The 44807-nt window shown below is 36.2% G+C and carries 39 protein-coding genes, 2 pseudogenes and 1 other annotated feature; of the genes and pseudogenes, 34 read left to right on the top strand and 7 right to left on the bottom strand.

Going from position 1 to position 44807, the window contains the following annotated elements; translation table 11 throughout:
• Positions 1-76: 76 nt before the first annotated feature.
• From Q0Y84_RS06565 to Q0Y84_RS06410, 32 genes and pseudogenes are all read left to right on the top strand, one after another.
• Positions 77-463, top strand: a pseudogene (locus Q0Y84_RS06565) (5,10-methylene tetrahydromethanopterin reductase); the annotation flags it as partial.
• A 105-nt stretch (positions 464-568) separates the two neighbouring features.
• A complete protein-coding gene (locus Q0Y84_RS06560) occupies positions 569-1060 on the top strand; it encodes a GNAT family N-acetyltransferase (protein WP_297951805.1) in 492 nt (163 codons plus the stop codon).
• Positions 1061-1062: 2 nt separating this feature from the next.
• Positions 1063-1719: an HI_0552 family protein gene (locus tag Q0Y84_RS06555; protein WP_297951803.1), complete on the top strand. Its 657-nt coding sequence runs from the start codon at positions 1063-1065 to the stop codon at positions 1717-1719.
• Positions 1720-1805: 86 nt separating this feature from the next.
• Entirely contained in the window at positions 1806-2582 is a 777-nt protein-coding gene (locus tag Q0Y84_RS06550) for a sulfite exporter TauE/SafE family protein (protein WP_297951801.1), read from the top strand.
• Positions 2583-2994: 412 nt separating this feature from the next.
• The gene (locus Q0Y84_RS06545) at positions 2995-3234 is read left to right on the top strand and encodes a hypothetical protein (protein WP_297951799.1); all 240 of its coding nucleotides are present in this window, start codon (positions 2995-2997) and stop codon (positions 3232-3234) included.
• A 219-nt stretch (positions 3235-3453) separates the two neighbouring features.
• Positions 3454-5049 (top strand): ABC transporter ATP-binding protein, encoded by a 1596-nt coding sequence (locus Q0Y84_RS06540; RefSeq protein WP_297951797.1) that lies wholly within the window; start codon positions 3454-3456, stop codon positions 5047-5049.
• A complete protein-coding gene (locus Q0Y84_RS06535) occupies positions 5046-6629 on the top strand; it encodes an ABC transporter ATP-binding protein (protein WP_297951795.1) in 1584 nt (527 codons plus the stop codon). The genes Q0Y84_RS06540 and Q0Y84_RS06535 overlap by 4 nt, the downstream gene beginning before the upstream one ends.
• Positions 6630-6851: 222 nt before the next feature.
• Positions 6852-8084: a lactate oxidase gene (locus tag Q0Y84_RS06530; protein WP_297951793.1), complete on the top strand. Its 1233-nt coding sequence runs from the start codon at positions 6852-6854 to the stop codon at positions 8082-8084.
• 45 nt (positions 8085-8129) lie between these two features.
• Positions 8130-8846 (top strand): Bax inhibitor-1 family protein, encoded by a 717-nt coding sequence (locus tag Q0Y84_RS06525; RefSeq protein ID WP_297951791.1) that lies wholly within the window; start codon positions 8130-8132, stop codon positions 8844-8846.
• Positions 8847-9034: 188 nt separating this feature from the next.
• A complete protein-coding gene (locus tag Q0Y84_RS06520) occupies positions 9035-10426 on the top strand; it encodes an amino acid permease (protein WP_297951789.1) in 1392 nt (463 codons plus the stop codon).
• Positions 10427-10540: 114 nt separating this feature from the next.
• Positions 10541-11497, top strand: coding sequence for a thymidylate synthase (locus tag Q0Y84_RS06515; protein WP_297951787.1), 957 nt, complete (start codon positions 10541-10543; stop codon positions 11495-11497).
• A 9-nt stretch (positions 11498-11506) separates the two neighbouring features.
• Positions 11507-12016 carry a dihydrofolate reductase gene (locus Q0Y84_RS06510; protein ID WP_297951785.1) on the top strand — a complete coding sequence of 170 codons (510 nt, stop codon included), beginning with the start codon at positions 11507-11509 and terminating at the stop codon, positions 12014-12016.
• A gap of 85 nt (positions 12017-12101) precedes the next feature.
• On the top strand, positions 12102-14504 hold the full coding sequence (locus Q0Y84_RS06505) for an HAD-IC family P-type ATPase (RefSeq protein ID WP_297951783.1): 2403 nt from the start codon (positions 12102-12104) through the stop codon (positions 14502-14504).
• 62 nt (positions 14505-14566) lie between these two features.
• Positions 14567-14806, top strand: a binding site (T-box leader).
• 43 nt (positions 14807-14849) lie between these two features.
• Positions 14850-15704, top strand: a complete 855-nt coding sequence (locus Q0Y84_RS06500; protein ID WP_297951780.1) for a MetQ/NlpA family ABC transporter substrate-binding protein — start codon at positions 14850-14852, stop codon at positions 15702-15704.
• Positions 15705-15716: 12 nt separating this feature from the next.
• Positions 15717-16781 (top strand): methionine ABC transporter ATP-binding protein, encoded by a 1065-nt coding sequence (locus Q0Y84_RS06495; protein WP_297951778.1) that lies wholly within the window; start codon positions 15717-15719, stop codon positions 16779-16781.
• The gene (locus Q0Y84_RS06490) at positions 16774-17475 is read left to right on the top strand and encodes a methionine ABC transporter permease (protein ID WP_297951776.1); all 702 of its coding nucleotides are present in this window, start codon (positions 16774-16776) and stop codon (positions 17473-17475) included. The genes Q0Y84_RS06495 and Q0Y84_RS06490 overlap by 8 nt, the downstream gene beginning before the upstream one ends.
• 189 nt (positions 17476-17664) lie before the next feature.
• Positions 17665-18992 (top strand): annotated as a pseudogene (locus tag Q0Y84_RS06485) (conjugated bile salt MFS transporter).
• 31 nt (positions 18993-19023) lie between these two features.
• Complete coding sequence (locus Q0Y84_RS06480; protein ID WP_297951774.1) at positions 19024-20385, top strand: conjugated bile salt MFS transporter; 1362 nt, start codon at positions 19024-19026, stop codon at positions 20383-20385.
• Positions 20386-20399: 14 nt separating this feature from the next.
• Positions 20400-21350: a choloylglycine hydrolase gene (bsh, locus tag Q0Y84_RS06475; protein ID WP_297951772.1), complete on the top strand. Its 951-nt coding sequence runs from the start codon at positions 20400-20402 to the stop codon at positions 21348-21350.
• A gap of 191 nt (positions 21351-21541) precedes the next feature.
• Positions 21542-22945, top strand: a complete 1404-nt coding sequence (locus Q0Y84_RS06470) for a class II fumarate hydratase (protein WP_297951770.1) — start codon at positions 21542-21544, stop codon at positions 22943-22945.
• Between the two features lie 11 nt (positions 22946-22956).
• A complete protein-coding gene (locus Q0Y84_RS06465; protein ID WP_297951768.1) occupies positions 22957-24333 on the top strand; it encodes a flavocytochrome c in 1377 nt (458 codons plus the stop codon).
• A gap of 190 nt (positions 24334-24523) precedes the next feature.
• Positions 24524-25453, top strand: a complete 930-nt coding sequence (locus Q0Y84_RS06460; protein WP_297951765.1) for an L-lactate dehydrogenase — start codon at positions 24524-24526, stop codon at positions 25451-25453.
• A 138-nt stretch (positions 25454-25591) separates the two neighbouring features.
• Complete coding sequence (locus Q0Y84_RS06455) at positions 25592-26908, top strand: C1 family peptidase (RefSeq protein WP_297951762.1); 1317 nt, start codon at positions 25592-25594, stop codon at positions 26906-26908.
• Positions 26909-27159: 251 nt separating this feature from the next.
• Positions 27160-27858: an RraA family protein gene (locus Q0Y84_RS06450; protein WP_297951760.1), complete on the top strand. Its 699-nt coding sequence runs from the start codon at positions 27160-27162 to the stop codon at positions 27856-27858.
• An 18-nt stretch (positions 27859-27876) separates the two neighbouring features.
• Positions 27877-29346, top strand: coding sequence for a DASS family sodium-coupled anion symporter (locus Q0Y84_RS06445; protein WP_297951758.1), 1470 nt, complete (start codon positions 27877-27879; stop codon positions 29344-29346).
• An 83-nt stretch (positions 29347-29429) separates the two neighbouring features.
• Positions 29430-30221: an alpha/beta hydrolase gene (locus Q0Y84_RS06440; RefSeq protein ID WP_297951809.1), complete on the top strand. Its 792-nt coding sequence runs from the start codon at positions 29430-29432 to the stop codon at positions 30219-30221.
• 82 nt (positions 30222-30303) lie between these two features.
• Complete coding sequence (citC, locus tag Q0Y84_RS06435) at positions 30304-31359, top strand: [citrate (pro-3S)-lyase] ligase (protein ID WP_297951755.1); 1056 nt, start codon at positions 30304-30306, stop codon at positions 31357-31359.
• Positions 31349-31642, top strand: a complete 294-nt coding sequence (citD, locus tag Q0Y84_RS06430) for a citrate lyase acyl carrier protein (protein ID WP_297951753.1) — start codon at positions 31349-31351, stop codon at positions 31640-31642. Before citC ends, citD begins: the two co-directional genes overlap by 11 nt.
• On the top strand, positions 31642-32556 hold the full coding sequence (locus tag Q0Y84_RS06425) for an aldolase/citrate lyase family protein (RefSeq protein ID WP_297951751.1): 915 nt from the start codon (positions 31642-31644) through the stop codon (positions 32554-32556). Before citD ends, Q0Y84_RS06425 begins: the two co-directional genes overlap by 1 nt.
• Complete coding sequence (gene citF, locus Q0Y84_RS06420) at positions 32546-34087, top strand: citrate lyase subunit alpha (protein ID WP_297951749.1); 1542 nt, start codon at positions 32546-32548, stop codon at positions 34085-34087. The genes Q0Y84_RS06425 and citF overlap by 11 nt, the downstream gene beginning before the upstream one ends.
• A 260-nt stretch (positions 34088-34347) precedes the next feature.
• Positions 34348-34803 (top strand): DUF441 domain-containing protein, encoded by a 456-nt coding sequence (locus Q0Y84_RS06415; RefSeq protein WP_297951747.1) that lies wholly within the window; start codon positions 34348-34350, stop codon positions 34801-34803.
• A gap of 31 nt (positions 34804-34834) precedes the next feature.
• Positions 34835-34996 carry a hypothetical protein gene (locus tag Q0Y84_RS06410; RefSeq protein WP_297951745.1) on the top strand — a complete coding sequence of 54 codons (162 nt, stop codon included), beginning with the start codon at positions 34835-34837 and terminating at the stop codon, positions 34994-34996.
• A gap of 25 nt (positions 34997-35021) precedes the next feature.
• Here Q0Y84_RS06410 and Q0Y84_RS06405 read toward each other — a convergent pair whose 3' ends face one another.
• Genes Q0Y84_RS06405 through Q0Y84_RS06395 form a run of 3 tightly spaced genes read right to left on the bottom strand, consistent with a single transcriptional unit; the run spans position 35022 to position 38124 of the window.
• On the bottom strand, positions 35022-35855 hold the full coding sequence (locus tag Q0Y84_RS06405) for an energy-coupling factor transporter transmembrane protein EcfT (RefSeq protein WP_297951743.1): 834 nt from the start codon (positions 35853-35855) through the stop codon (positions 35022-35024).
• Positions 35848-37557 (bottom strand): ABC transporter ATP-binding protein, encoded by a 1710-nt coding sequence (locus Q0Y84_RS06400; RefSeq protein WP_297951741.1) that lies wholly within the window; start codon positions 37555-37557, stop codon positions 35848-35850. Before Q0Y84_RS06400 ends, Q0Y84_RS06405 begins: the two co-directional genes overlap by 8 nt.
• Positions 37558-37566: 9 nt before the next feature.
• Positions 37567-38124, bottom strand: coding sequence for an ECF-type riboflavin transporter substrate-binding protein (locus Q0Y84_RS06395; RefSeq protein ID WP_297951739.1), 558 nt, complete (start codon positions 38122-38124; stop codon positions 37567-37569).
• Positions 38125-38280: 156 nt separating this feature from the next.
• Here Q0Y84_RS06395 and Q0Y84_RS06390 point away from each other — a divergent pair, with 156 nt between their 5' ends.
• A complete protein-coding gene (locus Q0Y84_RS06390; RefSeq protein WP_297951737.1) occupies positions 38281-38661 on the top strand; it encodes a DUF1828 domain-containing protein in 381 nt (126 codons plus the stop codon).
• A 64-nt stretch (positions 38662-38725) separates the two neighbouring features.
• Here the strand turns inward: Q0Y84_RS06390 and Q0Y84_RS06385 are convergent, their stop codons facing one another.
• The 3 genes from Q0Y84_RS06385 to Q0Y84_RS06375 all read right to left on the bottom strand — a co-directional run bounded on the left by Q0Y84_RS06385 (position 38726) and on the right by Q0Y84_RS06375 (position 40273).
• Positions 38726-38857 (bottom strand): hypothetical protein, encoded by a 132-nt coding sequence (locus Q0Y84_RS06385; RefSeq protein WP_297951735.1) that lies wholly within the window; start codon positions 38855-38857, stop codon positions 38726-38728.
• A 108-nt stretch (positions 38858-38965) separates the two neighbouring features.
• Entirely contained in the window at positions 38966-39292 is a 327-nt protein-coding gene (locus tag Q0Y84_RS06380; protein WP_297951733.1) for a transporter, read from the bottom strand.
• Between the two features lie 42 nt (positions 39293-39334).
• On the bottom strand, positions 39335-40273 hold the full coding sequence (locus Q0Y84_RS06375; protein ID WP_297951731.1) for a sugar-binding domain-containing protein: 939 nt from the start codon (positions 40271-40273) through the stop codon (positions 39335-39337).
• A gap of 164 nt (positions 40274-40437) precedes the next feature.
• Between Q0Y84_RS06375 and Q0Y84_RS06370 the strand changes: the two genes are divergently transcribed.
• Complete coding sequence (locus tag Q0Y84_RS06370; protein WP_297951729.1) at positions 40438-41784, top strand: threonine/serine exporter ThrE family protein; 1347 nt, start codon at positions 40438-40440, stop codon at positions 41782-41784.
• A 62-nt stretch (positions 41785-41846) separates the two neighbouring features.
• Here Q0Y84_RS06370 and Q0Y84_RS06365 read toward each other — a convergent pair whose 3' ends face one another.
• Positions 41847-44564, bottom strand: a complete 2718-nt coding sequence (locus tag Q0Y84_RS06365; RefSeq protein WP_297951727.1) for a YSIRK-type signal peptide-containing protein — start codon at positions 44562-44564, stop codon at positions 41847-41849.
• Positions 44565-44807: the final 243 nt, after the last annotated feature.

Genomic DNA, 44807 nt, shown 5'->3' with positions numbered 1-44807 from the left:
CCTACTTTGATTAAATAAATAATTAAAAAATCAATTTACGAGAAAGATCTATTTACACAAAAGATTTGACAGTTTCGCACATTCTTGGGGCTGGCTGAATCAAGATAAAGAAAAGGCGGTCAAGGATTACTTTTATCCTACTAAATTGTTAGTTGATCAAATAAGTAAAGAAAGACCACAATGGACAGAAATGACCTATGAGCAATATCTTGACGCAATTGGTGAGAACGAAGCTATTTTTGTCGGCAATAGTGAAACCGTTGCAAATAAGATTATCAAAATTATGGAAGAATTAGGATTAACGCGCTTTTATCTTCATTTACCAATTGCTTCAATGCCTTATGAAGATGTGATGAATGCGATTAGAATTTATGGAGAAGAAGTTGTTTCGAAGGTTAAGGAATATTTTCAAAAAAAGAGTGAAAAAGAACGATTTACCTTAAAATGGAAGAGTAGTAAGTAAGAACATCGATAACTGCAGAAGTTAATAGCTTTTGCAGTTTTTTATGTATTGATGGCTAAATAAGAAGGTGGTATTTTTAATAAAAAAGATAAGGGGAGACAAATTATGATTATTCGCAGTGTAACAATGGATGATCTAGATGAAGTGGTAGAACTAGAATCTGCCGCATTCAAAATGACAAAAGAACAAACTGAAAAAGATATGGTTGGTAGAATCAAGAATTATCCTGATACTTTTTTGGTAGCTGAAGAAAAAGGCAAGGTAATTGGTCATATCTTTGGTCCGGCTTTTGATCAACGCTATATTGAAGATGAATTATATTTTAAAAATCATCCTAATCAAAAGGATGATCGCTATCAAATGGTCTTAAGTCTTGCGGTCGTTCCGGAATACCGCAAACATGGTGTAGCAACGAATTTGATTGAAGAATTGGCTAAAGTTGCTAAAAAACAAAATCGTCAAGCTATTTCGCTGATTTGTTTGCCTAAATTGATTAAATTTTATGAAAAACGTGGTTTTAAAAATGAAGGTGAAACTAGCGACGATATTCCAGATCCAACTGGTGTCACTAGTGTAAATATGGTAAGGACTTTATAAAAATGACTGAGTTAACTGAAACGATGTATGCGATTTTTGATCGCCAAGAATTTTCTTTTAAAAAATTGAAGGAGCAGTATTCTGAAGATGAATTAGCTCAGATTAAGGCTGACTTTAAAGATGTTTGGCAAACTTGGAAAAAGGTAAACATAAACGTTTATCAAAAACTGCCTCAGGATCAATTTTCTAAAGTTCATGTAGAAAGCTGGACCAATGGCTGGAATTTACGCGATCACTATTGGGCAGCTTATCGGTTAAATGCTTTAGCAGACAAAAGTCCATGTATCGGTGTCATGCTGGATAAGAAGCAGTTGCAGGTTTATCTCATGTTTCAACATTATAAGAGCCAAAAGCGTGGCGATAGTCCTGAACAATATAACGAATTATTAACTGATATCCTATCTTGGGCAGAAGGGCGGACAACTGATAATTGGTATTTATGGGACAAGAATGAAATGGAATTTGCTGATCATTTATCCTTAAATGATTATTTAACAGATGCTGAGAAGCAGATTTTATTTAATAAGGAAGCGATTCAATCTAGTTTTTTACTAGGAAAATTTGCTTTTAGAAAGCAAGATCAAGTTGCAAACATGGAAAACTTCATTTTAGATGGGATTGAACAATTATTACCGCTATATCAGAAGTTAGTAAACTAAAACGCGTTTAAACTGTATTTTAAAGTGATCATGCTACATAATGAAAGTAATTATTGTTGTCATTGTTTGAATTGAGAGGATAACAAATGAATATTTATTTGATTATTGGCATGATCATTTTAGGTTTAGTTACCGGTATGGTGACTAGTATGATTGGTGCCAGCGGTGTTAATATAACAGTTCCAGTTTTGACTTTATTTTTAGGATTAAATTCTCATATGGCAATTGGGACCAGTCTAATGGTCGATGTGATCACTAGCATTGTTGTAGCGATTAGCTACTTTCGTCATGGCAATGTTCGTTTGCAGGCTAGTCTTTGGATTACGGTCGGTTCAATTATTGGGGCGCAGATCGGTAGTCATTGGGCAGGCAATATTCCGGATGGACCGTTAAGCATTATTTTTGCTGTTGTTTTGATTATTTCTGGACTAGGTACCTTAAAAAAGGGCGGTCAAACTTTTGATCCTAATAAGGGTGTCCATTTGAAAAATAAATATTTACAGACTTTAGTTTTAATTTTGCTAGGTCTGGGTATTGGCTTAATTAGCGGCTTAGTTGGTGCCGGTGGTGGTGTCATGGCTTTGATCATCATCATTTTCATTTTGCATTATCCAATGCATGAAGCTGTTGGAACTTCTACTGTAATTATGGTGGTTACTGCTTTATCATCACTGCTTGGCTACGCTAGATTAGGTAATGTTGATTGGTTATTAGGGCTGTATATCTCAATTGGTGCAGTGATTGCCGGAATCTTGGGTGCTAAATTTGCTAATTCAATCAATGAAAAGAAGTTAAACAAGATTGTTGCCTTAATCTTTGTTTTCCTAGGAATTGTAATGCTGGTCGTGAATTTAATTAAGTAAAATCCATGCATAAAGGTAATAATGCAAAATAATAAGTTGGTATTTTTTGAATAAGTATTGCTGTGCTATATTGAAAATGTGAATTAAAGGAAGTAAAAACAATGAAATATAGAAATTTAGGCAATACTGATATTAAGGTTTCGCCCATTAGCTGTGGGATGCATGAGCTTTGGCAAACATACTGAAAATAATCAATGGTCTTTAAACTATGACGATACTGAGAAAAAGGTTCAGAAGAAGTTGATTACTAAGATGAGTTATATATCCCACACCAAATCATTGGTGCAATTGATCATAATCCACCTGTAGGTACAGTTCTTCTGGATAAAAAATAAAACTATATTAATCAACGTTATCTAATAGTGCTATAATATCTGTGTTGGATTTTTTAGAAAAGAGATAAAAACAAAAAATGAATACAATTGCATTTAACCAACAATTATCAGATAAGTTGAACGAAGAACTTAATCCAGAATTGTTCTCTACTCCAGGTAAGGGTGAGATCACAGTCGTTGCTAATGAAAAGAAAGACTTGCGTGAGTACCGCATTATCACCAAGGATAATAAAGTTGTCGATGTAATCGATGCCTATGATGCAGACCACGACGCAGATTATCAAAAGATGATGGATTTCTTAAAGAATTACCGTTAAAAATTGAATTAAAGTAATAGACTAGAAGCTTGATAATGAGTTTCTAGTCTATTTTTTTGTCCGTTTTTCCTAAAGAATTAGCTGAAAGTAGCAATAATTCTGCCGTTAAAGTTATGTTTTTGACCGCTTAGTAAAAAGTGATTGAATATTAAAAAATAGTAGTAATATTAAATATCAATAATATAATTTTAATATTTTAATTTACTTGGAGATGAGAAAATGAGCATCAAGGGGATATTTAAGGTTAATAAAGCTCGATTCATTTTAATTTTTCTAATGGTTATCATTGGTATGGCCGTCGACGCCGCTTCACAATATCTGATGACCCCGGCTTTTAACCAGTTAAAGAGAATGAATTTATTTGGTTTTATTATTTTTATTTGTTTGGCTATTGGCTGTGATCTAGTTAGATTAGCCTTGATCACTAGTTCAGATTACTTATATGGAAAGCAATCACAATCTTATTTGCATCAAATTCGTGTAAAAATTAGTCGCTACTTTTTTAAAAATGAAATTGATCAGACTGCTAAAGTGCAAAATGAATTGGTTGCCAATCTTGATCAACTAACGCAAAATTATTTAAAGCCAATTAAAAATGGTTTTATGTACTTGTTAGCAGTGCTTTTTTCAATTGGAATCCTGTTTTCATTTAACTGGCTTTTGGTTGTAATGACGGGTATCTTGACTGTGATTTCATTGTTTTTGCCTAAAACTTTTGAAAAAATGACGTCATCAGCTACGATAAAGGTTACCAAGAAAAATGAAAAGTTCTTAAACACTTTAGCTAAGTGGATGAGTGGCTTGGATGAATTACGAAGATATGCCAGTTTTAATATTTTTAATGAGTCAGTTAACCAAAGTGCGGACGAATATAAAAAGGCAGCTATTCATCAAGGTACAACTATTGCTATTGCAGATATGATCACCTTTGTTGTTAATATTGCGGGACAAATGCTCTTGATGGTTTTATGTACCTACTTATATTTGCAAGGTCAGATTGTCTTTGGTGCGGTAATTACTACTATTCAATTTAGTTCAACTGTGATGAATGGCGTTTCAGCATTTGTAACGGAATGGAATTTAATTAAATCCACCAAGGATCTGAATAAGGAGATTACTAACCTTCAAGCTCCAGTAAAAATTGCCACTGATCAACATCAGGTTAAGAAGATTAACAAGCTGGAAGTGAAAAATTTGGCCTTACAATTCAAAAATGGTGAGTATTTATCTTATCCAAATTTTACAGTTAAGCAAGGCGAAAAAATCTTGCTTACTGGTGACAGTGGAACTGGAAAGTCAACTTTGTTTAAATTGATTTTAGGTAAATTGACGCCAAGCAAAGGTGAGATCAATTTTCTTGATCATAATGACCAAAAATTAAATTTTGATCTTGATGAATTAGGCTATATTGCTCAAGATAATACTTTGTTTCCTGGCACAATTGCTAATAATGTCACGATGTTTGACAGTGATTTAAATAGTCATATTTCAGGTGTATTAGATCAGGTAGGCTTTACTAAAGATTTGGACAAAATGTTTGCCGGTCTTGACAGCCAGATCGATTTGGATAAAGGAAACTTATCTGGAGGACAAAGGCAGAAGTTAGTGTTGGCTAGAGCCTTGATTCATCAATCACCTTGGCTATTGATTGATGAAGGAACCAGTGCAATTGACAGTGTTGGGACGAAGCAAATATTACAAAATTTATTGAGTACTCCAAGTACGGTAATTATGATTGCACACAATTATTCTACAGAGTTAGTTTCAATGTTTGATCGACAAATTAAATTGACTAATCGAGGTGACGTTGAATGAGTTTCAAAGGCTTTATCAAAACTAATTATTTAAGATTTATTTATATTAATTTTTTATCGGTTATATCAGGTGTTGCAGCTATTGGTGCTGGTTACATTCAAATGTACTGGTTAACTTACGTTAAAAACCGTGCCTGGATAAAAATACTACTTGCGACAGTCTTAATGGGAATTTTATATTTGGCCGCTCAAGGGATGATTTACTATATCCAATTTGTAATTCGGGTGCAGGAAGAAGAATATAATAAAAAAGTACGAGTACGTTTAGCTACACATTACTTTAGAGATTGTCAAACTCATCAAGTAACTGCTGTGCAAAATCGGATGACCAACGATTTGGAAATGGTTAGAAAGAATTACTTTGATTGGTATCCAATTGTGCCATTCTATGGTTCGATGTTTGTTGCCGCCTTGGTGGCTCTACTTACTATTAATTGGTCGATCTTTTTGGCTAGTGTAGTAATTGATATTATTTCTTATTTTGTTCCTAAATTAGTGCAAAAGAAAATGGAACAAGCAACTAATAATATTTCTGAGCAAAATAAGCGTTATTTAGATGTTTTAGCTAAATGGTTCTCAGGCTTAGAAGAATTAAGAAGATATTTTGCTGGCGCCAAATTGTTTAAAGTCGGTGAAAAAGCCTCAAGCAAGGTAGAGCAGGCGCATGTTAAGCAAACAGCTGCCCAGCAGCAATTAATTATCTTGAACGGAATCTGTAACATGTTAGGCCAAATAATTTTATTGTCATTGACTGCTTTCTTGATTACTAAAAATTTGGTAATCTTTGGTGCAATTATGTCTGTGCAAAATTTTGCAGCGAATATTTCGATCGGCTTGCAACAAACAATTCAGGCATTAAGTTTTATGAAATCATCACAAGATTTAATGAAGCAAGTTGATGGTGATGTTACCGTGATTGAAAAAGTGGAAGCTGGTCAAGCAGAAACCCCGGTGTCATTTTCAACAAAAGATTTGACCTTACAGTATCCTAATGGTGAGAAACTTACTTTTCCCGATATTACAGTTAAACCTGGTGAAAAGATCTTATTAACCGGAGATTCAGGTGCAGGTAAGTCTACTTTATTTAAATTGATTTTAGGTGAACTTAAGCCTAGTGCAGGTAAAGTTGAATTTCAAAATAGTCAAGGATTGCCGATTAAACCTAATATGTCAAGAATTGGTTATATTCCACAAGATCCCAACTTATTTCCTGGCACAATTAAAGAAAATATTACGATGTTCAACAATCAACTTGATAAGCAAGTAGCCCAAGTAATTGATGAAGTTAATTTTGCGGCTGATATTAGAAAGTTTAAGGCTGGGGTCGATGAAAAAATCAACTTGGATGATTTGAATATTTCTGGCGGGCAACGACAAAAGATTGTATTGGCAAGATCTAAGATTCATGGCAGTGACATTATTTTAATTGATGAAGGGACTAGTGCAATTGATCAGACTGCGACTATGAATATTTTGCAAAAACTACTAAAGAGCAAAGCTACTATTGTCTTTATTGCCCATAATTTTAATAAACAGATGCAGGAAATGTTTGACCGTGAAATTCATTTGGTAAAGGAATAAAAGATTATAAGTTTATGTGAAAGAAGGCATAAGAAGTGCCTTCTTTTAATTTGCAAAAAAGTGGGTACTTTTTATAAAATGTGTAATTTTCTATTGCAATATACTACAAAACTGTTATTTAATGCGGATTCTAGGGCGTTTGATTATCTTATGTAAGCCTTTGCTGTTACACTGATGCTAGAAAGTGAATCAAGAAAAATTAATTGAAGGGAGTTTTATCTAATGACAGTTTATTATAAAGGTTTTCCACAAAGTGATCGTGATGAATACTTGCATATGATTAACTTGCAAGAACTAGAAGAAAAAGTTAAGCAAGTGATGCCAGAAGCGGCATACTACTATATTGCTTCTGGTGCCGAAAATGAATGGACTTGGCGCAACAACACCGCCGCATTTAATCACTATCAGATTGTGCCACGGGCATTAACTAATATGCAAGATCCACAAACAGATACTGAGTTCATGGGGATGAAATTAAAGACACCAGTAATGATTTCACCAATTGCTTGTCACGGGATTGCTCATAAAGACGCTGAAGTTGCTACGCAAAAGGGTGCAGCCGCCGCAGGTGCATTATTCGCATCAAGTACATATGCTAATAAGAGTGTTGAAGATATTGCCGCTGCAGCTCCTAATGCTCCAAGATTCTTCCAACTTTATTTAAGCAAGGATTGGAAATTCAATCGGATGGTCTTTGATGCAATTAAAAAGACTGGTTATAAGGGAATTTACTTAACGGTTGACGCCCTAGTATCAGGCTATCGTGAAGCAAATTTGCGGACTCATTTTACTTACCCAGTTCCGTTAGACTTCTTTACTCGTTATATTGGAGCTAAAGGTGAAGGACAAAGTGTAGCTCAAATGTATGCTTCTTCAGCGCAAAAGATTGGTCCAAAGGATATCCAAAGAATTAAGGATGAAACTGGTTTACCAGTCATTGTTAAAGGAATTGAATGTCCTGAAGATGCCTTTAAAGCAATTGGTGCTGGTGCCGATGGTGTTTATGTTACTAACCATGGTGGTCGTGAAGTTGATGGCGGTCCAGCTACAATTGATGTATTGCCTTCAATTGCTAAGGCTGTAGCTCACCGTGTTCCAATCATCTTTGACTCTGGTGTTCGCCGTGGTTCACATGTCTTTAAGGCATTAGCTTTAGGTGCTGATATGGTTGGTATTGGTCGTCCATATCTGTATGGTTTAGCTTTAGGTGGTGCTAAAGGTGTTGAAAGCGTCATTGATCAATTAGATAAAGAGTTGAAGATTGATATGCAATTGACTGGTTGCAAGACTATTGAAGATGTCAAGCATGCCAAAATTGATCATATTAGTTACACTGCAGATAATTTACCTTCAAATACTAGTCCTTCAAGAATGAAGCCATATCCAGTAACCGCAGATAATCAAATTAAAAAGGACAACGCTGCAGATGCCAGTTCTGGTGCATCTGAGCATTAATTAAATAAAGAGGAGGTAGAAAATGTTTAGAATCAAGGAGAAAAAATGGATAATGTTGATCAGAAGTTTGAACATCAACCAACTGTTGATGAATCTAATCTCAATCTCTTCCTGAGTAAGATTTATGCCTATATGGCATTAGCTGTTTTTGTTTCAGCGGCTACCGCTTATTTAATGATGACTACGTTTGCTCCAGTAATGACTAATTTTATTCTTGATCATCATTGGGGAATTTGGCTAATCATCCTTTTACCACTTATTTTGCCATTGATTATTACTTTTAAGTCTGCGCGAAATCCAGTGGCGAGTTTTGTATTGTTAATGATTACCGCGGTAGTTAATGGTATTACTTTTTCCTTTGTAGTTGGTGCCTATAGTGGTCAAAATATTGCATCTGCCTTTGTTGCTGCAGTTGCTGTTTTTGGAACAATGACAATTATGGGTACAATTACTAAAAAGAGATTGGATAGAATTGGTATCTATGCTTCGGCAGCCTTAATTGGTTTGCTTGCAGCCTTAGTCGTCAATTTATTTTTAAAGAATCCAGTTATTGACTATGTCTTTTCATTCATCGGAGTGATTATCTTCACTATTTTGACGGCTTGGGATGCTCAAGTAATGAGAAAAATTTATTTACAATATGGTACAAAATCATCAACTAATGGATTAGCAGTGCTGGGAGCACTACAATTGTACTTAGATTTTGTTAACCTTTTCTTACAATTTATGGGCTTGTTCGGGTTAGGTCATAGTAAAGTATAAAATTGAATAAAAAAACGAATGCGGGAGTTTATTGCGAACTGTCGCATTTTTTATTGAAAAATTAATTAGAGTGAAGACTCCAAAATATTAATATTTTTAATTTAAACCTTGACAAACAGGTGATTTCACCAGTAAATTAATTGCGGGTTATTAAAAATAGGATAGATTAATTAATGGAGTTGTGAAAATTGAATAAAAAATCTACAGCCCCACAGCTCAAACGGACAATGACAGCAGGCCAAATGGAGATGATTTCACTTGGTGGTGCTATTGGTGTTGGTTTGTTTATGGGGTCTACATCTACTATTAAGTGGACCGGTCCTTCAGTATTGTTAGCCTACATGTTTGTTGGCTTAATCTTGTACATTGTAATGCGAGCTTTAGGAGAAATGCTTTATATAAATCCTGGGACAGGTTCATTTGCTGATTATGCAACCGAATATGTACATCCCTTAGCTGGCTATTTAGCAATGTGGGCCAATGTTTTTGAATATATTGTAGTAGGAATGTCCGAAGTAGTCGCGGCCACTGAATATTTGAAATATTGGTGGCCAAATATTTCCGCATTATGGTCGGGCATTATCATTATTGCCTTTCTGCTTTTAGCTAACTTAGCCAGTGCTAAAGCCTATGCTTCATTGGAATTTTGGTTTGCTATGATCAAAGTAGTAACAATTATTTTAATGATTATCTTAGGCTTTATTGTTATTTTCTTTGGTGTGGGCAATGGAGGTCACCCAACTGGTTTTAGCAATTTATGGTCTCATGGCGGTTTCTTTACCGGTGGAATCAAAGGATTTTTCTTCTCAATGTCAATCATTGTTGGTTCATATGAAGGAATTGAATTGTTAGGTATTTCTGCCGGTGAAGTAGCTAATCCACAAGAGGCAATAGTTAAAAGCGTTAAGTCAGTTTTGTTCAGAATTTTAATTTTCTATGTCGGAGCAATTTTTGTTATTGTGACGATTTATCCTTGGGATAAATTAGACAGCTTAGGTTCACCATTTGTAACAACTTTTGCCAAAGTTGGGATTACTGCGGCTGCTTCAATAATTAATTTCGTTGTTTTAACGGCTGCTCTTTCTGGCGCTAATTCAGGAATTTATTCTTCAAGTAGAATGCTGTTTAAATTGTCACATGATCATGAAGCTCCTGGCATTTTTAAGCATATTTCTAAGCGGATTGTACCTGATCGGGCAATTATGGGGATTTCTGCTGGTATTTTTATTGGCTTTGTTTTGAATGTGATCGCATCACAATTCAATCATTCAGCCAGTGACTTATTCGTGATTGTCTTTAGTTCATCTGTTTTACCAGGAATGATCCCATGGTTTGTGATTTTGCTGGCTGAATTAAGATTTAGACGAAATAACAAAGATGCAATGCAGGATCATCCATTCAAGTTGCCTTTATATCCATTTTCAAATTATTTTGCCTTTGCGATGTTAATCATGATTGTGATCTTTATGTTTATCAATCCTGATACGAGAATTTCAGTTATCGCTGGGGCATTAGTTTTGATTGTAGCAACGATTGTTTACTTAGTTAGACATAAAAATGAATTTAAGAAAAGTAATTAAGGTGATGATTCACCTTTTTTATTTTGCTTGAAATACTAAATCTATGGTTTTTCATTATCCAACATACAAGATCTATGGTATGTTAGAAGAAATGTTTTTTGAAAGGTGAAAATAATGGCAATTCTTGAACAACCATATTTGGGTTTGTTAGAAAAAATTATGACTGAAGGACATGATAAGGATGATCGAACAGGTACTGGAACTAGATCATATTTTGGTGCCCAAATGCGTTTTGACTTAACGCAAGGTTTTCCGCTTTTAACAACTAAAAAAGTACCGTTTGGATTAATTAAAAGTGAATTGTTGTGGTTTTTACGGGGCGATACCAATATTCGCTTTTTGCTAGAGCATAACAACCATATTTGGGATGAATGGGCTTTTAAAAATTGGATTGCAAGTCCTGAATATCAAGGACCTGATATGACGGATTTTGGCTTGCGCAGCCAAAGCGATCCTGAATTTAACCAGATTTATCAAGCAGAAATGAAAAAGTTTGATCAACGAATAATAGATGATTCTGCTTTTGCGCAGAAATATGGCAATTTGGGTGATGTTTATGGAGCACAGTGGCGTCACTGGGAAAAACGAAGTGGTGGTTTTATCGATCAAATTGCTAATGTAATTAAGCAAATTAAAGAAACGCCAGATTCACGGCGCATGATTGTGACAGCTTGGAATCCAGAAGACGTGCCAACTAGTGCTTTGCCACCTTGCCATGTGATGTTTCAGTTTTATGTGGTAGACGGAAAAATTAGCGTGCAACTTTATCAACGAAGCGGTGATATGTTTTTAGGAGTACCGTTTAATATCGCTTCTTATTCATTGTTGTTAAATATGATTGCCCGAGAAACTGGACTTAAGGTGGGTGAATTTGTTCATACGATAGGAGATGCCCATATTTATCGTAATCATTTTGCGCAAGTAAAGGAGCTATTAAGCCGCACTCCATATGATTCACCAAAATTATGGCTAAATCCGGCTAAAAAGCACATTGAAGATTTCGAGATGAAGGATATCAAGGTGTTAGATTACAAGCACCATGGCACGATTAAGGCGCCAGTTGCGGTTTAGGAGAATACGATGTTAAGTTTTGTTTGGGCTGAAGATGAAAATCATGGTATTGGCGTAGATGGTCATTTACCTTGGCATTTACCAGCAGATTTGTACCACTTTAAGGAGAAAACCAGTGGTCATCCAATTATTATGGGGCGAAAAACATTTACTAGTCTGCCGAATTTATTGCCTAAGCGTAAACATATTGTTTTAACGCATAGTTCTAGTTTGAAGAAGAAATATGCAAATAATGAGCGGATTAAGATTGTTACTAGTATGGCAGAATTGGATAATTATCTAAAACAGCATGAAAATGAGCAGCTCTGCGCCATCGGTGGAGTTTCGATTTTTAAAATGTTGCTTGATCAAGTTGACATTTTGGAAAAAACAGAAATTAAGGCAAAATTTAAAACCGACACAGTAATGCCAGCGATTAATTATGATGATTTTGAACTGATTAAGCGCGAAGTGCATCAACATGATGAGAAGAATAAGTATGATTATGTCTTTTTAACCTATCAGCGAAAAAATAAATAATTCTTAAAAAGTCTTGCAAAGTTGCGAGACTTTTTGTTTTTTAGCTATAATGGATGGAAGTATTTTCAGTATAGGACATAAAATTATGACAGATAAACAATTAACTGGATTAACTCAAGCTGAAGTTAATCTAAGAATTCAAAATGGCCAAGTTAATTATGCAGTTGATGATCAATCTAAAACAACTGCACAGATAATTCGTGAAAATGTATTTACGTATTTTAACTTGATTTTTGCAATTTTAGCTACATTACTAGTTTTAGTTGGTGCCTGGAATGATTTAACTTTTTTACCGGTTATTATACTGAATACAATTATTGGGATTATTCAGGAACTGCGTGCTAAAAAAGTATTAAGCAAGTTAAATGTAATGAACGCCACGGAAATTACCGCTTTACGTAACGGGCAAAAAGAAAAAATACCGATTGGACAGTTAGTTAAAGACGATATTATTTTGCTGCAGACGGGTGATCAAATTCCAGCTGATGCCCGGGTAGTTTCAGGCGAGTTGCGGGTTAATGAAGCACTTTTAACAGGTGAAGCTGATGAAATTACTAAAGAAAAAGATGCTGAATTGATGTCAGGTTCCTTTGTCGTATCTGGCAAGGCCTATGCAGTTTTAGAAAAAGTTGGGAAGGATTCCTACATTTCTAAATTAACAATTGAAGCTAAAGCCATGGGCGGCAGTGAACAATCCAAAATGGTGCGTTCAATCAATCGGTTAGTGAAGTGGGTTGGCATTATCATTATTCCTGTCGGGATTGCTTTATTTAGTCAGAGTTTCTTTTTAAATAATATTGGCTTAAAACGGAGTATTACTTCAATGGAAGCAGCTTTAATTGGGATGATTCCGGAAGGGCTGTATTTATTGACTACTGTTGCTTTAGCTTTGGCTGCCATGAAGCTAGCTCGTAAAGAGGTAATGCTGCATGATATGAAGAGTGTTGAAACTTTAGCACGGGTCAATGTTCTTTGTGTAGATAAGACAGGGACGATTACTGAGCCAAAAATGGCAGTAGAGAAGGCGGTCAATAGTAAGGCTTATTCTGGTGATTTAAACAGTGTAATTGCAGATTTTGCTAAAAATATGCCGGCTGACAATGCGACGATGAAGGCGATTCATGCCCATTTTAAGAATGGAACTAAAACAGCCAGCAGTATTTTGCCGTTTACCTCAGTAAATAAATATTCTGGGGTGATTTTTGGACAACAAACTACTTTGATTGGCGCACCAGAAATGGTTTTGCGCAATCAATATGAACAGTATCGAGATGAATTTGAAAAATATGCCGCAGAAGGCTATCGGGTCTTGCTTGTAGCTACTTATCCGGATGTATTAACTGAAGAAGACTCGACTTTAAAAGAAGATGTTAAAGTCCTCGGTTATATTTTGTTGTCTAATCCAATTCGTAAGGAAGCCAAATCAACCTTCCAGTATTTTGCTAAGCAGGGCGTTGATATTAAGGTTATTTCTGGTGATAATCCAGTTACTGTTTCCCGGGTTGCTAAGCAAGCCGGAATTAGTGGTGCAGATAAATATATAGATGCACAAACAATTAAAGATGGCGAATATGAAAAGGCTGTGCAAGAATATAATATTTTTGGTCGTGTGAAACCAGAACAAAAGCGTAAGTTTGTTGTTGCTTTACAAAACCAAGGCAATACGGTGGCAATGACTGGTGATGGTGTGAACGACATTTTGGCGATGAAAAAAGCTGACTGTTCGATTGCAATGGCTTCAGGCAATAGTGCAGCGGTTCAAGCATCGCAAGTGGTTTTGCTTGATTCTAATTTTGCTAAAATGCCATTAGTTGTAAATGAAGGTCGGCAAGTAGTTAATAATATTCAGCGTTCAGCGAGTTTATTTCTAGTTAAAAATATTTTTTCATTTTTAATGGCGATCTTTGCCTTAATTATGACTATTAATTATCCCTTGCAACCAGCACAAATCACCTTGATTTCGGCCTTTACGATTGGATTACCATCATTTTTGCTGGCTTTAGAAACGAATCACCAGCGGATTCGCGGCCAGTTTATGCCTAATGTTTTAGCCCGAGCAATTCCTGGTGGGTTAACAGACTGGCTAGCCGTGGCGATTTTGGTAATTGCAGGATCGTATATTTCACTTGATCATGGTCAGGTTGGAACGACAGCTACAACTTTATTAGTCTTAGTTGGTTTGATGGTTATGTATCACATTTCTGCACCGATGAATAAATTTAGATTAATGGTCATGGGCTTGTCGATTTTATGTATCATTGGTTCAGTTATTTTCTTACCACATTTGTTCTCGTTAACCATGCTTAACAACAAATCACTCTTTATTTTGATGGTCTTATTCTTCGCCGCAGTTACTATTTTTAGATGGTTATCTAAAGTATTGGATGGAGTAGCTGAAGTGTTGATCGTATTTGACCAAAAGGGTAAAAATATGACTTTTGCGGAATTTAAAGAAGCATATGATCGCGGAAAAAAGAATATCAAATAAAATTAAAAAATATGTTGACTAGATTAAAATAAGATGATAGCTTATTTATAACAAATCAAGAAAACAACATCTCGAAGAACTGAGTAATCAGAACTTTTATTGATAAAGAGAGCTAACGTGGTGGTGAAAGTTAGCAAATAAAAACTGATGAATATGGGTTTGGAATGATGACTGATAGTGATATTTAGCTATCAGCGGAGTTGCATCCGTTAACAGTGCAAGCTATTTTTGGATAGCCAGTGAGGTTCATTACGCAAGTAATGGACGAATTAAAGGTGGTAACGCGAGCATTCGTCCTTTTGGGGATGAGTGCTCTTTTTATTTTTAGAAAAAGAGGAGTGTAAGATGAGAAAACGGAGAAGACGAAATACAATTATTTGGACAATCATTGGAGTACTGATTGTGGTTGCTGGTTGGTTTAGCTTTGGACCAGGTTTGCCAAGTCAAAGTCAGGCTAAAACTGTAACTGTCGGAATTGTTGGTGAAAGTAAGTCTGAGGCAACAATTTGGAAGTCGGTTGCTAAAACAGCTAAAGAAAAATATGGTATTACATTAAAAACTAAGAATTTTACTGATTATAATCAACCTAATAAAGCCTTAAAATCGGGCGATATTGATATGAATGCCTTTCAACACTATGCTTTTTTGAAAGACTGGAATAAGGCTAACCATGGCGGCGTTGTTGCGATTGGTAAAACTTATATTGCACCAATTAGACTTTATTCAAGAAAGTATCACAAGCTAAGTGATTTGCCTGAAGGCGCAACAATTGCTGTGCCAAATGACGCTACTAACGAATCAAGAGCATTGTTTGTTTTGAAAAATGCAGGTTTAATCAAGTTAAAGAAGGGTAAGACCTTAGTTACTGTTGCTGACATTATTAGTAATCCTAATAATTATAAGATTAAAGAAATTGGTGCTGAACAAACCGGTCGTGTCTTAAATTCAGTTGATGCTTCCGTAGTAAATAATGATTATGCTGGTCCAGCTGGGTTGACTGACAAGCAAACAATTTATATTGAGCCAATTAATAAGGATTCAGAGCAATGGATCAATATTCTTTGTGTTAAACAAGGAAAGCAAAATGACAAGCTTTACCAAGATATAGTTAAGGCTTACCAAACTACTGAGACTAAGAAGTTGACTAAGAAGTTCTATGGTAATACACAAATTGCAGCTTGGGATGTCAAGTTGAAGTAAGGAGGAAGTAGAATGAGTATTGTTGAGTTAAAAAATGTAGAAGTAGCCTTCCCCCAGAAGAAGGGTGAAGCAGTTAAGGCGGTAAACAATGTTTCTCTTTCAATTGAAAAGGGCGATATATATGGGATCGTCGGCTTTTCTGGAGCTGGTAAATCCACTTTAGTTAGAACAGTTAATCTTTTACAAAAACCAACTGCTGGTAGTATTACTGTCGATGGAACTGAATTTGTTAGAGATGGCAAACAAGTAATTTCTAATAAGGAACTACAATTAAAGCGTAGAAATATCGGCATGATTTTCCAGGGCTTTAACTTATTAAATGAAACAACCGTCTTGGAAAATGTGGCCTTTGCTTTAAAGCATGAAAAATTAAGTGATGAAGAATTAGAAAAGCGTTCATTAGAATTGCTAGATTTAGTTGATTTAAAAGATAAGGCAGACTTTTATCCCGCTGAATTATCAGGTGGTCAACAACAAAGAGTTGCAATTGCGAGAGCATTAGCTAATAATCCAGATATTTTGATTTCTGATGAAGCAACTAGTGCTTTGGACCCACAAAATACGCAACAAATCCTAGATTTGCTTAAACGTTTGAATAAAAAATTTCATTTAACGGTAATTTTGATTACGCACGAAATGGATGCTGTTAAGAAGATCGCTACTAAAGTTGCTGTGATGGAACATGGTAATGTGATTGAAGATGGCAGTTTGCGTGATGTCTTCTTACATCCTAAGCAAGAATTGACTAAGAAATTTGTTGGTGGTTCGCTAGAAGCAATTTCAACTTTGAATTCATTAGCACTTGATAAGCTAAGCGAAGATGAGGCAATTTATCAATTGGTTTATAGCGTAGCTAATGTGACTAAATCAATCATTATTGAACTGTATAAACAAATTGGCGTCGAAGTTTCAATGCTTTATGGTAACGTTGAGCTCTTAAATGAGGAGCCGATCGGAACTTTGGTAGTCTTAGTTAAGGGAGATCCAGCTGAGCAAAAACAAACGCAGGAATTTTTGGCTAAGCAAAATGTTACGTTTACACGTTTAGATGAGAAGGGGAATGTATATCATGATTAGTTTCTTAAGTAAATATTTACCCAATGTCGTTCAACTTGGCTGGGGCGGGGATGCTGGTTGGGGTACCAGTATATTCCAAACCTTATTCATGACCTTTTGGTCAGCAATCTTTGGTGGAATTCTAGGTATTATCTTTGGTGTTGTTCTGGTTTTAACTAAAGATGGTGGAATTCGACCAAACAAGTTCTGGTATAATTTCTCGGATAAGCTAGTTTCAATTTTTAGAGCAATCCCATTTATTATTTTATTGGCATTTGTTGCACCAGTAACGCAAAAAATTGTTGGGACACAAATCGGAATGAAGGCCGCTTTAGTTCCGTTAACTCTAGGAGTATTCCCATTTTATGCTCGCCAGGTACAAGTTGCTTTGGAAAGTGTTGATCCAGGTAAGGTAGAAGCTGCGGAAAGCTTAGGCTCAACTACTCGAGATATTATTTTTGATGTTTATTTGAGAGAGTCTCGTTCAGAATTGATTCGAGTTTCTACAGTAACGATTATTTCCCTAATTGGTTTGACAGCTATGGCTGGTGCTGTTGGTGCTGGTGGTTTAGGTAATACAGCAATTTCCTATGGCTACAACCGCTTTAATAATGATGTTACTTTAGTAGCAACGATCTTAGTAATTATTTTGATTTTTATTGTACAAATTATCGGTGACTTCTTTGCTAAAAGAATGAATCATCAAAGTAGATAGAAAAAACGCATCTTCAAAAATGAAGGTGCGTTTTTTTATTTTTAATAGACAAAAGCTAGATGATACTAAAAAAGCGTATCTTTAGCTTTTTATTTGCAAATAATAAGGCGTTTTATTTGTTATTTTTTATATTAAGGATATGATGAAAATGAACGCGGTTTATAGAACTATTAGAAAGAAGGGATTGGAATGAATGATAAGCTGGCGATTAATAAAAAGCCGGTTAGTGAGAGTTATAAGTACTTTATGGTTTTCTTGTGTATGCTTACGCAAGCAATACCATATGGAATCGCCCAGTTAATCCAGCCCTTATTTGTCCATCCATTGGTTAATACATTTCATTTTACGTTGGCTTCATATACTTTGATTTTTACCTTTGGAGCAATAGTGGGATCACTAGTATCACCATTAGTAGGTAAAGCATTGCCTAAAGTTAACTTCAAAATTATGTATTTGATTGGGATTGCTTTGTCTGCTGGCGCTTATTTCATTTTTGGTATCAGTACTAAGCTACCGGGTTTTTATTTGGCAGGAATTGTCTGCATGGTAGGATCAACATTCTATTCAGGTCAAGGCGTTCCTTGGATTATTAATCATTGGTTTCCGTCAAAAGGAAGAGGTGTGGCATTAGGTATTGCCTTTTGTGGTGGTTCAATTGGTGAAATCTTTTTACAGCCACTAACACAAGGCATTTTAAAGAAATATATGGTTGGCAATGCAAAAACTGGCTACTTAACATCAATGATGCCTTTCTTTATTTTTGGAATTGCACTTTTGATTGTAGGGTTGATTATTGCGGCATTTATTCGTATTCCTAGAAAAAGTGAAATTCTGACTCCGTAGTAGCTAAGAAAACACAAGCATCTAGTACTCATGAATTTCAGGACTGGAGCAGTGAGCAAGTCCTGAAAATGAAATGGTTCTGGATCTTCAGTATTGGCTTCTTGATTTTCGGCTTAGGAATGGCTTCTTTGAATGAAGATTATGCAGCATTCCTGGATACTAAATTATCCCTGGCTCAGGTAGGACTAATCGGTTCGGTCTTTGGTATGGCAGGGATTATCGGCAATGTATCAGGAGGATATTTGTTCGATAGGCTAGGAATAGCTAAAGCAATGGCATATGCGGGGACGATGCTAGTAATTTCAATTTTATTAATGATTTTTATTAGTGTGCATCCCTATGGCGCAAATATGAACTATATTGCTGGAATGGGATATGCAATTACAAGCGGTCTATCCGTATTTAGCTATATGTCAGGTCCAGCTTTTATGACCAAAAGCCTGTTTGGTGCTAAAGCACAAGGAGTTAATTTAGGATATGTCAGTTTGGCGTATGCTATTGGCTTTGCTGTTGGTGCGCCACTGTTTGGTGTGATTAAAGGAATGTTTAACTTCACAGTTGCATGGTGTTTTACAGTATGCTTTGTTTCAGTAGGTTTTATTTTATTAATTATTGCTTCACTTAGAATTAAGCAATTACAAAAGAATCTGATCGCTGATACGTCTGTTAAGTAGTTTTAATTTGTCAGGAAAGAAGGAAAACAAAATGAGTAGTAGTAGTTCAACTGCTGTAAATCAAAAAACAGTAAGTAAAGGCTATAAATATTTCATGGTGTTTCTATGTATGTTAACGCAAGCGATTCCATATGGGATTGCACAAAATATTCAGCCATTGTTTGTGCACCCATTGGTTAATACATTTCATTTTACCTTAGCTTCATATACTTTGATTTTTACTTTTGGGGCGATCGCTTCATCAATTGCTTCACCATTTATTGGTAAAGGATTAGAAAAGATCAATTTTAGATTAATGTATTTAATCGGTATCGGTTGTTCAGCTGTTGCCTACGTAATTTTTGGTATTAGTACAAAATTACCAGGATTTTATCTAGCAGCAATTATTTGTATGATCGGTTCAACATTCTTCTCTGGTCAGGGTGTTCCTTGGGTAATTAATCACTGGTTCCCAGCAAAGGGCCGTGGTGCTGCCTTAGGAATTGCCTTTTGTGGTGGCTCAATCGGTAATATTATCTTGCAGCCAACTACGCAAGCAATTTTAAAGCAATTTATGACAGGAAATACTAAAACTGGTCATTTAACATCAATGGCTCCATTCTTTATTTTTGCTGTTGCATTGTTGGTTGTCGGTGTAATTATTTCCTTCTTTATTAGGACTCCTAAGAAGAATGAAGTTGTAGCAACTGCTGAAGAATTAAAAGAAAGCAAGGATGCTGCAGCTAAGGCAAAGGCGCATGAATTCCAAGGTTGGACTAGTAAAGAAGTTGTAAAAATGAAGTGGTTCTGGATCTTTAGTTTAGGTTTCTTGATTATTGGCTTGGGCCTGGCTTCATTAAACGAAGATTATGCTGCCTTTTTGGACACTAAGATGTCTTTAACTGATGTTGGCCTAGTTGGGTCCATGTATGGAGTCGGTTGTCTAATCGGCAATGTATCAGGTGGTATTCTATTTGATAAATTTGGTACAGCTAAGTCTATGACCTATGCAGGTTGCATGTACGTTTTATCCATTGCCATGATGATTATTGTTAGTTTGCAGCCCTATGGCTCATCGATGAGCAGAACTATTGGAATAGCTTATTCAATCTTTTGTGGTTTAGCCGTATTTAGTTATATGTCAGGACCTGCCTTTATGGCAAAAGACTTGTTTGGTGCTAAAGAACAAGGGGTAATGCTTGGTTACGTTGGCTTAGCTTATGCGATTGGTTATGCCATTGGTGCTCCATTATTTGGTATTATTAAGGGCATGGCAAGTTTTACGGTTGCATGGTACTTCATGATGGCCTTTGTAATTATTGGTTTTATTCTTTTAGTTGTTTCCGTAGTTAGAATTAAGAAAATTCAAAAAGAATATATTGCTAAAAACGAAAAACAAGTAGCTAGCGAATAAGAGAGGAATTTAATATGTGTACAGGATTAAGATTTACAGATGACAAAGGTAATTTATATTTCGGTCGTAATTTAGATGTAGGTCAAGATTATGGTGAAGGCGTAATTATTACCCCACGTAATTACCCATTACCATATAAGTTCTTGGATGATACTAAAACCACTAAAGCAGTAATCGGAATGGGGATTGTAGTTGATGGTTATCCTTCATATTTTGATTGCTTTAATGAAGATGGTTTGGGGATTGCCGGTTTGAACTTTCCACACTATGCTAAGTTCAGTGATGGTCCGATTGATGGCAAGATTAATTTGGCTTCCTATGAAATAATGCTCTGGGTAACCCAAAACTTTACGACGGTAAGTGAAGTAAAAGAAGCTTTAAAGAACGTTAACTTAGTCAATGAAGCCATTAATTCATCATTTGCGGTCGCTCCATTGCACTGGATTATTAGTGACAATAAAGAAGCAATCATTGTCGAAATGTCTAAGCAATATGGCTTTAAGGTATTTGAAGATAAACTTGGCGTTTTGACTAACAGCCCAGACTTTAACTGGCAAGTAACTAATTTAGGCAATTACACTGGCTTGAATCCACATGATGCAACAAGCGAAAATTGGAATGGTCAAGATGTTGCTCCATGGGGTGTCGGCACTGGCAGTGTTGGTTTACCTGGTGACAGTATTCCAGCTGATCGTTTTGTTAAAGCAGCTTATTTGAATGCTAATTACCCAGTTGCCAAGGGTGAAAAAGCTAATATAGCTAAGTTCTTTAATATTCTTAAGTCAGTTGCCATGGTTAAAGGGAGCGTGGTTAATAATCAAGGTAGTGACGAATACACTGTTTATACGGCTTGCTATTCTGCTAACACCAAGACTTATTACTGCAATTTTGAAAATGACTTTGAGCTTAAGAAGTATCAATTTAATGATGAAACAATGAATGAAAATAAATTAATTACATTTTAAAATGTAATCCTAGTTTTGGTATGAATAAAGGAGAAGCAATTGATGATTTAGCTTCTCCTTATTTTGTTAATATTTTTAAAATGTAAGCGGATTATTTACATTTGATTGAAAAAGAAAACCGTTACAGGTATCATAAAAGGTGATAAATAATTAACAAAAACCTTATGTTGCAGATAATAAGGAGGAAAATAATGAGCGAAGAAGAATACCGCATTGAAAGTGATACTATTGGTCCAGTTAAGATTCCTAAAGATGCTTTGTGGGGTCCTCAAACCGAAAGAAGTCGCAATAACTTCCCAAGTGGCGAATTAATGCCATTGCAAATTATTCGAGCATTTTTACACTTAAAGAAGGCTGCGGCAGAAAGCAATGTTGAAGTTGGAGATGAACCTAAGGAAAAAGGAGAAGCAATTGAAGATGCAATTGACCATCTTTTAGCTTTGAGTGATACAGACTTGCGTAAAGACTTCCCACTTCATGTTTTGCAAACAGGTTCAGGTACGCAGAGCAACATGAATGTTAATGAAGTAGTTGCTAACTTGGCTAATAAGTTGCATCCTGGCTTGGACATTTTGCCAAATGACGATGTTAACCGTGGTCAATCTTCTAATGATACTTATCCAACAGCAATGAATATCGTTGCTGTTGAAGCTTTAGACAAGCTTGAACCAGCAATTCAACATTTGATTGATGAATTAGTTGTGAAAGAAAAGAAATACTGGAAGACAGTTAAAGTTGGTCGAACCCACTTGCAAGATGCGACTCCTTTAACTTTCGGTCAAGAAATTTCCGGTTATATTTCAGCTCTTAAGCATGATTTATCATATATTCGTGAATTAAAACCAACTCTTTATGAATTAGCAATTGGTGGTACTGCTGTAGGTACTGGATTGAATGCTGCACCGGGAATGACTGAAAAAATTGCTGGTAAATTATCAGAAGTTTATGGTCATAAATTTGAAGTTAAAACTAATAAATTCTGGGGCTTGGCTCACCACTCAGGTCTTGATGTGGTTCATGGTGCTCTTAAAACCTTGGCTGCTGATATGTTCAAAATCGCACAAGACATTCGTTTACTTGCTTCAGGTCCAAGAGCTGGTTACCATGAATTAAATATTCCGGCTAATGAACCAGGATCAAGCATTATGCCAGGTAAAGTTAACCCAACTCAAGCAGAAGCTGTAACGATGGCTGCTGCTAAGGTATTTGGTAATGATACTACAATTACTTTTGCTTCAAGCCAAGGTAATTTTGAAATGAATGTCTTCAAGACGGTAATTATTGCCGCTTTCCTTGATACTTGTGATATTTTAACTGGCACAATTACTGGTTTTGCTGATAAAATGATTCATGGCCTAACAGTCAATGAAGAAAGAATGGATGAATTACTTGAAAATTCATTAATGACGGTTACAGCTTTGTCACCACACATTGGCTACCATGCAGCAGCTAAAATTGCTCAAACTGCTGATAAGGAAGGGACAACTTTGAAAGAAGCTGCCTTAAAGAGTGGCAAAGTTACGGAAGAACAATATGATAAATGGATGAACTACATGCAAATGACTAATGTTGATAAGTCCACTCCAGAAGAATAGGAAAGTAAAAGATGCCAAACACAAAAGAATTAAAAAATAAATATGATGCAGTTGTTGTTGGTTCAGGTGGCGCAGGCTTGACTGCAGCATTACAAGCTCATGAATTAGGCTTGAATGTTGTGGTACTAGAAAAAAATGAAAAGACTGGTGGTAACACTAGTCGAGCTTCTAGTGGGATGAACGCTTCTGAATCATTGGTTCAACTTGATGAAGGAATCATTGATAATAACAGAGATTTCTATGAAGAGACCTTAAAGGGCGGCGGTTTATTAAATGACCGAGCAATGCTTAAATATTTTGCTAATCACTCAGCTTTAGCTATTTCATGGTTGATGAAATATGGTATTCGTTTAACTGATTTGACTATTACAGGAGGGATGAGCAAAAAACGTGCTCACCGTCCTGCTTCAATGGAACCAGTTGGCTTTTATTTAACTTCAAGAATGACTACTCAGGTTAAAAAAGCTGGGGTTAATATTTTTACTAGTGCTAAGGTTACGAAGTTATTGCAAAATTCTAAAAAGCAAGTTAATGGCGTAGAAGTTGAAACTCCCGATGGTACTAAGACAATTAAAGCTAAAGCAGTCTTATTAGCAACTGGTGGTTTTGGTGCTTCAAAAGAAATTATTAAAAAGTATCGTCCAGATTTAGTTGACTACAAGACAACTAACCAACCAGGTGCAACCGGTGATGGCTTGAAGTTAGCTGAAGCACTTGATGCCCAATTGATGCAAATGAACTTTATTCAAGTTCACCCAACTGCTGATACTGATAATCCACATGTTTATTTAATTGGTGAAGGCTTACGTGGTGAAGGTGCGATTTTAGTTAACAAGAGTGGTAATCGTTTTGTTAACGAATTGAGTACGCGTAAGATTGTGTCACAGGCAATTACTGATTTACATGAAGATGGAGCTTATCTTGTCTTTGATTCAGGTGTGCGTGCGCACTTTGCTGCCGTTGAATTTTATGATCAGATTGGCTTGGTTGAACATGGCGATAGTCTGGCTGATTTGGCTAAAAAGATTGGTGTGAATGCTGATAATTTAAATAAAACAATTGAAAGCTGGAACAAGGCTGTCGCAACTGGTAAGGATAAAGAATTTAGCAGAACTACAGGGATGGATCGTGAATTAGATCGTGGTCCTTACTTTGCAATTCATGTTCATCCTGCTATTCACTATACAATGGGTGGTATTCACATTAATACTGAAACTCAAGTACTCGATACTAATGGTAATGTAATCGATGGCCTATTTGCTGCTGGAGAAGTATCTGGTGGACTTCACGGAAATAATCGAATCGGTGGTAATTCAATTGCCGAAACAGTTATTTTTGGTCGTCAAGCCGGTATTCAGATGGCTAAGTATATCCGTGAGAACAAATAATATAATATAGATTATGTAAAAAAGCGGCCGAATTACTCCTCTTCTTCGATGAAATAATAACACTAATGAGGTTTTGATGAGATGCTAAATTTATAATTAGGTAATAAATCGTGTCTAATGAAAGCGCTTAGTGTATAATTATCATGTAGATAAAACGGTTTATAAAAATTTGAAAGGACTAATATAACTTATGAGTAGAAAAGTATTTCTTGTTGGTGATGGTGCTGTTGGTTCAACTTTTGCAAATGATTTATTGCAGAATGCTACTGTTGATGAATTGGCAATTTTTGATGTAGCCAAGGATCGTCCAGTGGGGGATGCAATGGACCTTGAAGATATTACTCCATTTATGGGTCAAACTAATATTCATCCTGCAGCAGATTATAGTGACGCTAAAGACGCTGATGTTTGTGTAATTACTGCTGGTGTACCTCGTAAGCCAGGTGAAACTAGACTTGACCTTGTTGCTAAGAACGTCAAGATTTTAAAGAATATTGTTGAACCTGTTGTTGATTCCGGCTTTAAGGGTGTTTTCGTGGTTTCAGCTAACCCGGTTGATATTTTAACTACTTTAACTCAAAAATTATCAGGTTTTCCTAGGAATCGTGTAATTGGTACTGGTACTTCACTTGACTCAATGCGTCTTCGTGTTGAACTTGCTAAGAAGTTAAATGTTCCAGTTGCCAAGGTTAACTCAATGGTTCTTGGTGAACACGGTGATACTAGTTTTGAAAACTTCGATGAATCAACTGTTGCTGGCAAAGCACTTCGCGATTATTCAGAAATTAATGACGATGTTTTAGCAGAAATTGAAACTGACGTCCGTAAGAAGGGCGGCAAGATCATTGCTAACAAGGGTGCTACATTTTACGGTGTTGCTATGATGCTTACTCAAATTGTTAGTGCTGTTTTAGACAACCGTTCAATTTGTTTGCCACTTTCAGCACCAATTAACGGCGAATATGGCATTAAGCATGACCTTTACTTAGGTACTCCAACTGTAATTAATGGTGAAGGTATTGAAAAGGTTATCGAAACTAAGCTTTCAGCTGCTGAACATGACAAGATGATTAATTCAGCAGATAAGATGCAAGAAGTCTTAGATGGTATTGAACTTTAATTGATCGTTAATTTATAAAAAGACCTGGTTTATTGAAAAACTAGGCCTTTTTTCTTAATGACAAAAAAGTAAAAGAATAGTATGATATAAGAAAAGATTAATAAAAAATTAAAAGATAAGAATTAACGAGGTATAACTATGACAGTTATTTCACAACAAGAGATTGAAGGCTTTTCTAAGAGCTTTAATTCTAATCCTGAAAATAAAGTAGCTTCTCGTGCAGCTCGTCGTAGCGGCTTGCTTGAAGCATCATTTAATGATCGGGTATCAGAACGTCTAAATCATGTCTTTTCAACTGAACTTGACATTGGTGGAGTTACTGATCAGAAACATTCTGGTCGTTGCTGGGAATTTACAACTTTGAATGTTTTGCGCCATTATTTTGGTAAGGAAAACAAAGTTAAGGATTTCACTTTTTCACAAGCTTATAACTTCTTCTGGGATAAGATTGAACGTGCGAATGCTTTTTATAATGCGATTATTCGTTTAGCTGACAAGCCTTTGACTGACCGCTATGTTCAAGCATGGCTTGAGTTTGCTGGAGAAGATGGTGGACTTTGGACAATGGCAATTAACCTGGTTAAAAAATATGGGGTAGTACCTTCATATGCAATGCCAGAAAGCTTTAATACTAATAACACTACTGCTTTAGCTGAAAATTTAGCACGCAAGGAAAGAAAAGACGCATTGGTTTTGCGTAAATTAGTCAATGAAGGCAAGAAAGAAGAAGCAGAAAAGACCAAGAAAGAATTCTTGAACGAAATTTACCGGATGGTTTCAGTAGCTTTAGGTGAACCACCGAAGAAGTTTGACTTGGAATTTCGTGATGATGATAAGAAGTATCATTTGGAGCGCGATTTAACTCCACAAGCTTTTGTTCAAAAATACTTTAAGGACTTCAATTTTGATGCTTATGTAGCTTTATCCAATATTCCTAATCACGAATATAACAAGGTTTACCACTTGCCACTTTATGACAATGTTGCTGGCGAGGACCAAGTTAAGTACTTAAATGTTCCAATTGAATATTTAGCTCAAGCTGCAGTTGCTCAACTTAAGGCTGGTGAAGCTGTTAGTTTTGGTAACGATGTTTTGAAGCAAATGGAAAGAAAGACTGGTTTTCTTGATACTGAATTGTACAAGACGGACCAATTGTTTGACGTTGATACCCAAATGAGTAAGGCAGACCGTTTGAATACCGGCGAAGGTTTTGCCACACACGATATGACTTTAGTTGGTGTAGATGAAGATAATGGCCATATCCGCAAATGGAAAGTTGAAAACTCATGGGGCGATAAGTTTGGTCACAAAGGTTTCTATGAAATGAGCCAAGCTTGGTTTGAACAATATGTCTATGATGTGATTGTGAAGAAAGAATACTTACCAAAGGAATTACAAGAATTAGTTGATCAACCTGCAGTGGATGTAATGCCTTGGGAAAACTTTGGTGAATAAAGTTAAATAACACATATATGAATTAAGAGATTTAGTTGAAAAAACTAGGTCTCTTTTTTATTGGTTAACGATAATTATTAAAACTTGAAATTGTTCAAAAATAGATATAAAAATTCAAATTATTTAAAATTTGTAACCGCTTAATGCTTTGATGAGTGTATAATGTTACTTGTAAGTTAAATTGATTACACTTTTTAACTAATCAGAGAGGAAGAAAGTTGTATTGAATTAAAACAAAAGGGGAAAGTTTTATGCCTGTAGGAAAGAGGATTTATTTAAAGCGGCAAATGCCAGATCCACAAATAGTAGCAGGATTTAAAGGGATTCCTGCATCAAATACTGCTGATTGTATGGAACGTAATTGTGCGATGAATCCGCGAATTAAGTTAATGTCAAGTCCTGATGAAGAAATGGTGGGACCGGCATTTACGGTTCACACTAGAGCCGGTGATAATTTAGCAATTTATGCAGCTTTAAGGTATTGTCAACCAGGGGATGTGATCGTTATTGATGATGAAGGTGATACTACTCGTTCACTGATTGGTGAAGTAATGATGTCATATTTGCGTGATCAAAAGAAAATTGCTGGAATTGTGATCGATGGGCCGATTCGTGATATTGACAATTTGCAGCATTGGAAATTACCAATTTATGCAACAAGTACGACACCAGGTGGTCCATATAAGGAGGGACCAGGCGAATTAAATGTACCAGTTGCTTGTGGTAATGTCAGTGTTAATCCAGGCGATGTGATTTTGGGTGATCCAGATGGAGTAATTTGTATTCCACGTCGGGACGCACCTGAAATCTTGCCTAAGGCTCAAGCCTTTCACAAGCAAGATGATGCCAAAGCAATTGCTTTTAGCAAGGGAGAAGTAGATCTTAGTTGGGTTGATCGATCTTTAGCTGATAAAGGTTTTGAGATTATTGATGACATTTACCGTCCATAAAAAGAATAGGGGATTCTGATGAAAACTTTAGAAAAAGTAAATTATAAAGGCTTTATTTGGCCTTTAGTTGTAGGGATTGTACTCTGGTGCATTACGCCATGGCGGCCTAGTGGGTTAACTCCACAGGCTTGGCAAATGTTTAGCATTTTTGTTGCAACTATTGTGGGTTGTATTACCAAGCCTTTACCAATTGGTGGTACAACTTTAACTGGTCTAGTAGTAACTGTATTAGTTGGTTTAGCACCAATGAAGGATGTAACTAATGCCAAAGGTGTTGTAATTAATCAAGGTGTGCTTAGCTCATTTGGTAACTCTGCTGCTTGGTTAATTGCGATGGCTTTCATTATGGCACATGGGATTAGTAAAACTGGTTTAGGTAACCGAATTGCTTATATCATGATTGAAAAGTTTGGTAAAAAATCATTGGGTATCGGGTATGCGATTGCCGGTTTGGAATTAGTTCTTGGTGCTTTGATTCCATCTAACTCTGCTCGTACTGGCGGGGTTGTTTGGCCAGTTGTCGAATCTGTTTCCAAGGAAGGTTACGATTCAAAGCCTGATGAAGCTTCACGTAAAAAGATCGGTGCTTATATTGACTTCACTGCCTTTCATGCCAATATTTTGTCAACGGCTTTGTTCATTACTGGTGCGGCTCCTAACATGGTTGCCCAACAATTAGCTGCTCAAAAAGGTTATCAAATGTCTTGGGCTGGTTGGTTCTTCACGGCAATCGTGCCAGTAGCAGTAGCTGCCATAATTATCCCTTGGGTAATCTACAAGATGTATCCACCAGAAATTAAGGAAACTCCAGATGCTAAAAAATGGGCTGATGAAAAGCTCCAAAAAATGGGACCAATGTCTACCCCAGAAAAAATTATGAGCGCTGTTTTCGTTCTTTCAATTATTCTGTGGGTATTATCAGGTTTCTTTAAGATTCCACAATTGGACGCTACTTTTGTTGCCTTCTTAGCTGTAGCTATTTTGATGATTGCTGGTGTCTTGACTATGCAAGACGCTTTGAAAGAAACTGGCGCTTGGAACATTTTGATTTGGCTTTCAATCTTGATGTTCATGGCAGGTAAGTTGATTTCTTATGGCTTTATTGATTGGTTCTCTAAACTTGTTCAAACTGGACTTCACGGCATTAGTTGGGGTTTTGTTTTGGCAATTTTAGTTTTGCTTTTGTTCTACACCCACTACTTCTTTGCTAGTGGTACAGCACACATGACAGCACTTTACTTGCCATTCTTGTCAGTTGCTGTAGCTACTGGTGCTCCTTTAGGTCTTTCAGCAATGCTTTTGGCCTTTACTGGTGCTATTAACGCTTCAACTACTCACTATGCAAATGGTCCAGCTTCAATCTTGGCCACTACTGGTTACGTTAAGCAAGGTGAATGGTGGAAGATGAACTTTGTCTTAGGGTTAATTTACATAGTTATCTTCGGCGTCGTTGGAACACTTTGGATGAAGGTTATCGGCGTATGGTAAAAATTAAGCAATCTGGCTTAGCTAGATTGCTTTTTCGCGTCATAATATGGGTTAGTAATAAAAAAGATGAAAGAAGAGTAAAAATGAAATTTAAAACCAATGATGATGTGCTTTTGCACTATACTGATACTGGTGAGGAAGATAAGCCAGTTTTACTTGGGATTCCTGGGATTGGTGGATCATGTCAAATGTGGCAAGACTTAATTGATTTGTTTAAAGATGACTATCGGTTTGTGATGCTTGATCCACGTAATCAAGGGCAATCGCAACGCACATACCGAGGACAACGAATCAGTCGCCACGCTGTTGATTTAGAAGAGTTATTGATCAAGCTTGATTTACATGATGTAGTGGCAATTGGTAATTCAATGGGAGCTGCTAATCTTTGGGCTTACTTATCAATTTATGGTAAAGGGCGTCTAAAAGCCATGGTTGATTTGGACCAATCTCCTAAGATGATTGCGGATAAGAGCTGGAAGTATGGGTTTAAGGATTTAATCTGGGATAATTATCCAGATATGCTTAAATTTGATTTTGGCAAAGCTTTTTATCACCATATTGATGAAAAAATGTTTTTAGCAGCTAAAAAAGAATACCAGGAATTTCCTTATGATCCGGTTGAAAATTATAATTGCTTGGTTGAACATGCGGAACAGGATTGGCGTGATATGATTCTTGACATGCCAGTTCCAATGCTAGTAATTGCTGGTGAAAAATCACCATTTTTCAATCCGGAATTTACTCAGGCAGTTAAGCTGCTAAATCAAGATGTTGAAACAGCGATTATACCGGAGTGTGGGCATTTACCTCAAGCAGAACAACCAAAGAAAACTCATCAAATTATAAGTAGATTTTTGAAAAAGTTAAAAAATTAGTTGTAAAATTGAAATAGTAAAAATAAGAGAGTAAACTATATTAGTGAAAACGATTACTTGTGAAATGGTAAGGTGGTAGTTTATGGATAAAGTCGTTGACTTGTTTTTGAACAATAATTCGACTAAGCAAAAGTGGGAAGAGCTTTTGTCGTCTTTGGGCTTGCATGATTTTAGTGAGCGTGAAGTTGATGTGCTTGACCATACTATTGGTTTGGAAAACGATGAAGGCAACTTAGTTGGAACCGGTAGTGTAGCTGGTAATGTCTTGAAATATATTGGCGTTAAAAATGATGAGGGAGAACAAGGGGCACGTTTTAATAAAGTGGTCACTGCTTTATCTCAATATTTAACCAATGAAGGTATTTTTCATTCATTTGTCTTCACTAAAGCTAAATATGCAGAAAGTTTTGAACATTTACATTTTAACCTTTTAGCTAAAACAGATCAGGCAGCGTTTTTAGAAAATGGGACACCTGATGTGACTGATTTTGTGGCTGAAATTCCTAAAGTTGAGGATCAAGAACATAAAAAAGTAGCAGCAATTGTGATGAATGCTAATCCTTTTACCCTGGGACATGAGCACTTAGTTAAAAGAGCAAGTGAAGAAAATGATTTGGTTTATGTTTTCGTAGTCGCCAATGATGTCTCACTTTTTAGCTTTGATGAACGTTTTAAGTTAGTACAAGAGGGGACGAAGGAATTTACTAATGTCAAAGTAGTTTCAGGCAGTGACTATATGGTTTCTCCTGCTACTTTCCCTGCATACTTTTTGAAATCACCGGATGATCTAATTACAGTTCAAACAGCAATTGATGCAGCTGTTTTCAAGAAGCAAATTGCCCCAGCTCTTAATATTACCCGGCGGTATATTGGCAAAGAACCTATTTCAAGAACAACCCATTATTATAATGTTAGCTTGGCTCATGAACTAGGACCCGATATTGAAGTAATCGTAATTGATCGTTTGCAAAAAGATGATCAAATTGTCACTGCCAACAAGGTTAGACAGCTAATCAAGGATGGTAATTTGAGAGAAATCAATAAATTTGTACCAGAAACGACATATAAATTTATTAAGAAAAACATGCCGGAGTTGCAATCGAGGATTGAGAAAGGAATGAATATTAATGGAAATTAAAACGACAGCGGTCGCTGGAACACTTGAAAGTTCAGATATTCAAATTATGATTTCTAAAGGAACCAATGGAATTGATATTGATCTCGAATCAGAAGTTAAAAAGACATACGGTGATCAAATTAAAAAAGTGATTACTGATACTTTAAAGGCTTATGGTTTAGAAAATGTTAAGGTTAAGGCAACAGACAAGGGAGCACTTGATTGTGTAATTAAGGCCCGTACTTTAGCCGCTGCTCAACGGGCAACTGAAACATCAGATAAGCCAGATTTGGAGGTGCTCTAATGACTTACGTTAAGAATCGTTTGCGTCGGACGATGATGTTTGTGCCAGGTAATAATCCAGCCATGATTAAAGATGCAGGAATTTATGGCGCAGATTCAATTATGCTTGACTTGGAAGACTCAGTTTCTTTAACTGAAAAAGATGCTGCTAGAATGCTTGTTTATGAAGCAATTAAGACGGTCGATTTTGGCGGTAGTGAAATTGTAGTCCGGGTTAATGGTCAAGATACACCATTCTACGATGAAGATGTAAAGGCCATGGTCAAAGCCGGTGTTGACGTTATTCGTTTACCCAAGACTGAATCAGCTGCCATGATTCAAAAGTTGGTTGAGGATATCGAACACTGGGAAGATGAATTTGGCATTGAAAGGGGCACCATTGGTGTGATGGCCGCTATTGAATCAGCTAAAGGTGTTTTGCACGCTCCTGAAATTGCAGAAAGTACGCCATTAATGATGGGCTTGGCTGTTTCTGGTGAAGACTATACCGCTGATATGCATACTCATCGTTACCCAGACGGTCGTGAACTTGAATTTGCACGTAACATGGTTTTACAAGCAGCTCGTAGCGCTGATGTTTATGCCTTTGATACTGTCTTTTCTAATATGAAGGATACTGAAGGCTTCTATCGTGAAACTAACTATATTCATGAATTAGGTTACGATGGTAAGAGTTTGGTTAACCCACGCCAAATTGCCATGGTTAACAAAGTCTTTAATCCAACTAAAGAAGAAATTGAAGATGCACAAAACGTTCAAAATGCAATTCGTGAAGCTAAAGCTAAAGGCAGCGGCGTAATTTCAATGAACGGTAAGATGGTTGACAAGCCAGTTGTTGAAAAGGCTACTAGAGTCCTTCAAACTGCTAAGGCTTCAAACTTGATTGATGAGGAGGGCAATTACATTGGAGAATAATGTAAAACGTCAATTACCAGACGACTTAATGAATGAATTAAACCTAAAACCTTATGAAACAACTGATATTGGTCACCCTGAAGAACAAAGAGTTGCACCAAAGGTTAGAGTAACTACTGGTCAAGATAAAGTTGTTGATTCACTTGAGCAAGTAATCAAGGATAACTTGAAAGATGGCATGACGATTTCCTTCCACCACCACTTCAGAAATGGTGATTTTGCCTTTAACAAGGTAATGGACTTAATCATTAAGTTAGGCTACAAGGACTTAACTTTGGCACCATCATCATTGACTGGTGTAATGAATGATAAGATTATTGAAGCTATCAAGAAGGGGGTTATCACTAATATTACTTCTTCTGGGATGCGTGGTTCACTCGGCGACTTTGTTTCACATGGTGGCTTAAAGAACCCAGTTATTTTCCGTTCACATGGCAACCGTGCTCGTTCAATTGAAGAAGGTGAAATTAAGATTGATGTAGCCTTTTTAGGTGTGCCAATTTCTGACCCAGCTGGTAATGCTAACGGTCAAGAAGGGGATGCAGTCTTTGGTTCATTGGGTTATGCATTGATGGATGCTCAATATGCTAACAAGGTTGTACTTTTGACTGATAATATTGTTCCTTATCCCAACACCCCTGCTTCAATCAAACAAGACCAAGTTGACTACATCGTTAAGGTAGACAAGATCGGTGATCCTGACAAGATTGGTTCCGGTGCTACTCGTTTCACTAAGGACCCTAAGGAATTGAAGATTGCCCAAATGGTTAACCAAGTAATCGTTAACTCACCATACTTCAAGGAAGGCTTTAGCTTCCAAACTGGTTCCGGTGGTGCTGCTTTGGCAGTTACTCGTTACCTTCGTCAAGCGATGATTGACAAGGGAATCACTGCTTCTTTTGCTGTTGGTGGGATTACTAAGCCAACTACTGATTTACTTGAAGAAGGATTAGTCAGAAAAGTAATGGATGTGCAGGACTTCGATAAGGGTGCTGCTGCTTCCATGGCTAAGAACCGTAATCAACAAGAAATTGATGCTTCTTGGTATGCCGATCCACATAACAAGGGTGCTGTTGTAAACAATCTTGATGTTTCAATCTTATCAGCCTTGCAAATTGACACTGACTTCAATGTTAACGTAATGACCGGTTCAGATGGTGTCATTCGTGGTGCGGTTGGTGGTCACCAAGATTCAGCTGCTGGTGCTAAGATGACGATTATTACGGCTCCACTCGTTCGTGGTAGAAATGCTACAGTAGTTCCTAGTGTTGAGACTGTAGTTACTCCAGGTTCATCAATTGATGTCTTAGTAACTGAACGAGGCATTGCAATTAATCCTGCTCGCCAAGACTTGATTGAAGCATTTAAGAATGTTCCAGGATTGCAGATCTTAGATATTAAGGATTTGCAAAAGATGGCAGAAAAACAAGTAGGTGTGCCTAAGAAACTTGAATATACTGATCGTACAGTTGCTTTGGTTGAATATCGTGATGGTACAGTTATTGATGCAATTAAAGAAATTAAAGATTAGTTTATTGCTTAAATTTTAGTTAATCAGTAAGTATATTGATAAGTTCAATCTTATATGGGATTGAACTTATTTTTATGCAAAAATAAACCACCTATCCGCTGGGATAGGTGGCGCGTATACATATATTTATATCTGAGTATCTTTATTATGACACAGCTCGAATCATTTTTCACTTATTTAAGCTCGAAATTTTGTCTATAATCTATTTTTTTGATAAAGTAAGTAAACAGCACAAAAATAAAAGTTAAAGGGAGTTATAAATGGAAAGTTGGCTATTTTTAGCATTAGTTTTAGTCGTTGCATTGGTAGGAAAGAACATGTCACTGATTATTGCTACCGGAGTGGTAATGCTTTTCAAATTGTTGCCATTTACTAGTAAATGGTTGCCTACGATTCAAGCTAAAGGGATCAATTGGGGCGTTACGCTTATTTCAGTGGCAATTCTAGTTCCAATTGCGACAGGGCAAATTGGTTTTAAAGATTTAATCAAAACTTTTAAATCACCAGCAGGTTGGATTGCTATTTTAGCAGGGATAGCAGTTGCAATCTTATCACGTTACGGTGTTGATCAATTAGCAGCGGTGCCACAAGTCACTGTTGCATTAGTTCTGGGAACAATTATTGGAGTTGTTGCCTTTAAAGGAGTAGCAGCAGGTCCCGTAATTGCCAGTGGGATGACTTACTTGGTGGTTACACTGTTTAATCTACATTTTTGAGTTATAATGGTGAAAAAGGCAGGCGGTTTAAATGGCAATTATTGTACATGAAAATATGCAAGAGCGACTGGATGATTATTTAGAGCGCCGCTTACGTAATTACGAAGTGATTACACCACCGATTCCAAAGAAACCAGAAATTGTCACTGAAGATGATCATCGAAAAAAGAAGCATACAAAGAAGGACCGTTAGCATTAGCGGTCCTTTTAATGTTGATTTAGATAAACGGATTATAAAATCTTCCGTGGTTAAGTTGCCATAAAACGATAACGATTAATACCAGGATAACAGCGGCAATCATTACTAAGTAATCTTCTTTTTTAAATGATTGAGTAACATACCAGGTGCGTTTTTTCTTTGAGCCGAAACGGCGCAATTGCATGGCAGTTGAAATGGCATCAATTCGCTCTAAGCTAGAAAAAATTAAAGGCATAATAATGTTCAATGTTCCTTTAATTCGCTTACCTAGGCTAGCCTTTTTAGATAACTCAATTCCACGGGCTTGTTGTGCAGCTGAAATATCCCAGTAAGAATTTTGAATGTCTGGAATATAACGTAAAGCCAATGAAACGGCATAAGAAATCTTATAACTAATGCCAATTTTATTCAGTGAGGCGGCAAATTGACTAGGATTAGTCGTCAGCAAGAATAAAAGCACGATTGGAATTGAGCAGACATATTTTAAGAAAAGGTTGAATAAATAAAATACTTCTTGCAGAGTCAGGGTAAAGTAACCGGCATGAATAAGGATACTCTTAGAATAATAGATACTTTCACCATAGCTAGGTTGAAAAATAAAAACAAAGATTAGGTTTAGGATCATAAAAGCAACAATAAGTTTTACGATAAAAGAAATTTGCGACCATTTGATCTTGGCTTCTTTGAATAGGAAAATTGATAAGACACAAATAGCGATCAAAAATCTAGTATCGTAGGTAATCATACAAGCAATTGAGACTAAGAGCATGAAAACTAATTTAGTTGTAGCGTTTAATTGATAGATAAAGGAATTGCCCGGTTGATATCCTAAAATTTGGCTCTCATCATGCATGTTTTTCATCCCTTTCTGCATCAATATAAGCGCGAACAAAGGTGTTAGGTTCCTTTAGGCGGTATTTCACTGCAAGTTCATACAATGAAGTACGCTTTAACGCCGCCTTTTTAATTAAAGCTTTCTCGGTTAATAATTTAATTGGATCTGTGTCGGCAATCAAAGTTCCTTCGGCAAAAGCTAAAGAGCGATTGGTATATTCCATCATGAGGTGCATATCATGAGTGATAATCATGATTGTTTTACCTTGCTGGTTGAGTTGCTTTAAGAAATTCATGATTTCAGTATAAGTTTGCCAATCTTGACCGGCAGTTGGTTCATCTAAAATTAACAATTCAGGGTCCAGAACTAGAATCGCTGCAATTGTCACTCGCTTTTTCTGACCAAAAGATAAGGCAGAAATAGGCCAATGACGATAAGGATAGAGACCACAAATTTTCAGTGTCTCATAAACTTTAGTTTGAATTTCATTTTCCTCGTAGCCACGTAAACGTAAGCCCAGCGCAACTTCGTCAAAAATCATTTTTTGAGAAATCATTTGGTTAGGATCTTGCATGACATAGCCAATTTTATCGGAACGCTCTTTGATGGAATATTGTTTCAGATCATCACCGTTAAATGAAATTAGGCCTTCATTGCTAATAAAACCACAAATAATGCGGCAAAGAGTGGTTTTGCCTGCACCATTTTGACCAACAATTGAGATAAAATCACCTTGATTAATGGTTGTTGTTACATCATGTAATGGGTGAACTTGTAATTTATTATAGCGATGACCGACACCCTTTAGTTCTAATAAAGAATGCGTTTCTTCCTTTTCACCGGTAATGGTGATCTTGTCTTGCCAATTTTGTAATTTCCTGGCGATTTCACGATCGTCAGGTAAAGCATTAACTGAAGTTAAATCAGGAATCTGATTTAGATCAATTTGTGCCTTTTTAAGTGCACTTAGATAAAGGGGATTACGTACGCCGTTTTTTTCTAATAAATTATTATGTAGTAAATCATTAGGCGTTTTATCAGCTACGATTTTTCCATCATTAACTAAAATAACCCGGTCTAGTGGTTGACTCATCACTTCTTCCAAGCGATGTTCAATAATAATGACTGTTGCGTTTAATTCTTTTTGAATTCGATTAATTAACGCCATTGTTTTCATCCCTGAAGCGGGATCTAAATTAGCCAGTGGTTCATCAAAAAGCAGAATAGGTGATTCGTCAACCATTACGCCAGCTAAGGCAACGATTTGTTTTTGCCCACCGGATAAGTTTTGTGGTGCCTGTTTTAGTAAATGTTCGATTCCTAATTCATCAGCCCAACGATGAACGATTTGTTTCATTCGGTTTTGTGGTTGACAGTCGTTTTCTAAGGCAAAAGCAATGTCTTCACCAACAGTTAAACCAATAAACTGACTATCAGTATCTTGCAGAATAGTTGAAGTGATAAAAGAAAGATCAAATAAATTGGTTTCTTGAATATTTTTACCATTGATAATACATTCACCAGTAATGTTACCAGTATCTATGTTGGGAATTAAACCATTGATGCAGTGACCGATCGTAGACTTACCGGAACCTGATGGTCCAGCAATTAAGAGCATTTCGCCCTGATTAATTGCTAAATTAAGATGCTTTAATGTTGGTTCGGCTTGGCTATCATATTGAAATGAAAAGTCTTTGAATTCAATAATTGTATTTGTCATAAATATCCTCTAGTCTTCTTTGCGTAAGCTGCCTTTCTTAATTTTGGTGTCGGCATAAGCCTTAAGTAACAATGTTCCGACAATCATAATTGTAAGACCGTTGGATAATGTGGCTGAAATTCCTTGAACGAAAACCTTGTTAGCTGGTTCACTATAGATAATAATGTCACCAATAGGTGCAACTACCACCCATGCAATGATATTAGCGATAATTTGTACAATATTAAATATGATAGTTTGTTTAAGACCAAAAATACCATTTTTTAAATCTAGTTGTTTAGCTGCTAAGCCAATAATCCAACCTAAAATAGCAGTAGCTAAGACCCAACTCCACCAAGTTTGGCCATACATGATAAAATCTGAAAGTGCATGACCGATAAAGCCGACAATAAAACCAACTTTTGCACCGTAAATGGCAGCAAAAAGAGCTAGGAAAGGAAAAACTAGTTCAATATTAGTGTTGGGAATAGGTGTAGGAATTGAGGTAAAGCGTGCTAAAATAACATAAATCGCTGATCCAATTCCAATTGCAACAACATTTTTAACAGATAGACCCGTATTTTTCATCTAATTACTCCAAAATTTAGTATATTTACAAGGTATAATTAGTAAGCGGTAACAGTCAAGCTAATCAGTAGATTCATTTGTTCAAAAATTTGTATAAGGATAACTAAGAGGGTATTCTTATATTAAAAGAAAAAGCTAATTAACTAGAGGTAAATGATGAAACAAGAAGAATTAAAGAAAATTAACAATGAAATTGGTGCCTACGTTACTCATGAGACTAAAACTATTTGGGTTGATGAGCAAACAATGCAGATTGCAACAATGATGATCGACTCTTATGGTGATACTGTCTATGTGTGGGTTGAAGAAAAAGGCGATCGCTGTCTGGTGAGTGACGGCGGTAGAATTTTATTTAAGTTGGATCCTAATGAAGAAGATAAAGAATTGTATAAAACTGCAGAAGATATTGCATTAGGTTCTGGTTACGAATTCGATGAAGAACACTGCGAAATTTATGTTAACGTTGCCCGCAATAACGTAGCTCAAGCGGTAATGAAACTAGCACAACTGCAAGTTGCAATTTCATATTTAGGCTAAAAAAATCATCCCTAATTTAAATAGTTAGGGATGATTTTTGATAATTAACTTTTTTCGAACCTTTTTAAACATTAGCCATTCTTCCTAGATTTACATCTTCCAGCTTTTTACCGTTGAGATTAAAATTAGCAATTGCTTGTGCTAAAGCCATCATTGATATAACATCTGGAATACATTCATCAATTCTAAACTCCATAATCAATCACCTCAAGCTTATTGTAAAACCAAGAAAAGTAATTGTTAATTAGTACATAATACTTTTTAGTATAGAAAAACCAGCTGTAAACAGCTGGTTAATTTATTGCTATTTTTTATTGCTGTGTTGCATAAAAATAAAGAATGCAGAAATAATATTGACGATTACTGCGGGTAAAGCTAAAGCAGCAGTAAAACCATAAAGTGCATTTCCGATAACCCCTAAAATAGGTCCAACTAGTGAAATGTTCATATTATGAGATTGAACTATCGCAATCGCATTGATAATTACACCAAGCCAGGCAAATAAATAAAAGATTATGGCAATTTTAGCAGTAAAATCGGCACCTAGAATTGCGAACCAGGAACAGATAAACAATGCGCAGTTGATTAAGTTTAAGGCTCCAGTCCATAAGTCATATTTAGATTTTTTCATTTTTCTCCTCAACTATCCATCTCTTTAATATTTTAACAATTATTATTTTATATTTTGTAGAACGCGTTCTGCAATAGCGTCATTAGTTACTAGGTGAGTAATAACGCCGCTACGTAATGCTCCCAGTAATGCTTCAGATTTAAAGCGATTGCGGACAACACAGAAACGAATTGGTGTTGCCATGATATCTTTCATGCTAATTCCGCAAATATGGTGTTCAAAATTAGGGAAAAACTCACCTTGAATATTATAAGGACGCCCCATGATCATTCCAGCTACATCTCGCTCAGAAATATTTTTAAATAATTCGGGTCCGTAGTTTTTGTCTAAAAATTGATTAGCTTTAAATGATTGAAAGGTACCTAGCCCTGTGAACAAAATATCTAAGTTATGGTAACAATTCTCAATTACTTTAAAATAAGGCTCACGTTTTAAAGCAGGAATGATCTTGGAATTTAGAACATACAAGGGAGTAGGTAAGCTTAAGCTCTGAGAATGTAGTTTTTCGGCTGCATCTTGAGCTAAAGGATTCTTACGACGATTAGAGTTAATCGGTTGACCTAATAGCTGGATAAAATATAACTGTTCTAAATCTTGTTCAAAAAAGTCATTAATTACGCCATGCATTGTCGCACCCCAGCTAATTCCAGCAATCTTAGCTTGTTTGAGGTAAGTTTCAATTTGCTTGGCTGCGAAATTAACTACAGCTTCACTGTTTTCGTCTTTATTGCCAGTACTTTCAACAATAAAAGCTTCTTTTAAACCAAACCTTTTCTGAAACTCACGTTCTAGTACTTGATTACGCTTAATTCCACGTGAAATCTTAATTTTAACGATTCCACGATTACGCGCATCTTCTAGTGCTTTAGCAATCAAATAGCGTGATAAATCATATTTTTGCGAAATATCAGCGATATTAAGTTGGCTAAGATAAAAGTCGTGGGCAATGCTAGCAAGTTGCTCATCTGTTAATTGTGCCACCTCTGCACCATCCTTTATTTTAAAATAACTTACACGTCTATTATAAATTTAAAATAATAAAAAGGAGCATCAAATTTTAAAATATAAAAAAATATGATGAAACTCATGTGGTAGAATAAAAGAGTTGTAATTATGCAGATTATATGAGGGAAAGTAATAATAGCATGAGTGAAATTGATCAAGAACATCATTTATCAGACAAACATCATATGAAGATTCTGTGGGAGGAGTTTTTTAAGAGCGATAATAGCACGATGGCTCAAGATGCCACATTAGTTGAAAAAGCTTCAATTGTAGGCCGAGTGGGCATTATGCTTTTAAGTTGTGGTACCGGTGCATGGCGAGTACGGGATTCAATGGATACAATTGCCAGAACTTTGGGGATTACTTGTTCAACCGATATTGGTCTTGTTTCAATTGAATATACCTGCTTTGACGTTGATAATGAATCTTATTCTCAGATTCTATCATTGCCAGCAACTGGTGTAAACATGACTAAGCTGAATGAGCTGGAAAAGTTCGTCCGCCAATTTGAAACAGGACATGGAAACTGGACTATTGGTCAAATCCACCAGCGCTTGCGCGAGATTAACCGCCAAAAGTCAGCATATGTACCTTTGATCTCAGGACTTAGCTCAGGATTAGCCTGTGCAGGTTTTATTTTCTTATTGGGTGGCGGATTGCCTGAAGTGATTTGTGCATTTTGGGGTGCAGCTTGTGGCCAGTATGTTAGAGCAATTATGGGGAAGCATAAGTTGACTTTAGTAGCTAAAATAGCAGTTGCAGTGGCTGTAGCTTGTGCAGTATACTTCCTGTGCTTCCATATAGGTGAGCTTTTATTCCGCTTGAATCATGATCATGCCTACGGTTATATTGGGGCAATGTTATTTGTGATTCCTGGTTTTCCATTTATTACGTCTGGTTTGGACATCTCAAAGTTAGATATGCGTTCTGGACTAGAGCGGTTAGCTTATGCGATTTTGATTATTATTATTGCGACAATGGCAGGTTGGGTTGTAGCGACGATTTTACGTTTACATCCTGGATCTATGCCTAAGTTAAAAATCGATTCAGGGATGCTAACTTGTTTGCGTTTGCTAGCCAGCTTTTGTGGTGTCTTCGGCTTCTCAATTATGTTTAATAGTCGCCCGCAAATGGCTGCCATAGCTGCAGTAATGGGAGCAATGGCCAATACTTTACGATTGAGTTTAGTTGATTATGCGCAGGTTCCGCCAGCCTTAGCCGCCTTTATTGGAGCTCTGACGGCTGGGTTACTTGCCAGCATTGTCCGCCAAAAGGTTGGTTTTCCACGAATTGCGATTACCGTACCATCAATTGTTATCATGGTACCAGGACTTTATATGTATCGCGCGGTATTTAACTTTGGTGTTACTAATATTAATATTGGTGCTTATTGGATTGTTGAAGCATTGATGATTGTGGCGGCTTTACCATTAGGACTACTTGCTGCACGTATCTTAACTGATAAGAAGTGGAGACATGCAGATTAGATATTAGATGATAAAAAAAGAGGCAGATTTTAAATCTGTCTCTTTTAGTTTGCATTCAATTATTAATTGCGTTTCTTTTTAGTGATTGCCCAACCGAACAAACTTAGTGCAACAAGGGATAAACCAATCAAACTTAAGCTTAATTTCTTTTCACCAGTCTCAGGCAAAGCTGAATTTGCTTTTTTCATTTTAATGGTAGCTGGATTAGTTTGCTTTGAAGTAACTGTCTCAAGTTTGGCATATACACTATGAGGTGTAATTGTAATTATTTGTGGACCATCGTGTTTTACGGCTGAGGCATTATCTTTATGAGTAATAGTCTTTGTTTGATGCTGATTTTGAGCTTTTACAGGTACAATTGGTTCAGCTGGTTTGTCTGAATTAGGTTTTTCAGGTAAAGGTGTAGTAGGAGTAGACTGTGGTTGAGGCTGAGGTTCTGGATTAGGGTTAGGTTCTGGTTGAGGAGCAGAGTAAGCATATGGTACCCAAATATTGATCGTTGCAACCTTACTAGGTGTAGATTCCTTTTTATTAATTATAGTAGAAGCGATTGAAGCTAAAAATTCGGAACTAGGAATAATTGCTGAAATGCCAGTAGTTGGATCACTAGTAGCGGTGATCCCTTTTTGACTAGCAATGATATGTACTACACCATTTTTATCTAGATAGTAATTATCGCCAATTGAATCCTTAATAATTGTATTGTTATAAGAGATAGCTGGGAAGCCTGGCTTATTTGCTGTCCACTCTGACCACGCTGTGTTTGTAGCTTGTGGATCCTTAACTAGGTCAACAGTTCTATTTCTAGTATAGGTGATTTTAACAAGTACATCAGGTGTAGCGGATTCATCGTTTTCTGGAACTGCTGTATTGGGATCATTGATTCCAGCAAAAGGATGGTTCTTCGGACCATTAGTGTAATAGCCTTTTACTTGTTCTTGGATTGTAGCGGTTTGGCTTTCTGATCTAGTTTCATGAACTAAGTAGATGACAAAATGTTGATCTTTGTTTTCATCATTATCAAAGTTGCCAAATGTGATAGTGCCATCTGAATTTATTTGGGAGTTAGTACCGGAAACTTTTTCAAGCTTGTAGTGATGATTTTTTAATACAGTAAGTGCATTTGTAAGACCAGCAAATTGAATAGGGATATTTACCGAATTATTATCTTGTCCAGTGTAATTAGCGTTAAATCCCTGACCAAGTCTGTCAGTAGTAGGCAATAGAGTAAAACCATTATTTTCAAGCAATGTATCAATTGCTTTAGCATCTTTATCTGTATCATCATAAAATCTAACATCAGCATATTGAGTTGTAGAAATGGTGCTGTCAGAGTTACCAGTAATTTGACCATTCCATGAGAAAGTTTTGTCTTCTTTTAATGCACCCTGGCCATTTAAAGAATTGCCCTTTTTAGAAGTATCTGCGGACATTCCAGTACTGGTGGTAGGTTGTCCAGACTTATTATCAAGCACAGTATCTAATTGAATGTAATAAGCATGGGTACTGTAATCATAAGAATCCTTAGGATCATTAAGATTAAACTTTTGACCAGTTTGATCTACTGAAAAGCCATTTTTATCTTTGGTTAAATGATTACGTAAAAAGTTGGCAAAGTTTGACTTTTCATTATTCTCAGTCGTAATTAGATCATAATATTTTTGATTAGGATGATCAGGACCATCGTAAAAGTCATTAATACCATGACGTAAAGCATTTTGATCGACAGCCATACCACTTGGAATTTCAAAGACTTTAATTGAAGATGGGATTAAAATTTGATCATCACTAAAATGCACGTTAAACACAGCATCGTATAAAGAACGTGGCGGATTATCTAGTTGATTACCGTAATTAAAGTAGATTCCCCATTGAAGGATATGACTGGAATCATTTAGTCCTAATTTTTGGATGTCATCAGCTGAAATGTTGTTTTTTTCAGGATATTCTGAATCTGAACCATTAAATGACTTTTTGCCTATGGCGAAGCCGTGAATAAGTTCCGTAGGTTGTACTTTATCTTGGTATGGGGTTAAATCAGCAGTGAAAGCTGTTTGGTTTTTACCATCAATTTCTACATTAAAAGCTTGTGCCCTTGTATTAGTTTTAATAGTAGAGCCATTAGCAATAACGGGAATATTTAAGTCAAGTTGGGTAGGAGAGTCCTTGGTGGTAGAGTTCTCCCAAGTAGCAATAATTTGGCTAAAATCGTTATTATCGCTTGCTGTAATATTCCAGTAGGATTTGCTATTAGAATTTTGGCTGTAGATCGTAGACTTACTAGTTACAATTTTGTAGTTTTTGTTTTCACCTGCATCTGGCAAGTTAATGTGAATAGAATTGTTTTGATCTAAACTAGGATGATTGATTTTAACGTCAACATTTACCGTATCTTGTCCTGCCATTAATGATGGGGTTTCATTTGCTTTGATTTCTGATGTGCTATTACCCTGTGAATCAGTATGGTGAGCGGTAATATCAACAGTTTGTTGTTGCTGACTATTGGGTTGCTCATTTTTATTTGCTGGTTTACTGTCTGAAGTATCTTGAGAAGTTTGACCTGGAGCTAAAGAGCTAGTAGAGGAATCAGCTGTTCTTTGGGCAACTTGAAAGGCGGTTGGATTCTCATTTTCGGCATCGGCGTGCACTAATTGACCATTGCTCAAGAAAAAAGTAGTTCCCAGTGCAACAGCAGCTAAGCCAACTGATAATTTTCTAAAACCAAATTTTTGCTTTTCATCAAGCTTTACGTTGAAGCTTAAATTATTTTTTTGTTTCATTTATCTAAACCTTTTTTGTGGAAATAAAAAAGACTGAACATCTAGAGTCATTAAGCTGAAAAAATATATTTTCTTTTTACATTTAATAACATTCTTAGATTAGCACAAAAAATAACAATATTAACAAAATTTTTAGATAATTTATTCAATCCCTGACATGCTTAGCTTGAAACTGTCAAATCTTTTGTGTAAATAGATCTTTCTCGTAAATTGATTTTTTAATTATTTATTTAATCAAAGTAG

It is taken from the genome of uncultured Lactobacillus sp. (assembly GCF_947367125.1).
GTDB lineage: Bacteria > Bacillota > Bacilli > Lactobacillales > Lactobacillaceae > Lactobacillus.
The sequence above is the reverse complement of the archived record's forward strand: the minus strand, read 5'-3'. Positions and strand labels throughout refer to the sequence as shown.

Bases quoted from the DNA above. Each gene is read 5' to 3' on its own strand.
- Q0Y84_RS06560 (WP_297951805.1), top strand. From the start codon at position 569: ATGATTATTCGCAGTGTAACAATGGATGATCTAGATGAAGTGGTAGAA.
- Q0Y84_RS06555 (WP_297951803.1), top strand. From the start codon at position 1,063: ATGACTGAGTTAACTGAAACGATGTATGCGATTTTTGATCGCCAAGAA.
- Q0Y84_RS06550 (WP_297951801.1), top strand. From the start codon at position 1,806: ATGAATATTTATTTGATTATTGGCATGATCATTTTAGGTTTAGTTACC.
- Q0Y84_RS06545 (WP_297951799.1), top strand. From the start codon at position 2,995: ATGAATACAATTGCATTTAACCAACAATTATCAGATAAGTTGAACGAA.
- Q0Y84_RS06540 (WP_297951797.1), top strand. From the start codon at position 3,454: ATGAGCATCAAGGGGATATTTAAGGTTAATAAAGCTCGATTCATTTTA.
- Q0Y84_RS06535 (WP_297951795.1), top strand. From the start codon at position 5,046: ATGAGTTTCAAAGGCTTTATCAAAACTAATTATTTAAGATTTATTTAT.
- Q0Y84_RS06530 (WP_297951793.1), top strand. From the start codon at position 6,852: ATGACAGTTTATTATAAAGGTTTTCCACAAAGTGATCGTGATGAATAC.
- Q0Y84_RS06525 (WP_297951791.1), top strand. From the start codon at position 8,130: ATGGATAATGTTGATCAGAAGTTTGAACATCAACCAACTGTTGATGAA.
- Q0Y84_RS06515 (WP_297951787.1), top strand. From the start codon at position 10,541: ATGGCAATTCTTGAACAACCATATTTGGGTTTGTTAGAAAAAATTATG.
- Q0Y84_RS06510 (WP_297951785.1), top strand. From the start codon at position 11,507: ATGTTAAGTTTTGTTTGGGCTGAAGATGAAAATCATGGTATTGGCGTA.
- Q0Y84_RS06505 (WP_297951783.1), top strand. From the start codon at position 12,102: ATGACAGATAAACAATTAACTGGATTAACTCAAGCTGAAGTTAATCTA.
- Q0Y84_RS06500 (WP_297951780.1), top strand. From the start codon at position 14,850: ATGAGAAAACGGAGAAGACGAAATACAATTATTTGGACAATCATTGGA.
- Q0Y84_RS06495 (WP_297951778.1), top strand. From the start codon at position 15,717: ATGAGTATTGTTGAGTTAAAAAATGTAGAAGTAGCCTTCCCCCAGAAG.
- Q0Y84_RS06490 (WP_297951776.1), top strand. From the start codon at position 16,774: ATGATTAGTTTCTTAAGTAAATATTTACCCAATGTCGTTCAACTTGGC.
- Q0Y84_RS06480 (WP_297951774.1), top strand. From the start codon at position 19,024: ATGAGTAGTAGTAGTTCAACTGCTGTAAATCAAAAAACAGTAAGTAAA.
- bsh (WP_297951772.1), top strand. From the start codon at position 20,400: ATGTGTACAGGATTAAGATTTACAGATGACAAAGGTAATTTATATTTC.
- Q0Y84_RS06470 (WP_297951770.1), top strand. From the start codon at position 21,542: ATGAGCGAAGAAGAATACCGCATTGAAAGTGATACTATTGGTCCAGTT.
- Q0Y84_RS06465 (WP_297951768.1), top strand. From the start codon at position 22,957: ATGCCAAACACAAAAGAATTAAAAAATAAATATGATGCAGTTGTTGTT.
- Q0Y84_RS06460 (WP_297951765.1), top strand. From the start codon at position 24,524: ATGAGTAGAAAAGTATTTCTTGTTGGTGATGGTGCTGTTGGTTCAACT.
- Q0Y84_RS06455 (WP_297951762.1), top strand. From the start codon at position 25,592: ATGACAGTTATTTCACAACAAGAGATTGAAGGCTTTTCTAAGAGCTTT.
- Q0Y84_RS06450 (WP_297951760.1), top strand. From the start codon at position 27,160: ATGCCTGTAGGAAAGAGGATTTATTTAAAGCGGCAAATGCCAGATCCA.
- Q0Y84_RS06445 (WP_297951758.1), top strand. From the start codon at position 27,877: ATGAAAACTTTAGAAAAAGTAAATTATAAAGGCTTTATTTGGCCTTTA.
- Q0Y84_RS06440 (WP_297951809.1), top strand. From the start codon at position 29,430: ATGAAATTTAAAACCAATGATGATGTGCTTTTGCACTATACTGATACT.
- citC (WP_297951755.1), top strand. From the start codon at position 30,304: ATGGATAAAGTCGTTGACTTGTTTTTGAACAATAATTCGACTAAGCAA.
- citD (WP_297951753.1), top strand. From the start codon at position 31,349: ATGGAAATTAAAACGACAGCGGTCGCTGGAACACTTGAAAGTTCAGAT.
- Q0Y84_RS06425 (WP_297951751.1), top strand. From the start codon at position 31,642: ATGACTTACGTTAAGAATCGTTTGCGTCGGACGATGATGTTTGTGCCA.
- Q0Y84_RS06415 (WP_297951747.1), top strand. From the start codon at position 34,348: ATGGAAAGTTGGCTATTTTTAGCATTAGTTTTAGTCGTTGCATTGGTA.
- Q0Y84_RS06410 (WP_297951745.1), top strand. From the start codon at position 34,835: ATGGCAATTATTGTACATGAAAATATGCAAGAGCGACTGGATGATTAT.
- Q0Y84_RS06405 (WP_297951743.1), bottom strand. From the start codon at position 35,855: ATGCATGATGAGAGCCAAATTTTAGGATATCAACCGGGCAATTCCTTT.
- Q0Y84_RS06400 (WP_297951741.1), bottom strand. From the start codon at position 37,557: ATGACAAATACAATTATTGAATTCAAAGACTTTTCATTTCAATATGAT.
- Q0Y84_RS06395 (WP_297951739.1), bottom strand. From the start codon at position 38,124: ATGAAAAATACGGGTCTATCTGTTAAAAATGTTGTTGCAATTGGAATT.
- Q0Y84_RS06390 (WP_297951737.1), top strand. From the start codon at position 38,281: ATGAAACAAGAAGAATTAAAGAAAATTAACAATGAAATTGGTGCCTAC.
- Q0Y84_RS06385 (WP_297951735.1), bottom strand. From the start codon at position 38,857: ATGGAGTTTAGAATTGATGAATGTATTCCAGATGTTATATCAATGATG.
- Q0Y84_RS06380 (WP_297951733.1), bottom strand. From the start codon at position 39,292: ATGAAAAAATCTAAATATGACTTATGGACTGGAGCCTTAAACTTAATC.
- Q0Y84_RS06370 (WP_297951729.1), top strand. From the start codon at position 40,438: ATGAGTGAAATTGATCAAGAACATCATTTATCAGACAAACATCATATG.
- Q0Y84_RS06365 (WP_297951727.1), bottom strand. From the start codon at position 44,564: ATGAAACAAAAAAATAATTTAAGCTTCAACGTAAAGCTTGATGAAAAG.